Here is a 55055-nt window from a genome sequence, read left to right as displayed (position 1 = left end):
GTGGCGATCCAGACCGAAACCGTGCGCCTGGCCTGGCAAACCTTCGGCGTGACGGGACAGATTTCCCATTCCGCCGCGACTGATACACACCCACCCCGTCAATGGAGCCCGACATGAAAACCGCAACCTTCGCCGGCGGCTGCTTCTGGTGCATAGAAAGCGCCTACCACCGCCTGGCCGGCGTCCACAGCGCCGTTTCCGGCTATACCGGCGGCCCCGGAGCCAACCCCAGCTACAAGGAAGTCTGCGCCGGCCGCAGCGGCCATGTGGAAGCGGTGCAGATCCGCTACGATCCGGCCAAGATCGATTACGACACCCTGCTGCGCGCCTTCTTCGCGCTGCACGATCCCACCACCCTCAACCGCCAGGGCAACGATGTCGGCCCGCAATACGCGTCGGTGCTGTTCTATCACGACGAGGAACAACGCCAGGCGGCGGAGCGCATGCTGGCGGAGCTGGCCGGAGACTATTCGGCCCCCATCGTCACCCGGCTGGAAGCCGCGGTCACTTTTTACCCGGCGGAAGACTATCATCAGCAATATTTTGAGCAGCATGGTCACGAACCGTATTGCCAAATGGTGGTTGCGCCAAAACTGGCGAAATTCCAGCAATATTTTTCTGAATATTTGAAAAAATAAGACATACTCCGCCAGAGTCACGCGAACCAAGCGGCATGGTTCGCGTGACCAGGGCATCGCCGCTATAATCCGGCCCAGTAGCGGCGCTGCCCGAATTGGCCGCGCGCCGGACGAACCCAAGCCTCAGCTTCCCCATGGCAGACAAGCACAGCATCATCACTTCACTCCACGCCGCCCTAGCCCGTCACCTGGACCTGTTGCGCACCGCCACGCCGCGCGGCCGCCTGGCCTGCGCCGTGCTGTGGCTGCTCACCTTCGCCCTGTTGCTGGGTCAATCGGTGGCGCTGGACCTGAACCAGCAGCGCCAGGAGCACCAGCAGGTGCAGGGCCTGATTCTCTCCGGCCTGCAGACCCGGCTGCAGGAAAGCGAGATGCTGCAGCAAAGCGTGGTCGACATCGTCGGCCAGGAAAACAGCCAGCGCGAACAGCGCATCCGCTTATTGGTGGAATCGCTGGCGCGCGAACAGCCTCAGCTCTACTTCATCGGCTACCAGCCGCTGGTCAGCCACGCCTACCGCCGCGAATTCGAACGCATGCGCAGCCAGTTGCAAGGGCAGCCCTATCGCATCCGTGATTACCAGCACCAACAAGATAATGGCTGGAGCCAGCAACAAGGCTGGCGGCTGGCGCCCAAGCGGCCGCGCTACCTGCCGCTGAGCATGGCCGAGCCCGGCCTCGCCTCCGACGACTGGCGCGAAATGGGCCTGGACCTGCTGGCCGACAGCGTGCTGGCGCCCACCGCCGCGCGCGCGATGGGCCAGGGCGAGGCGGTGTCGCCGGTGCTGCGCCTCAACAGCGGTCAGCAGGGCCTGGCCTTCTTTTCCGCCATCTACAATACCGAGGCGCCGTCGCCGGTGCCGCTGGTGCGCAGCGAGCAGACCGCCGGCATGGTGCTGCAGGTGCTGGCGCTGGACAAACTGGTCAGCCTGACGCCCAGCATGTCCTTGCGCTACAGCGTGACGCTGCAGCGCAAGGACAACGCGCCCAGCGGCTACGACCGGTTGATTTACCGCCACCCGCAGCAGGATCAACCCGGCTGGCTGGCGCAATGGCTGCTGCCGGCGATGGAAATCCGCAAGAACCTGGACAGCCCCTACCTGCCTTATGAGCTGGTGGTGCGCCGCCAACTGGGCTTCGATCGCACCGCGCCGCTGGAGCTCTTGCTCAGCGCGGTCTTTTCCATGCTGCCGGCCTACCTGCTCTTGATCATCCTCGCGCTGCTGGCGCAAAACCGCCAGGTGCAGGAGCAGGCGCAGGAACGACTGCACCGCGAACGCGAATACGCGATGGTGGCGCTCAGCGGCATCAGCGACGCGGTGATCAGCCTGGACATCGACCTGAGCATCCGCTACCTCAACCCGGCGGCGGAAACCCTGCTCGGCCTCAAGGCCGGCGACGCGGTGCAACGTAAATTGCACCAGGTGTTGCGGCTCAACTACGAATTTGCGCGCCAGGTGGAAGAAGACCCGGTACACAAGGCGATACAGCGCCGTGAAACCGTGCTGCTGGCGCAGAACTGCTACCTGAGCCGCAACGACGGCGCCAAGCTATTGATAGAAGGCTCGGTCTCGCCGCTGCCCGGCCGCGACGGCCGGCTGATGGGCGCGGTGCTGACCTTCCGCGACACCGCGCCGATTCGCCGCCGCATGCTGGCGGCGCTGGAAGCCAGCGAAACCCGGCTGCGCCAGCATGAAATGGAACTGGCCCGCGTCGCCCGCATCAACACCATGGGCGAAATGGCCTCCGGCATCGCCCATGAAATCAACCAGCCGCTATCCGCGATCATGAGCTATTGCCAGGCCGGGCTCAGCCTGCTGGAGGACGAGGATCCGGACATGGCCATGCTGCGCCGCGCGCTGGACTCCTCCGTCACCCAGGCCAGCCGCGCCGGCCAGATCATCCAGCGCCTGCGCGAATTCGTGATCAAGAAAACCCAGCAATTCACCCCCATCAATCTGAACCAGGTGGTGGGCAATGCGCTCAACCTGCTGGAATACGAACTGAAAACCCACGATATTCATATTGAGCAGAATATTTGCCACGACCTGCCCTTGGTCTACGCTGACAACATACAACTGGAGCAAGTGGTGCTGAACCTGATGCGCAACGCGCTGGACGCCATGGAAACCGTCGCCCCCTGGGGCAGGCTCAGCATCGCCACCAGTTTGAACGGCCGCTGGATCCGCCTGAGCATAGGCGACAACGGCGCCGGCATCGCGCCGGAGCTGCTGGACCGCATCTTCTCGCCTTTCTTCAGCACCAAGGCCAGCGGCATGGGGCTGGGCCTGGCCATCTGCCAGACCGCCATAGAAGCGTTCGGCGGCAAGCTGAACGCGCGCAATAAACCAACCGGCGGTGCGGAATTCATCATTGAACTGCCGCAACTGGACGCACCGCCGCCAACGGGGTAACCGGCAGGAGTCAACAACACAATGCAAAACACCACGCCAACCGTCTACATCGTCGACGACGATCCCGCCGTACTGGATTCGCTGGCCATGCTGATCGCCGCGCAAGGCATGCGCACCGTCACCTATCCCAATGCAATGGAATTCCTCGCCCACTACGGCGGCAACGACATCGCCTGCCTGGTGCTGGACATCCGCATGCCGCAGATCACCGGCCTGGCGCTGCAAGAGCAGCTGCTGGACAAAAACGTGACCCTGCCCATCGTCTTCATCACCGGCCACGGCGACATCGAACAATGCCGCCGCGCGTTCCAGACCGGGGCCATCGACTTCCTGACCAAGCCGATAGACCAGGCGCGGCTGATAGAAAGCCTGCGCAAGGGCATACGGCTGAGCATTCTGCAACACCGCAAGGAAGAGGAAACCCAGGAAGTGATGGGCCTGCTCGCCCGCATCAGCGGCCGCGAGCGCGAAGTGCTGGAACTGGTGGCGGACGGCATGTCCAGCAAGGAAATCGCCCGGGTGCTTGACCTGTCCCCGCGCACCATAGAAGTACATAGGGCCAACCTGTTCAACAAACTCGGTGTAGACTCTCTGGCGGACCTGGTGCGCTTCTACCTGAAAGCGCTGGAAGCCACCGGCAAGAAACCGAACGACGACAGTTTTTTGAACGATACGCCCACCCCTTACTGAAACAACGCCATGGAACGACTGTTCAAGCATGTCTGCCTGGTGGCGCGGCACAGCAAGCCCGCCATCGTCGAATCCCTGCGCCAGTTGGCCGACCACCTGTCCGCCTCCGGCGCCACCGTGCTGATCGACAAGGACAGCGCCACCCAGCAGGAAGCCGGCCCGCACGCGCTGATAGACCGCAACGACATGGGCAAGCTAGCCGACATCGTCATCGTGCTGGGCGGCGACGGCACCATGCTGTCCATCGCCCGGCTGCTGGCACCCTACCGCGTGCCCTTGATCGGCATCAACCAGGGCCGGCTGGGCTTCATGACCGATATCCCGTTGCACGAGATGCTGGACTCGGTGGACGCCATCCTGCGCGGCGACTTCGTGCCGGAGGACCGCATCCTGCTGCAGGCCGCGGTGATACGCGAAGACGCCGAAGTCGCCAACGCGCTGGCTTTCAACGACGTGGTGTTCAGCCGCGGCGCGATGGGCTCGATGATAGAGTTCGAAGTCTTCGTCGATAACCAGTTCGTCTACAGCCAACGCTCCGACGGCCTGATCGTCTCCACCCCCACCGGCTCCACCGCCTACTCGCTGGCCTCCGGCGGCCCCATCCTGCACCCCACGCTGCAGGCCATCGCGCTGGTGCCGATCTGCCCACAGTCGCTGAGCAACCGCCCGATCGCGGTCAACGACTCCTGTGAAGTGGAGTTCATGCTCACCCGCGGCCTGGACGCGCGCGTGCACTTCGACGGCCAATCCCATTGCGACCTGATGGAAATGGACCGGGTGCTGATCCGCCGCTACCGCAACCCGCTGCGCATCCTGCACCCGCTGGGCTACAACTACTACGACATGCTGCGCCACAAGCTCCACTGGGGCGAGCGCCTGCTCTGACACATACGCGGACACCCATGCTCTTATCGCTGACCGTTAAAGATTTCGTCATCGTCGACAGCATCGCGCTGGACTTCAGCCCCGGCTTCACCGTGCTCACCGGCGAAACCGGCGCCGGCAAATCCATACTGCTGGACGCCCTGAGCCTGCTGCTGGGCGACCGCGCCGAAGGCGCGCAAGTGCGCGAAGGCGCCGAGCGCGCGGAGATCACCGCCGAATTCGACCCCCAGGGCCGCCCGGAAATCGACGCCTGGCTGGAAGAAAACGGCCTCAGCGGCGACGACCCGGTGCTGTTGCTGCGCCGGCTGCTGGACAAATCCGGCCGCTCGCGCAGCTTCGTCAACGGCCAGGCCGCCACCCTCAGCCAACTCAAGCAACTGGGCGAGTTCCTGGTCGACATCCACGGCCAGCACGCCCATCAGTCGCTGATGAAGGCCGATGCCCAGCGCCAGTTGCTGGACGACTACGCCGGCTCCGCCGCGCTGGCGCGCGACGTGCACAAGGCCTGGCAGGACTGGCAGACCGCCCGCCGCGCCCGCGCCGACGCCGAGCGCATGTCGCGCGAATCCGAAGTCGAGCGCGAACGGCTGAACTGGCAGATCAACGAGCTGAGCGAGCTCAAGCTGCAGCCGGATGAATGGAGCGCGCTGAACCAAAGCCACTCGCGGCTGGCCAATGCGGCCGAGCTGGCGCAAAGCGCCCAGCTGGCGGTGGACACCCTGTCCGAAATGGACAATAGCTGCCTGACCATGCTGTCCCAGGTGCAAACCCGGCTCAGCAAGCTGGCCAACCTGGACCCCAAGCTGGCGGATACCTTGTCCCTGCTCGACTCGGTGGACGCGGAACTGCGCGAAGTGGTCTACAGCCTGCGCGACTACGCCAGCGATATCGACGAAAACCCCGGCCAGCTGGCCGAAGTGGAAGGCCGGCTGGAAGCGCTGATGAGCACCGCGCGCAAATACCGGGTCCAGCCGCAAGACCTGCAGGAAAAACTGGACGACTGGCAGCAGCAGCTGCAAGCGCTGGAAGCCTCCGCCGATATCGAGGCGCTGTCCCTGGCGGAAACCAGCGCGCAGGCGCGCTATCGCGCGCTGGCCGAGGCGCTGTCCGGCAAACGCCGTCAGGCCGCCAGCGAGCTATCCTCCCGCATCGGCGCGGAAATGCAGCATCTGGCAATGGGCGGCGCGCGCTTCGCCATCGAACTGGCCGCCCTGCCCGAACCCAGCGCCCATGGCCTGGAATCAGTGGAATACCTGGTGGCGGCCAACGCCGGCACCAGCCTGCGCCCGTTGGCCAAAGTGGCCTCCGGCGGCGAACTGTCCCGCATCAGCCTGGCGATGCAGGTGGTGATCAGCCAGGTGGCCAGCGTGCCCACCTTGATCTTCGACGAAGTGGACGTCGGCATCGGCGGCCGCGTCGCCGAAGTCATCGGCCACATGCTGCGCCAGTTGGGCCAGCGCTACCAAGTGCTGTGCATCACCCACCTGCCGCAAGTGGCCTCCTGCGGCAGTCATCACTGGCAGGTCAGCAAGAGCGAACACAAGGGCCGGGTCAAGAGCCGCATCGAACCGCTGGACAGCGAGCAGCGGGTGCTGGAAATCGCCCGCATGCTGGGCGGCGTGGAGCTGACCCAGACCACGCGCGAACACGCGGCGGAAATGCTGGCGTCAAATGCGCCGGCCCTATAGCCAAAGCGACTAAGACCCGCTAGAATTGCGCCCTCTTACCGATTCGGGAAGTGCAGCAGGCCGGATTCATGCCGTGATCTTGCGCGCCGCCCGCATCGACAATGACCAGACACTGGAGGTTTGGGTGAGTGGTTTAAACCAGCAGTCTTGAAAACTGCCGACGGGCAACCGTCCGTGGGTTCGAATCCCACAGCCTCCGCCAGAATGCATGCCGTCCTAATCAGCGCCAATCCGCCCTAAAGGCTGGATCCACGCGGGTTAGGGCGGCATTTATTTTGCTTGGGACCAATGGGTTAGGCCAAGGTAAACAGTATCCGCACGCCCCAAGCATGCCTCAAATTTTCTTAGAACCTGTTTACGATCTCGCGAGCTAAGGCGAAAACGAGCGAAAAAGTGGAATGTACACGTGGTACATGAGCATTTTGGGCTGGTTTTCAACGCCGTATCGCCGACGCGCAGCAGATCGTAAACAGCTTCTTAGTGCGCCACCCGCCTTGCTGGGCACCCTCCTGGTTTCTTGCACCATGCGCCCGAGCCATTGGCTTGACCTAGCCAACCCGGACCATGCGTGACCCAGCCCGCTCCCCACGTCCTTTTCATTCCCTATCGACACCTCGGCAAGCCGGTGACTGACACTCAAACTTGAGTACCGCCATGCCATGCACTACACGTGTTTACCCTCTCGCGAGCTAAGGCGAGACAAGGCGAAAACGGCTGAAAAAGCGGAATGTGCAAGTGGTGCATCAGCATTTCGAAACCGCGCTCACCATGTAACGCTCCACAACGCGCAGCGGATCGTAAGCAGGTTCCAACCCCGCCACCGGCCTATATAATGAATGCATCGCACCCTCGCGCCGCCGCCATGCCCTTGATCCCTCGAGCCTTGCCCGACAGTTTCCGGCTCCGGCTGACCCTATTGTTCGGCGGTCTGTTTCTCGCTTCCGCGCTGCTGGCGGCGCTGAGTCTGGACAAGGTGCTGTCCGATCGCATCGTGCGGAGCCAAGGGGAGGCGATGTACGGACTGGCCAGCAATATCGCCAAGGCCATCGCCAACAATGTACAGGAGCGCCACCGCGAAGTGATCCTGCTGGCGCAGACGCCGGCTTATGTGCGCGCGCCGCTGGACAGCGACGACCTGCGCCGCAGCCTGGAGCGCACCAAGCAGGCCTATCACTACTATGCCTGGATCGGCATTGCCGACGCGGACGGCAAGATTGTTTCCGCCACCAGCGGCATGTTGCAGGGCCAGAGCGCCGCCAAGCGCCCCTGGTTCATCCATGGCCAGCACGCCTCCTTCGTCGGCGACGTTCACCAGGCGGTGCTGCTGGCCAAGCTGATACCCGCAGCCGCCAACGGCGAGCCCTTGCGCTTCGTCGATTTCGCCTCGCCCATCTACGACCCCGCCGGCAAGCTGCGCGGCGTGCTCGCCACCCATGCCCTGTGGGACTGGGTGGAAGCAACGATACGCGAGCGCCTGCCCGCCGAAAACCATCAGCAGGTGTTCATCATCGACAAGAGCGGCAATATGTTGTCGCCGTTCGAGGCGATAGGCAAAGTTCGCGCGCCGCCGCCGCAGACATCCAGGCAGGATTTCCGCCTGGGGCTCTGGCCCGATGGCGGCGACTACCTCTACAGCGAGGCGCGGATGAACGAGGCGGGGCTGGATTGGCGCATCGTCGTCCGCCAGCCCAAGCGGCAGGCATTGGCGGCCTTGAACCAGTTGCGCGCCACCTTGATCCTGTCTGGGCTGATTCTCACCCTGCTGCTGATGTTGGCGGTGTACAAGCTGGCCGCCCTGTTCAGCCGGCCGCTGGAACAATTGGCCGGCATCGCCGAGCGCATCGGCCAGGGCGACGAGCGCGCCGACTGGGACATAGCCGGCGAGACCCAGGAACTACGCCAGCTATCGCGGGCGATGCGGAACATGACCACCACCCTGCTCGCCCGCAAGCAGGAACTGACCGATATCAATGCCAACCTGGAGCAGATCGTGGCGGAGCGCACCGATGCCTTGCGCGAAACCAACCGCCAACTGGTGCGCAAGGCGACCGAACTGGCGCGGCAAGCACGCAGCGACGCTCTCACCGGGCTCAACAACCGCATGGCGGCCAATGAGCAGCTGCTGGAGGAGCACCTGCGTTACCGCCGCATCGGCGCGACGTACTCGGTTCTGTTGCTGGACGCAGACCACTTCAAGCGCGTCAACGACGGCTTCGGCCACGACGCCGGCGACCGCGTGCTACGCCACATCGCCGACACCCTGCGCGCCTCGGCCCGCGTCACCGATTTCACCGCCCGTTACGGCGGCGAGGAGTTTCTACTGCTGCTACCCGACACCGATGCCAAGGGCGGCGCGGTGCTGGCCGAAAAAATCCGCGCCGCGATCGAGCAATCGCAGGCGCCAGACGTGGGCACCATCACCATGAGCATAGGGCTGGCCACCGCCCGTCCCGATGACGAGCAAGCGGAAACCGTGGTCAAGCGCGCGGATCAGGCGCTGTATCGCGCCAAGGCCGCCGGCCGCAACCGGGTGGGATTGGAAGAGACGTGAGCGCGGGCGGACATGCCGCGACACCGGCTACACTCAAGGCACTGCCCGCCGCGAAAGCCGCCATGTCCACGCCACGCCATATCGGCATCAGCATCGCCTGCTCCCTGGAGCGCGCCTATGCCTTGCTGGCGCCGCCGGAACATTTTCCACTATGGGCGTCCGGCCTGGCCGGCGCGCTGCGCCGCGCCGGCGACGGCTGGCTGGCGGACACGCCGCATGGCGCGATGCCGGTGCGCTTCTCTCCGCTCAACGACTACGGCGTGCTGGATCACTGGCTGTCACCACCCGGCCAGGCGGAGGTTTATATTCCGCTGCGCCTGCTGGCGCGCGATGATGGCTGCGAACTGGTGCTGACCCTGTTCCGCCCACCCGGCGTCGACGACGCCCGCTTCGAAGCCGACGCCGCCTGGGTGGCGCGCGATCTGGCCGCGGCCAAGGCCTGGCTGGAAAGCCAGCCAGCAAGCTGAAGCCGCGCGCTCAATGCGCGGCTTGCAGCCGTTCCGCGGCGAAACCGGCCAGCACATGCCGGCCCATGCTGCCCACCAGCTCTTCGTCGGCCAGAAACACCGTTCCCAGGCCTTCACGCCGCAGCAGCTCGGCCTCCTCGCCGCTACGCGCGCGCAGCGCGATGCGCAACTCCGGATTCAAGGTGCGCGCCAGTTCCACCATCTGCCGCAGATTGAGCGCGTCGGCGGTGGAAACCGCCAATACCGAGGCGTTGACGATATGGGCCTGGATCAGCACCGCCGCCTCGGCGGCATCGCCGGTCACCGCCGCGCGGCCCTGATTGCGCAGCGCTTCCACCAGCTCGCGGTTCTGGTCCACCACCACATAGGGCACATGGCCGCGTTCCAGCTCCGCGGCCAGACCGCGTCCAATCCTGCCGTAACCCACCAACACCACCTGGCCTTCCAGGTATTTGCGCTCGGTGCTCATCGGCAGTTCCGCATAAGGGTCGGCCCGGCGTTCCAGGCTGCGCGCCCATTCCGAGCGCGCCAACAGCCAGCCGCGCAGCGGCTCCAGCCCGGCGAACAACAGCGGATTGAGCGCAATCGAGATCAGCGCGCTGGCCAGCACCAGGCTCATGCCCTGCGCCGACAGCAGGCCCAGCGTCACGCCCAGGCCGGCCAGGATGAAGGAAAACTCGCCGATCTGCGCCAGGCTGGCGGCAATGGTCAGCGCCGTGGTCAGCGGGTAACGGTACAAGGTGACCAAGGCCAGCGCCGCCAGGGTTTTGCCCAGCACGATGATGGCCACCGCGCTCAGCACCATCAGCGGCTGCTCCAGCAGGATGGTCGGATCGAACAGCATGCCCACCGACACGAAGAACAGCACCGAGAACGCGTCGCGCAACGGCAAAGAATCGCGGGCGGCGCGATGGCTGAATTCGGATTCCCGCATCATCATGCCGGCGAAAAATGCGCCCAGCGCAAAGGAGACATTGAACAGATGGGCGGCGCCGAAGGCGATGCCGATGGCCGCCGCAGTCACCGCCAGCGTGAACAGCTCGCGCGAACCGGTTTTGGCCACCCGCCACAGCAGCCACGGCAAGGCGCGCCGGCCGACAATCAGCATCAGCGCGATGAAGGCAGTCACTTGCAACAGGGTCAGCGCAATGGTCAGCCACAGCGGCCCGCCGCCGGTGCTTACGGCCGACCCGCCCAGCAGCGCCGCCAGCGGCGGCATCAACACCAGCACCAGCACGCAGGCCAGGTCCTCCACCACTAGCCAGCCCACGGCGATGCGGCCGTTGATGGTGTCGAGAATGCCGCGCACCTCCAGCGCCTTGAGCAGCACCACGGTGCTGGCGCAGGACAGCGACAAGCCGAAGATCAGGCCGCTGGACCAGCCCCAACCCCAGCACCAGGCGACGAACAGCGCCAGGCTGGTGGCCGCGCTCATCTGCACGATGGCCCCCGGCACGGCGATGCGCTTGACCGATAGCAGGTCTTTCATCGAAAAGTGCAGGCCGACGCCGAACATCAGCAGCATCACGCCGATTTCCGATAGCTGCGCGGCTATCTGCATATCCGCGACGAAGCCCGGCGTCGCCGGACCGATGACGATGCCGGCCAGCAGATAGCCGACCAGCGCCGGAATGCGAACCCGCTCGCACAGCAGCCCCAGGATCAGGGACAGGCCAAGGCCCGCCGCAATGGTTGAAATCAATGAAACATTGTGGACCATGGCGGCCGCCCCCCGAGCTGTGTTTGTTATATGGAACGCATGGCCCGCATGCGCCGGTTTCAAACTAGAGGGGGGCGGAAAAGTGAAAGTTCCGGTGAAATTTCCCCAGATTGACTGTCTGGCCGGCCACGGCCGGCGCGCTATTTCTTGGCGCCCTTGATCGCGTACATCAGCGTGTCGCCTTCCGCCAGCAGCGCTTCTATCGAAAAATGCCGCTCCGGGTCCAGCTCCACGATGCCGTCGGAAAACGCCAGCCGGTAGGGCTGACCGGCGGCGTCGTTGTAAGCATCCAGATTGCGCGCGAACTTGTCGACCGCCGCCTGCGCCGGCTCGCGGCCGGCATCGGACAACAGCACCACGAACTCATCCCCGCCCAGGCGCGCCAGCAGATCGGCGGAGCGAAAGGAGGCGCGCATCTGCTCGGCGAAGACCGCCAGCGCCAGATCCCCGGCGGCGTGGCCATGGCAATCGTTGATGGCCTTGAACTTGTCCAGATCCAGGAAGGCCAGGCTCACCGGCAAGGCTTGGCGCGCACAGAAATTAAGGCTGTACTGCGCCAGCAGCCGGAAGCCGCGCCGGTTGGAAAGGCCGGTCAGCTCATCGGTGGTGGCGGCCTGAAACGCGATCAGCTCCGCCTCCACCATCAAGGCCAGATCATGCAGCGCCTGCGCGTCGTCCTGGTCGAATTCCCGCGGCAGACTGTCCACCACGCACAAGGTGCCCACCTTGGCGCCATTGGCGGCATGCAGCGGGCAGCCGGCATAGAAGCGGATATAGGGCTCGCCCACCACCAGCGGGTTGTCGGCGAAGCGCGCATCCGCCAGCGTGTCCGGAATAATGAAGATCTCGTCGCCCAGGATGGCATGGCCGCAAAAGGAAATGTCGCGCGAAGTCTCGTTCGTCTCCAAGCCCATGCAGGACTTGAACCACTGGCGGTTCTCATCCACCAGGCTAACCAGGGCGATCGGCACCCGGAACAGCCGCTTGGCCATTCTGGTCAGGCGGTCGAAACGCTCTTCCGCCGCTGTATCCAGCACTCCGAGCGCGCGCAGCGTCGCCAGGCGTTTCGCTTCGTCCGCCGGCGTTTCCGGTGTCTTCATCTCAGCCTCCCGCCTTGTCACGCCGCGTCAGCGCGGCCCCAGCCATGATAATAGCATTCCAGGGCCGCGCCAAATCGCGGCGCCGGCTAGCGCGGCCGCCAGCCGCTGGCGTCCAGCGCGGCCAATAACTGCCGCGACGTCAGGCCATGCGCCGCGTGACCGTGGTTGCCGCGCATATCTCCGGCCGCCAGCAAGGCGTTGACGATGGCCTCCTCCACCGCTTCCGCCGCCGCCTCGAACAAGGGCGACAGATGATCGGCGTTGACCATGCGCACTTCGCTGCACAAGGGCCCTTTATCAGCGTAGTCGCTTACCGGCAGATCGCGGTTGCCGGTGGCGAAGGCGACGAAGATATCGCCACTGGAGTCCTCGGTGCCGCCGCCGGTGCGGGCGATGCCGATGCCTGCGCGCTGCGCCAGCCGCCGGCATTGCTCCGGCAGCAAGGGCGCATCGGTGGCCAGCACCACCACGATGGAGCCCATGCCCGGCTGCGGCAGCCGCCGCTGCTCGAATGGCGATGGGATGCGCTCGCAGCTCAAATGCCGCCCCACCGGATAGCCTTCGACCAATAAAGAGCCGCGCTTGCCATGGTTGGCTTGCAGCAGCGCCCCCACCGTCCAGCCGCCGGCCGCCGCCGGCAAGCGCCGCGACGCGGTGCCGATGCCGCCCTTGAACTCATGGCAGATCATGCCGCTGCCGCCGCCGACGCTGCCTTCGGCCGGCAGCCCGCCGCTGGCCACCCTCTGCGCGGCTCGCGCGTGCTCCGCCGTCACGTGGAAGCCATTGATGTCGTTGAGCAGGCCGTCAAAGGTTTCCAGCACCACCGGCATGGTCCAGTACAACTGCGGCTCGCCGGCCACCGCCTCGCGCTCGCCGACGATCAGCGCGTCGCGCACCACGCCCACACTGTGGGTATTGGTCAGCGCGATGGCCGTGGTCAGCATGCCAGCCTCGCGCAGCCATTCCAGGCCGGACGCATCGCCGTTGCCGTTCAGCACATGCACGCCGGCGAAACATGGCGCGTGGCGCGCCAGGCCCGGCCGCGGCTCCACCACCGTCACCCCGGTGCGCGCGCGCCGGCCGTCGGCGAAATCCGCCCAGGCCTCGGCATGCCCGACGCGCACGCCCGGCACGTCGGTAATGGCGTTCAAGGCGCCCGGCTCGCCTTGGCCTATGCGAATGCCCAATGATCTTGCCCTGGATTGCATAGTCATCTCTCCTTCTGCTCATCGATAATCAATACCTTGCGCCGCGGCCGCTGCGCGGCCAGCAGCACACCGGCCAGCACGATGCCGGCCATGATCCAGCCATCGCGCGCCGGCGCGTCCCGCAACGCCGCCCATAATAGATACACGCTGCCGGCCGCGGCCAATAACGGCGGCCACGGCCACCAGGGCATGCGGTAAGGATGGGGATGGCGGCCGCGACGGCTGCGCAGCGCCGCCAGCGCCAGCAATAGATAACTGAGCATCAGAATGATGACGGTGAACGAGGCCAGGCCGGCCAGGCTGGAATGAAAGGTCAGCAAGGCCGACGGCAAGGCCAGCGCCAGCGTGGCCACCCAGGGGGTGCCGAAGCGCGGATGGATGCGCTGCAGCGCCCGGCTCGCCGGCGCCGGCCACAGCCCGTCCCGGCCGCTGGAGTACAGAAAACGGCCGCTTTGCACCACGATGGCGATGATGGCGTTGAACACCGACAGGAAAATGCCGCCGCTGATCACCCGCGCCACTGCCGAGCTGCTCAAATGGCTGAGCACGTAGTGGATCGGGTCCGCCTGCCGGCTCAGCTCAGCCAGCGACGGCGCGCCCAGGATCAGCGCGGTGACCGGAATCAACTCCACCAGCACCACGATGAGCAGCGTCGCCAGCACCGCCTGCGCCACCGGGCGGCCGCTCTCGCGCATATCCTCGGCGAAATACACCGCGCCGCCGAAACCGTTGTAGGCGAATACCGCGATGCCCGCCATCGCCGCGATCGCCGCGACGGGAACCGTGGCGAGTCCGCCATCGGCCGCGGCCATCACCGGCTGCCACAACACCGCCGCCGGCTGCCGCGCCTCGCTGAAGCCCAGCCAGGCGATCAAGGTCAGCGCGGCCACTTCCAACAGCAGGAAAGAACCGGTCAGCCAGGCGTTCAGCTTGATGTCCAGCACCGCGATGCCGAAGCACAGCACGATCATCACCAGCGCCACCTCCGCGCCGTCCAGCCGCGCGCCCAGCGCGGAATTCAGATAGGGCGCGGCGCCGGTGGCCAACACCGCCGGCACGAACAGCAACAGACACAAGATCAGCAGATACATCAGCAGGCTGAGCCGACGGCCGAATACCCGCTCTATCATTACGTACTCGCCGCCGGCATTGGGATGGGCCGCGCCCAGCTCGGCATAGCACAGCGCGAAGGCGGCGGCCAACAGCGCCGCCAGCGCGAAGGCGAGAAAGGTGCCGCTGCCGGCGCCTTGCAGCGCGAACGGCGCGATCACGAAAATGGAACTGGCCGGCGTCACGCCCGACACCGTGATCAACACCACGTCGGTCACGCTCAATGAACGGCGCAGCCCGGGGCTGGCCTTGGATGTGCTCATGCTCTGCTCTCCTCTTGTTGTGCGGCGCCTTGTAGTCAGACGCGTGGGAGACAGTGTATTTTGGCGCGGAAAGGGGCCCAATCACCGTGACGGGTTACCCCAAACCGGGAGGGCGGGATGGAAGGTCTGTTGAGGGAGTTGCCGCTGCACCAACATCTGGCGCAGTTGATGGCGCATATCGGCCTGCCGGGCTTTTGGCGCCAGCTGGCGCTGCTGCTGCGCGCCAGCGTGCCGCTGGACAATGCGCTGGCGGCCTGTTTTCGCGTCGGCGCGCCGCCCTTGATCCTGGAGGAGTGCGATTTCCAGCACCGCGCGGCGGCATCGCCGATGCCGCTGTACTGCCAGGGCCTCTACCTGCTGGACCCGTTCTATCTGTATAGCCGCCAGCCTTTTGCCGACGGTCTCTATCACCTGCCCGACATCGCGCCCGATCATTTCCGCCAAAGCGAATACTTTCAGCGTTATATGAGCGGCGAAGTGGGCGTGGACGAGGTCCAGTTGCTGCTGCGCGTGGCGCCGGATCAGGTTCTGTCATTGTCGCTGGGAAAAACCAGCGAATTCGCGCCCGCGGACATCGGCAAGCTGCGGGTGATGCAGCCCTGGCTGCTGGCGGCGATGCGACGCCATTGGCAGTTGCAGGCCGAGCCCTTGCCGCCGCCGGCGCGGCTGGCGGACCAATTGAGCCAGACCCTGGAACGCTTCGGCCACGGCAGGCTGAGCGAGCGCGAAGCCGAGGTGGCGCGGCTGACCTTGTGCGGTCTGTCCAGCAAGGCCATTGCCCAGCAATTGGCGATCTCGCCGGAAACCGTCAAGGTTCACCGCCGCAATCTGTATCTGAAGCTCGGCGTGGCCAGCCACGCCGAGCTGTTCAATTGCTATATCGAGCAACTGCGCGGCAGCGAAGCTTAGAACGTGTTTACGATCTCGCGAGCTAAGGTGAGACAAGGCGAAAACCGCGGAGAAAGCGGAGTGTACACACGGTACATGAGCATTTCGAAGGGGTACTCACCGTGTAACGCCCCACAACGCGCAGCAGATCGTAAACAGGTTCTTAGAACCTGTTCAAAGTCTCGCGAGCAAGAGCGAGACAAGGCGAAAACGAGCGAAAAAGCGGAATGTACAGGTGGTACATGAGCATTTTGAGCTCGGTTTCAACGCCGTATCGCCGACGCGCAGCAGACTTTGAACAGGCTCTTAGGCTCGATTCAATTTCCCAGCCACTTGGCCGATAAGCCGACGAATTCGCCGTTCTGCAGGCTCTGGCTCAGCCATTGATCCACCCAGGCTTTCCAGCGCCAGTCGTTGGGCAGCAGATAGGCTTTTTGCGAAAAGTCGAACGGCTTCTCCGGGTGCACCGCGCACAGCTCCGGATGCAGTTTCTGCTGATAACGGGTTTCCACCGCGTCGGTCACCATCAGATCGGCCTTGCCGTCTATGATCTGCCGGAAAATGGTGACGTTGTCCGGATGCACGGTCAGAGTGGCCGCCGGCAGGCGGGCGCGCGCGAACTTTTCATTGGTGCCGCCCGGATTGACGATCAGCTTGACCCGGGGCTGGTTGATCTGGGCGATGGTCTGAAAACGCTGGACGTTTTCACAGCGGGTGATCGGCGTCTTGCCGTCGTTCAGATAGGGCTGCGAATACAGCGCCCGCTTTTGCCGCTCCAGATTGATCGACACCCCGCTCATCGCGATGTCGAACTTGCCGGCCTCATGGTCGCGCATCAGCGTCGGCCAACTGGTGGCCACCAGCTCCAGCTTGACGCCCAGCGCCCGCGCCAGGCTCTCGGCCATCTCGATGTCCAGGCCGCGATAGGCGCCGCTGGCCGCGTCCCGTTCGCTGAACGGACGGTAATCTCCGGTGGTGCCCACCCGCACGCTGCCGCGTTGCAGGATATCGTCCAGGCGGTCCGCCAGCGCCGGCTGGCCGGCGATCAGGCCGGCCAAGAACAGGCCGCCCAATCTCTGTGTTGTCTTCATCATGCTTGCTTTCTTCTTCTGTTGTTTGCGCAGCGGACGCTGCCAGCGCCCTGCTCGCAAGACTCGCTCGGCGCGGTATCAATAGGCCAGCGGGAAGGCGAAGACGTCTCGCTGATAAGTCTCCACCACCACGCTGAACGGCGCGTTGTCGCTGCCGCGATACAGCACCGCGCGGTGCTGCAGCACTTGCTGCGCGATGTCCAGCCCGCCGGCGCCGGCCTTGGGCGCCGGTTTCATTTCCCAGCCGGCCTCCAGTGGCGACCACAGCAGTTTGACCTCCTCGGTCTGACGGCGGAAATTCAGCGCCGCCACCGCGCGGCCAAACGGCACATCGCTGCCGTCCAGCTGACGGTTCATCTCCGCCGTCAGCTTGGAGGGCAGATACCAATTGTCGGCTTCGGACAGCACATGCTCGCCACAGGCCAGCTGCACGCGGCGGTAGGCGACGCGCTCGTCCGGCTGCGCGCGCAGCTGCGCCCTCACCTCGGCGCTGGCGTCCTTGTGATCGGCGGGATTGCGCAAGGCGCGGATCTGCGCCGGCGCCGCCATCCGGTGCTCGGCGCACCATTGCTGCAAGGTGCGGGTGGCGCTGCTATTGCTGAGCAAGGTGGCGTTCAGCGTTTGCAACAGCGCCAAGGCCTTGACGCGGGTATCGGCGCTATCCTGCCAGCCGGGGTGATTCCAGCCCTCCGCCAAGACCGGGCCGGCCGCCAGCCATAGGCAGCCGGCGGCCACGAGCATATTCTTGTGCATTTGTTTTCCCAGGGTGAATGGAAAGCGGATGGTAAAGTAAATGCTTTAGTTTCGGTAGCGGTCAATCGCCAAATACCCGGACTTCATTTATGTCCGCCCGCCTCCCGATGCTGGCTGGCGGAGCGCAGCAAAGCCTGGAAAGCCGGCGCCTCGCGCTGACGCTCCAGTTCCGCCCAGATCCTGGCCGGCAGCCCCGGCTCGCGGTAGGCCAGCTGGCGCGACAGCATCAGGAAATAAGGCTTCTCCTCCAATGGCAGCCGGCAGCGTTCAATCACCTCCGCCAGTTCCGGGTGCTCGCGCAGCAGCTGTTCGGCGCGCGGGGTTTGCAGCGCCGCGCCGCTGAGCCGCCGCAAGCGCAGCATTTGCAGAATGGCCAAGGGATCGCGGTTGCTGTCGTCTATCTCCACCTGCTGCTTGCGCAGAAAGGCGCCGATGGAAAAATCGGTCTGCATGCCTATCGGCGCCATGCCGCTGGAGAGATGGCTGCCATCCCAGTCCACCGTGGTGCCCTTCAAGCGGTACAAGGAATAACTGGAACTGTGCAGCCGTCGGCCGCCGTCCGGCGCGCCGTCGGCCAATAGCGGATACAAGCCCCATTGTGAGCGCTCCGGCAGGAAGCTGGCGGCGAAGGCGCCGTCCATCTTGCCCTGGCTCAGCATATTGATGCAGCGCCGCCATGGCATCGGCTGCAGCAACACGGCCCGCCGCAACGGCGCTTGCAGTTGCTTGATCAGTTGAATGTCCAAACCGCCGCCGTGGCCGTCCAGCCAAGGATAGGAAATCTGATCCTCGTAACAGAACAACAGCGGTCCCGCCGCCGCGCTCATAGACCATGCCAGCGCCAGCGCCGCCGCCCGGCCCAATCCCCGCCTCATCGTTTCTCTACCCGCCCGTGCGCCATGCTTCCGTTATCGCTCATGCCGTCCCCGCCTGCCAAGCGCCGGCTATTTCTTCTTCGGCGCCGGCTGCACGCCGCGCTCCAGCAAGTCGAACACCCTGGGCCGCGGCGGCTCGCCGTCGTAATACGGCGCGCCCTCCAGCCGTCCCACCTGTTTCAGATGGCGCACCAGCACCTTACCGCTGTCCGGATAGACGCAGACTTCGTGCGGGTCGTTGACCCCTATGCCCAGATAAACCAGGTCTTCATCGAAAGGGTTGGCGATCTGGTGCGCGACGCCATGACCGGCCGGACAGGAAACGCAGTCGCCAGGGCCGATTTCCTGAACGCTATCGCCCAGGCGCAGCACGCCGCGTCCGGACAGCACATAGAAGATTTCATCCTCGCGGGCATGAGCATGGAAGGGGCAGCCCACCCGTCCCGGCGGCAGCCGGGTCAGATTGGCGCCCAGCCGGCCCGGCAAGGCGTCCAAGGCCGGCGTCAGCGGCTGGTAGCTGCCGCCCCAGACCTCGCCCTCCCGGTAGTCGACGGCGGCGACCTGCTCGATATTGACCACATTCGGCGGCTTGCTCATGTCTGCGCTCCTGTCCCGGTCTCTTGCCGGACGATGTCGGCATCATCCCGCAGCCGTGAAACCAGAGTCAATCCAGCGCGCGCAAAACCTCGCGCATCGCCCGCACCGTGGCGGCGCTGGTTTCGCGCCAGCCGTACTCATCGCCGCCGGCGCCCATGGATACGCCGGAACGGCGATGGCGCATCGCGCTGGCCACCGCTGCGCTGGCCGAGGCGTGGAATTCCGCGCAGCCGGTGGCGCGCGCCAGCGCGGCCAGATTGTCCGGCCGCAGGCCGCCGCCCGGCATCAGGATCAGCCGCTCGCCCGCCTGACGGCGCAAGCCTGCGATCAGGACCGCGCCGTCCAGCGCCGTCGGCGCCTGGCCCGAGGTCAGCAAGCGGCGGCAGCCGCTGGCGATCACCTGCTCCAGCGCCTGCTCGGGATCACGCGCCAGATCGAAGGCGCGATGGAAGGTCGTCGTCATCGGCCCCGCCAGCCGGACCAGCTCGCGCGTGCGCTCGACATCGACCGCGCCATCGGCGTCCAGCAAGCCCAGCACCACGCCGTCCACGCCCAAGTCGCGGCAGGCCAGCACATCGCGGCGCATCACCTCGAACTCGTCGGCGGAATACAGGAAATCGCCGCCGCGCGGCCGCACGATCACATGCAGGCCGATGGATAGCCGCTGCCGCGCCAAGGCAATCATGCCCGGCGACGGCGTGACGCCACCGGTTTCCAGGCTGGCGCACAATTCCACCCTGGCCGCGCCGCCCTGCTCCGCCGCCAGGCAGGAGGCCAGCGAGGCGGCGCACACTTCCAACTGTCTATCTTGCGACAAAATATCGTTCTCCCTCGGTTGAATACAGTCCGGATTTTGACCGCTTGCGCCGGCCGCGTTAAGCTGCAAACTCAAGTGACGCGAACGTAAGTCGATATGCTCTATTTTGAAGATCTGCAGCCGGGCCAGCTATTCCACAGCCCCAGCCACACCCTCGGCGAAGAAGAACTGACCGGCTTCGCCCGCCAGTACGACCCGCAATATTTTCATACCGATCCGCAACGCGCGGCGGACAGCCTGTTCGGCGGCCTGGCCGCCAGCGGCTGGCAGACCAGCAGCCTGAGCATGCGGCTGGTGACCCAGACCGAATTGGGGAAAATGGTCAATGGCTTGATCGGCATGCAGATAGACAAGATGCGCTGGCCGCAGCCCACCCGCGCCGGCGACACGCTGCGCGTCAGCGTGGAAATCCTGGACAAGCGCCGCTCCGGCAGTCAGCCCGGCTTTGGCGTGGTGAAAGTGCGCTGGACGACCCGCAATCAGCGCGACGAAGTGGCGATGCAGCTGGAGTGCTCGATCTGGGCGCAATGCCGCGCGCTGCCGCGGCAAGACCAAGACGCGCCCGCGCCGGCGGCGCAAACCGCCTAGCCGCGCGGGCCCGCCTGGCCGGATCAGCGGCGAACCTGGATCATCTCGGCGCTGCGCAGCGCCTGCAATTCCTTGCCGCCGGCGTAGCTGATGGACGACTGCAAGTCTTCCTTCAGCTCGCACAGCAGCTTGCCGATGCTGCCCTTGTACTCCACCAGGATTTTCTTGCCCTCGACATTGACGTAGGCGCCCTTGTTGAACTGCGAGGCACTGCCGAAGTATTCCTTGTAGTGCTTGCCGTTGATCTCGACGATGTCGCCGGCGGATTCGTCATAGCCGGCGAACAGGGAACCGGCCATGATCATGCTGGCGCCGCAGGCCATGGCCTTGGCCATGTCGCCGTGCTCGACGATGCCGCCGTCGGCGATCACCGGCACGCTGACCGCGGCCACGCAGTCCTGCACCGTGGAAATCATCGGGCGATGAAAGCCAGTCTTGTTCTTGGTGATGCAGACGCGGCCGCCGGCGATGCCGGCCTTGATCGCGTCGCAACCCCAGCTTTGCAGATCGCGCGCGGCCTCGGCGGTGGCGATGTTGCCGCCGATCAGGAAGGTATCGGGGAAGTGCTGCTTGATGTGCTTGATCATGCGCTCGGCCTTCACGCACCAGGCGTTGGCGATGTCCAGCGTCATGTATTCCGGGGTAAGACCGGCCTGCTTGAGCGCGGCCAGTTGTTCCAGCGTGTCCTCGTTGACCCCGACGCTGATGGAGGCGAACAGGCCCTTGGCCTGCATGTCGCGAGTGAACTCGACCGCGTCCACATTGAAGCGGTGCATGGTGTAAAACCAGCCTTGCCGGGCGAAGAACTCGCAGGTGTCGGCGCTGACCACCGACTTCATGTTCGACGGGTAGATCGGCATGTCGAAACGGCGCGGACCAAATTGCACCGAGGTGTCGCACTCCTTGCGGCTGTCCACCACGGTTTTCTTCGGCACCAGGTAAACGTCGCCGTAATTGAGTTCTGTCTTGATCATGCGTGTGCTCCCAAAGCGGAATGAAGAGTCAAAAAACGAGGGGCCCCAAACATAAACGGGAGCTCGATGGCTCCCGTTTACAGTGTCCCCTGCGACGCCTCGCTTGGCTCGCACGCACTTACCGGCACACCTTACGCCGCAGGTTTCTTCACGTCAAGCGATTTTATTTCAGATCAAGACAAACGGCTATTTGTCGCACCAACTGCCGTCGGCGTCGCCGCCCAGCCAATTCAGCACCGGCTGCCAGGCGTCGCGGTCGCGCTGGGTGCGCGATGGCGGCAGATCGAACAGCGACAGGCCGCTGGAAGCCGCCTGCACGTAAAGCTGGGTGTCGCGCAGCCAGGTCAGCACCGGCACATCATGATTGGCCAGGAATTTTTCCAATTCGCGCGCCGAGCGGGTGCGCGGGTCCACCCTCATGCCCACCACCGCCATGAAGGCCTTGTTCTTGCGGATCGCCTTTTCTTCCAGCAATTGCTCGAAGAAGGCCTCGCTCGCCCACATATCGAACGGCGAAGGTTGAATCGGCACCAGGATGCGGCTGACGCGGGACACCAGGGCCGCCAGCTTCTTGCCGTGCAGGCCGGCGGCGCTGTCCAGCACCACCACCTCGGTGCCCTTGGGCGGCCGCGCCGCCTCGCCGGCCTTGACTTCCCAGCCGGCGATGGAAGGCAGCGCCGCATCGCGTTGCGCCAGCCAGCCCAGCGACGACTGCTGCCGGTCCACATCGCCCAGCATCACCCGTTTGCCGCGCGCGGCGTAATAGCCGGCCAGATTGGTCGCCAGCGTCGATTTGCCGCTGCCGCCCTTGGGATTGGCCACCAATACCGATTGCACATCCGCCTCCTCTGCCGTTTGCGATGGCCCACTATACCAGAGGGGAAGTGCTTGCCGCAGCCGGGCCATCTGGCGTAAGGTCGAAGCCCGGAAAAGGAGTCCTCATGCCGCAAAACTATGACGCCATCTTGTTCGACATGGATGGCCTGATGATAGACACCGAGAGAATTTCGATGGAGTCCTGGCGCCGCGCCGCCGACGAGCTGGACATGACGCTCAGCGATCAATTGCTGCTGGACATGGTGGGCCTGTCCATGCGCCGCTGCACCGAATTCCTCAGTGAAAGGCTGGGCAGCCAGGACCACGCCGTCGCGCTGCAAAACGTGGGCCGTCGGCATTACTGGCAGATGCTGGAGCATGAGGAGATTCCGCTCAAGCCCGGCATCGAGGCGCTGCTGGACTGGGTGCGCGAACAGAAGCTGCCGCGCGCGGTGGCCACCTCCACCCAGCGCCAGCTGGCGGACATCAAGCTGGGCCGCACCGGGCTCGCGTCTTATTTCGATACCGTGGTGGCCGGCGACGAAGTCGCCCATACCAAGCCGGCTCCGGACGTCTATCTCGCCGCCGCGCGCAAGCTGGGAATCGATCCGCTGCGCTGCGTGGTACTGGAGGATTCGATCTACGGCCTGCACGCCGGCGTCGCCGCCGGCATGCGGGTGATCCTGGTGCCGGACCTGGTGACGCCGCCAGCGGACCAGACCCATCACGCGCTGGCGGTATGCCAGGACCTGCACCAAGCGCTGGAAGTGCTGCAACAGCTGGCCTGAGCGACGACCTGCTACGCATGATGAGGCGCGACACGGCGAGTTCAGCCGCGCCGCCTTGTCACGCCTTAATCCGCGCGATCGTTAATCGGCTCTCAACCGTGGCCGCGGATGCGCGCGACCAGTTCATCGCGCACATCTTCGGCCTGGTCGTTGCCCACCTGGCAGGTGCCGGCCGCCTCGTGGCCGCCGCCGCCGTACTGCAGCATCAGCGCGCCGACATTGGTGCGCGAGCTGCGGTTGATGATGGACTTGCCCACCGCGAACACCGTGTTCTGCCGATTGACGCCCCATAGCTGGTGGATGGAGATATTGCAGTCCGGGAACAGCGCGTAAATCATGAAGCGGTTGGTGGGATGGATCACGTCCTCATGCAGCAGGTTCAACACCACCAGATTGCCATAGACGCGGGAACAGCGCCGGATCTGCTCCTTGGCCAGCGCCTCGTGCTGGCGGTACAAGTCCACCCGCTCCTGCACATCGGGCAAGGCCAGGATCTCGTCTATGCCGTGGTCGCGGCAATAACGGATCAGGTCCAACATCAGTTGGTAATTGCTGACGCGGAACTCCTTGAAGCGCCCCAGGCCGGTGCGCGCGTCCATCAGATAATTGAGCAATACCCAGCCGGACGGGTGCAGCACTTCCTGTAGCGAATACTGGGCGGAATCCGCCTTGTCCACCGCCTCCATCATCTCGTCGCTGATATTGGGAAACGCCTGCTTGCCGCCGAAGTGGTTGAACACCACCCGCGCCGCCGACGGCGCCTTGGGATCGATCACATAATTGTCCGCGCTGGAATTGCGCAGGGTTTCGGAAAGATGGTGGTCGATGACCAGATGCGCCGCCGCCACGTAAGGCAGGTTGGTGGTGATGTCGTTCTCGGTGATTTCCACCTTGCCGTCCTGCATGTCCTTGGGGTGAGCGAACTTGATCTCCTTGATCATATTCAGTTCGTTGAGCAGCACCGCGCACACCAGTCCGTCGAAATCGCTGCGCGTCACCAGGCGATATTGCTGTTGCGACATGAGTTCCCTCTCTCCCTTTAGAAGGGCCGGCGCGGCCCCGCCCGCGCCGTACGGCGCCTCAGTCGACCGGCGACACCTCCAGCGCGCCGGCCATCCCGTCCGTCAACGCCGCCAGCAAGGCCTCGGCCTCGGCGAGCGGCAGGCTCAGCGTCAAGCTCACCCGCTCGCCGTAAACGGGCGTCGATACCGGCACGCCCAGTTCTTGGCACAAGTGGCGCAGCCGCGCCTCGCCGGCGAAATCCACCGTCGCCGCGTAATCGCCGCGCGCCACCATCGCCGTCAGGCTGGCCATGTCCATCGCGGCATTGACAGCTTGAGTGTAGGCTCTGACCAAGCCGCCCGCACCCAATTTAATTCCGCCGAAATACCGGACCACCACCGCCAGCACATCGCAAACGTCCTTATGCCGCAACACGTTGTACATCGGCCGCGCCGCGGTGCCGGACGGCTCGCCGTCGTCGTCCAGCATGGAATCCGCGCCGCACAGCAGCACCGCGCAGTAATGGCGCGCGTCCGGCCATTGCGCGCGGATCTCCGCCAGCCGCGCCAGCGCCTCTTCCCGGCTGCTCACCGGCTGCACGATGCCGATGAAACGGCTCTTCTTGATTTCGATTTCGGCCTGCGCCCTTGCTTGCAACTGGAACATTCCGCCCCTCGGCTTGTCTGAGGTGATGGATTGTAACCCATCGCCGGCAAAGCACCGGGGCAGGCACTACAATGGAAATGGGAACGCGCCTTATTCACCTTGATGAGGAGTCCAAGCCATGATCGCTCTGCTCGTCGTATTGGTTTCGCTGCTTGCCGTGGTCTGGGTAATGCTGGACAAATTCTGGCTGGATGATGAGGAAGAGGCTCGCCTGTCCCATTATCTGCCGGACAAGGATCATGTTTAAACGCCCGCCCGCTTGAGAGGACGCGCCCGCGCGCTTGTCATTCCGCGGCGATGGCATGAAAATGTGCGCATCAATTTGACAAGGTCATCGACTTGCCGCTAACCGCCATCTGGATCGCCAGCGCGCTGATCGCGCTGATCGCCGAGTTCTTCTCCGGCACCTTCTACCTGCTGGTCGTCGCCGTCGCCATGCTCTGCGGCGGCGCCGCCGCCTGGCTCGGCGCCGCCGAAGCCAGCCAATACGTGATCGCCAGCCTTGCCGGCGTGGCCGGCGTGGCGCTGGTGTACGGCTACAAGCGCCGCCATCCGTCCGCCCCCAGCCAACCGCGCGCCGACGACCCGGACCTGGGCCAGCCGGTGCAAATCCTCCATGCCGCCGCCTCCGGCCATGCCCGCGTGCAATACCGCGGCGCCGCCTGGGACGCGGCGACGGTGGACGGCGCCGCGCTGGAAGCCGGCGCCACCGCCTACATCGTCGGCCGCGACGGCAATCTGCTCAAAATCAGTTCAACCCAACCGGAATAACAAGACCCATGGAACTCCTGCCCCTGATCCTGCTCGCCGCCGTCATCGTCTTCGTGTTCAAATCGCTGGCGGTGGTGCCGCAGCAGAACGCCTACATCGTCGAGCGCCTCGGCCGCTATCACGGCACCCTGGCGCCCGGCCTCAACATCATCATTCCCTTCATCGACCGCATCGCCTACAAGCACAGCCTGAAGGAAGTGCCGCTGGACGTGCCCAGCCAGGTCTGCATCACCCGCGACAATACCCAGTTGAAAGTGGACGGCATCCTCTACTTCCAGGTCACCGACGCTCAGCGCGCCTCCTATGGCACCAGCAACTTCATCATCGCCATCACCCAGCTGTCGCAGACCACGCTGCGCTCGGTGATCGGCAAGATGGAGCTGGACAAGACCTTTGAAGAGCGCGACGAGATCAACCAGACCGTGGTGGCGGCGCTGGACGAGGCCGCGATCAACTGGGGCGTCAAAGTGCTGCGCTACGAGATCAAGGACCTGGTGCCGCCGCAGGACATCCTGCACGCGATGCAGGCGCAGATCACCGCGGAGCGGGAAAAGCGCGCGCGCATCGCTCAATCCGAAGGCTTGAAGATGGAGCAGATCAACCTGGCCAACGGCGCGCGCGAAGCGGCGATCCAGAAATCCCAGGGCGAGATGCAGGCCACCATCAACAACTCCGAAGGCGACAAGCAGGCCGCCATCAACAAGGCGCTGGGCGAGGCCGAGGCGCTGCGCCTGGTGGCCGACGCCACCGCCGACGCGATCAAGCGCGTGGCCAGCTCCATCCACACCGAGGGCGGCCTGGAGGCGGTCAACCTGAAAGTGGCCGAGCAATACGTGGCCGCCTTCGGCAAATTGGCCAAGGAAAACAACACCATCATACTGCCGGCCAATGTCGCCGATGTCGGCTCGCTGGTGGCCAGCGCGATGAGCGTGGTCAAGCAGACCCAGCGCTAATCCCTTCTTAATCCTTGCCCGGCTTGAATATCGGCCGGGCCGCCCTCATAATCGTCCGCATGAAATTCTTCACCGACCTGTTCCCCGTCGTCCTGTTCTTCGCCACCTACTGGCTGAGCCGCGACATGTTCATCGCCACCGGCGTCGCCATCGCCGCCACCACCTTGCTGGTGGGCTGGACCTGGCTGCGCCACCGCAAGGTGGACACCATGCAATGGGTCAGCCTGGGCCTGATCGTGGTGCTGGGCGGCGCCACCCTGCTGCTGCACGACAAGCACTTCATCATGTGGAAACCCACGGTGCTGTACTGGGTGATGGGCGCCGGCCTGCTGATCAGCGACTTCCTCGGCAAGAACGGCCTGAAACTGATGATGGGTCAGCAGCTGCAGCTGCCGGCGCCGGTATGGCGCAAGCTGACCTGGGCCTGGACCGGCTTCTTCGCCTTCATGGGCGCGCTCAATCTGTTCGTCGCCTACCGTTTCAGCGAAGACGTCTGGGTCAATTTCAAACTGTTTGGCGGCCTGGGCCTGATGCTGGCCTTCGTCATCGCACAAAGCCTGTTCCTCGCCAAATACATTGAGGAAAAGAAATAATGCTTTACGCCATCATCGGCCAGGACACCGCCGACTCGCTGCCGCGCCGGCTGGCAGCGCGCCCCGCGCACCTGGCGCGGCTGCAGGCGCTGCAGGATGCCGGCCGCCTGGTGCTGGCCGGCCCCTGTCCGACCATAGACAGCGCCAATCCCGGCCCCGCCGGCTTCAGCGGCAGCCTGATCGTCGCCGAGTTCGAATCGCTGGACGCCGCCCAGGCCTGGGCCGACTCCGACCCCTATATCGCGGCCGGAGTCTACGCCAGCGTCAGCGTCAAACCCTTTCTCAAGGCGTTTCCGCAATGAGCACCACGCTTGAACTCTTGAACGCCGCCTTGCAGGCGCTGGAGCCGGAACACCTGGACATCCAGGACGACAGCGCGCTGCACGCCGGCCACGCCGGCGCGCGCGACGGCGGCGGACATTACACGCTAACCATTGTCAGCGCCCGCTTTCAAGGATTGGGCCGCGTGCATCGCCACCGGCTGATCTACGAGGCCCTGGGCAGCTTGATGCAAACCAAGGTGCACGCGCTGGCCATCAAAGCGTTCACGCCTGAAGAAATCTGACTTGATTCCAAAGAAGGACAACCCCATGAAGCTTTCCCGCATCGCCGCCGTCGTGCTGGCCGCCAGCATCGCCCTGCCCGCCGCCGCGGAATCCATCGCCGTGGTCAACGGCGCCGCCATCGACAAGAAAGAACTGGACACCGCCGTCGCCAACGTGGTGCAAAGCAGCGGCGGCAAGGCCCAGGACAATCCGGAACTGCGCGAGCAACTGAAGAACTCGCTGATCACCCGCGAAGTGATTCTGCAGGAAGCGCGCAAGCGCCAGCTGGACAAGCAGCCGCTGTTCACCCAGCGCCTGGACGACATTCGCAATGAAATGCTGCGCGAAGCGCTGTTCGCCGACATCGCCAAACAGGCGCCGGTGACCGACGCCCAGATCAAGGACGTCTACGACAAGCTGGCCGCCCAGCAATCCGGCAGCAAGGAAATCCACGCGCGCCAGATCACGCTGAAGAGCGAGGCCGACGCGCAGAAAGTGATTGCCGACCTGAAAAAAGGCGCCAAGTTCGACGACCTGGTGCGCACCCGTTCCATCGACCCCAACGCCAAGCAGAGCAACGGCGAAATGGGCTGGGGCAACCTCAACCGCATGGATCCGCCGCTGGCCGCCGCGCTGAAGGACATCCGCAAGGGTCAGACCAGCGGCAAGCCCTACCAGTCCCCGCTGGGCTGGCATGTGTTCAAGGTGGAAGACATTCGTGACGCCAAGCTTCCGTCGCTGGATGAGGCCAAGCCGCAAATCGGCCGCCAACTGCAAGAAGAAGCCATCGCCAAGGCAGTGGAAGACCTGCGCGCCAAGGCCAAGATCCAATAAACCAAACCTTCAGGACACCTAAGAATATGCGTAAACTCCTGCTGACCAGCGCCCTCGTCGCCGCCTTCGCCGGCAGCGCCATCGTGGTTGCCGGCCCGGTCGTCAACGGCCAGGCCATCTCCGACGCCCGCATCGACGCCGTGGTCAAGATGATGGAAGCCCAAGGCCAGCCGGCCAACCCGCAAGCGCGCGACATGGTCAAGGATCAACTGGTCACCGCCGAAGTGCTGCGCCAGGAAGCCGTGAAGAAGGGCCTGGACAAGTCGCCGGAATTCACCGCCGAACTGGCCAATATGCAAGCGATGGCATTGGCCAACCGCCTGATCAAGGACTATGAAAAGTCCAACCCGGTCAGCGACGCCGACCTGAAGGCCGAATACGACAAGCTGGTGGCCAGCGTGCCGGAAACCAAGCAATACCACGCGCGCCACATCCTGGTGAAGACCGAGGCCGAAGCCAAGGCGGTGATCGAAGCGCTGAAGAAGGGCAAGGCCTTCGACAAGCTGGCCAAGGAAAAATCGCAGGATCCGGGCAGCAAGGACAAGGGCGGCGATCTGGACTGGCAGGAAGCCGGCACCTTCGTGGCGCCGTTCTCCCAGGCCATGACCAAGCTGTCCAAGGGCGAAGTGACCGCCAAGCCGGTGAAAACCGAGTTCGGCTGGCACGTGATCAAGCTGGACGACGCCCGCGTGCAGCGCAATGTGCCAGCGCTGGACGACATCCGTCCGCAGCTGACCCAGCGCATCATGGGCGGCCGCATCGAAAAGCTGATCGCCGACCTCAAGGCCAAGGCGCAAATCCAGCAATAAGCGCCGGATCCAAACCATGCAGCAAAGGCGGACGCGAGTCCGCCTTTTTTCATGGCCGCGTTAACACGGCTCACCCTTGCCTCTCACCCTCCCGCGTTTCATTTTGAAACAAAAAACGCCGCAAAAAATTCGTCGGCTAGCCTATAAGTAATTATTCACTTTCTGATCATTTCATAAATATATTAAATTGGAAGTACCACAATAATCCACGATGGGACAAACAGATGAAAAACCTGCGCATTGGACAAAGACTCGCCCTCGCCTTTGGCGCGCTGATCGCCCTGGTGCTGGTCATGAGCATCGTCATGCTCAGCGGCCTCTCCTCCATCAGCGACAGCATGGAAGACATCACCGACAACCGGCTGGAGTCCCTGCTGCTGGTGGCCCAGCTGGATCACCATCTGCAACAGCAACGCATAGGCGCGCGCGACCTGATCATTGAAACCGACCCGGCCAAGATGGCCGAGATCAAGGCGCAGACCGACCAAACCATCAAGGCGTTCAACAACGCCGAGAAAGCGCTGGAAGACCACTTCACCAAATTCCCGCCGATACCCGCCACCGCCGCCTTGCTCAAGGACGTGGGCCAGGCGCAGGAAGCGCTGGACGCGCCCACCAAAAAGCTGATGGCGCTGGCCATGGCCAATCAGAACAAGGAAGCCGAAGCCTTCATGGTTGGGCAGCACCGGCCGCTGATCCACCAACTGGAACAAAAGGTGGAAGACCTCACCAAGGCGCTGGCCGATCGCGCCCAGGACAGCCGCAAGGACGCGGAAACCAGCGCCACCGCGGTGCGCGCCACCGCGCTGACCATTACCGCCATCTGCCTGGCCGCGGCCGCGCTGATAGGCTGGCTGCTGACCCGCTCCATCACCCGCCCGCTGAACAGCGCGGTGGCGGCGGCGCGCGAAGTGGCCGCCGGCAATCTGCGCATCGAGCTGAAGCCGGACGGCAAGGACGAACCGGCCCAGGTGATCGCCGCGCTGGCCGATATGCGCGAGCAGCTGGTGAAAGCCATCGGCAATGTGCAGCAAGGCGCGGAAGAAGCCAATAGCGTGGCCGGCCATCTGTCCGAATCCGCCGAGCAGGTGCTGACCGCCTCCCACCAGCAAAGCCAGGCCGCCGCCAGCTCCGCCGCCGCGGTGGAACAGCTCACCGTCAGCATCAGCCACGTGGCCGAGGCCGCCCAGGAAGTACGCGAGCACGCGCAGACCAGCCTGGTCACCGCCAAGAACGGCACCGCCCAGCTCAGCCTGCTGATCAAGGAGGTCGACAATGTCGAGAAAGCGGTCAACGGCATCGCCGACGCGGTGAAGAACTTCGTCGCCAACACCCGCAAGATCACCAGCATGACCAGCCAAGTGCGCGACATCGCCGACCAGACCAATCTGCTGGCGCTGAACGCCGCCATCGAGGCGGCGCGCGCCGGCGAACTGGGCCGCGGCTTCGCGGTGGTGGCCGACGAAGTGCGCGTGCTGGCGGAACGCTCGGCCGAATCCGCCAAGGAAATCGACCAGGTCACCCATGTGCTGGGCACCCAGTCGGTGGAGCTGGAAGACGCCATCACCAGCAGCCTCGCCTCGCTGAGCAGCAGCCAGGCCTTCGTCTCCACCGTGGAAAACGCGCTGCAGGAAGGCGAGCAGGCGGTGGCCAAGTCCACCGACAGCACCGGCACCATCGTCAGCGCGGTGCAGGAACAGAAGCTGGCCAGCACCGAGATCGCGCAGAACATGGAAAAAGTGGCGCAGATGGCCGAGGAAAACACCGCCATCGTCAGCAATGTGGCGGACAGCTCGCGCTCGATGTCGGACATCGCCCAGAACCTGCATCAGGCGGTGCGTTTCTTCCGCATCTGAGCCGCCAGCCGCTAGTCAAACATCAAAGCCGCCCTGCCGGGCGGCTTTTCATTTGCGCGCACTCAGATCTTTTCGTCGAAGCTGAACACCGGCGTTCCCTTCTTCAACACCTCGCCGCGGAAAAAGGCCGGGTGCTGGCGGTACATGTACAGCATCAGCAACAAGCCGACCACGGCCACCGTCACCCCCAGGATGAACACCAGACCCAGGCCGCCGATATGCGAGCCGCTGCCGAAGGCCGGGTCCATGCTGTCCAGCGTGGTGCGGATCAGCGCGACGAACAACAGCGCCCCGCCCAGCCCCGGGCACAGACCGCGCAGCAGGAAATGACGCACCGATCTCAGCGCCTGCTTGCGGAAAAACCAGACGCAGGCGAAGGCGGTCAGGCCGTAATAGAAGCACACCATCATGCCCAGCGCGGTAATGGTGTCGGACAGCACATTCTCGCTCAGCACCCGCATCACCGCGTAAAACACCGAGGCCACCAACGCCGACACCACGGTGGCGTAGGCCGGCGCCTTGAAACGCGACTCCACCACCGCGTACTTGCGCGGCAAGGCCCGGTAATGGCCCATCGCCAGCATGGTGCGCGCCGGCGACATGAAAGTGGACTGCAAGGACGCGGCGGAACTGGACATCACCGCCAGCGACAGCAGAATCGCCGCCGGCCCCATCACCGGGCCGGCCAGCGCGGTGAACACATTGGCGGCGATGGCCGGGTTGGCGAGGCCGGTGGCATCCGTGCCCACGCCGGCGAAGGACACCACCGCCGCGCTGATCAACACATAAGAGCCCACCAGCAGCACCATCACCAGCGTGGCGGCCTTGCCGGACAGATTGGCGCGCTTGTCGCCGGTGGTCTCCTCGCTGATGGTCACCACCGTGTCCCAGCCCCAATAAGCGAAGATGGACACCGCCACCCCGGCGGCGAATTGGGAAAAACTCTCCACCGCGAAGGGGTTGAACCAGCTCCACTCCACCGGGATGGAATACGGATGGCCGCCGTCGGCGGCGGCGCTGAACGCCGCCCAGGCGAACCAGGCCAGCACCAGCACCTGGAACGACACCAATACATACTGCACCCGCTTGGTGGATTGCAGGCCACGGCAGGAAATCCAGGTGGCCACGGCCATGAAGCCGAGGCAGGAGACGATGTTCACCGCCGTGTTGTCAGGCAGGGCCGCGATGTCCGGCCGCCCCAGCGCCTGGCCCAAGGCCAGATACATGAAATCCATCGCCACCGCGGCGGTATTGGACAGCACCAGCACCGTGGACACCACCAGCCCCCAGCCGGCGATCCAGCCTATCCACGGCCCAAACGCGCGCGTGGCCCAGGTGAAGGACGTCCCGGCGTCCGGCATCTCGCGGTTCAGCTCGCGGTAGCCTATCGCCACCAGCAACATCGGAATGAAGCTGACGAAAAACACCGCCGGCATCTGCTTGCCCACCTGGGTGGCCGCCGGCCCCAGCGAGGCGGTCAGCGTGTACGCCGGCGCGCACACCGAAATGCCGATCACCACCAGGCCGAGAATGCCGATGGAACCGGCGGGCAAACCCTTGGCGCTGAGTCCTCCCCCGTCCGGGGCCGGCAGCGCGTTGTCAACATTACGCATGGTGCATCTCCTTTGTCCGGGGCCGCGTCGCAACGTCGGCCCTCGCCTTGTTATGTGTCCGCGCCGGCATGCGAATGCCGCCGCGAATGCGCGCATCCCGCCGTGTCGCCGGCCGATCCCGCTTATGGCAGGACCGCGCGCGTCAGGCGTGGTTGCATGGAGTATGCAGATAATTAACACAAAAACATCAAATGGCAAAAATAATAGACGGCACCACTACAGGACGATATGCTGGCTCGGCAAGCTGCGTCCCGCGCCTTGCGTAGAGCCGGGCCCACCCGGCCGCCGCGCCGCCGCACAGAACCTGTTCACGATCTGCGGCGATACCGATTTGAAAACAGGCTCCTAAGAGAGCCATGCAAAGAGAGAGAAGGAAGAGAACATGAACACCTGGAAGCACGCTCTGCTCGCGCTCGGCCTGACCAGCGCCGGCCTCGCTCAGGCCAATACCGTCAATGTCTACAACTGGTCCGACTACATTGCCCCCACCACCGTGCCGGCCTTCAGCAAGCAAACCGGCATCAAGGTCAATTACAGCGTCTACGACAGCATGGAAACCCTGAACGCCAAGCTGATGACCGGCCGCTCCGGCTTCGACCTGGTGGTGCCGTCCAATAATGTGCTGGGCCTGGGCATCAAGGCCGGGCTGTTTCAGCCGCTGGACAAAAGCAAGATCCCCAATTACAAGAACATCGACCCGGCGCTGCTGAAAATGATGGAAGTGTCCGACCCCGGCAATAAATACGCGGTGCCGTATTTCTGGGGCGTGATCACCCTGGGCATCAATGAGGAAAAGGTCAAGAAAGCGCTGGGCGGCAAGCTGCCGGCCAATGAATGGGACCTGCTGTTCAAGCCGGAATACGTGTCCAAGCTCAAGTCCTGCGGCGTCAGCGTCCTGGATTCCCCATCCGAATTCTTCCCGATGGCGCTGCACTACTTCGGCAAGGACCCGGGCAGCACCAAGGAAGCCGACTACCGCGCCATCATGCCGCAGCTCAACGCCATCCGCGCCAGCGTCACCCGCTTCTCCTCCTCCGGCTACATCAACGACATGGCCAGCGGCGAAGTCTGCCTGGCCATGGGCTATGGCGGCGACCTCAATATCGCCAAGCGCCGCGCCGCCGACTCCAAGAACGGCGTCAAGGTGGTTCCGCTGATGCCCAAACAGGGCGTGGCCATCTGGGTGGACAGCATGACCATCCCCAAGGACGCCAAGAACACCGCCAACGCGCTGGCCTTCATCAACTACAGCCTGGATCCCAAGATCGCCGCGGACAACGCCAATACCGTGACCTTCGCGCCGGGCAGCCTGCCGGCGCGGCAATTCGTCGGCAAGCAGTATCTGAATGAACGCTCCATCTTCCCCAATGCCGAAGACCTGAAAAACAGCTTCATCCAGAGAAGCGTGGGCCAGGATACGCTGCGCATCTACGGCCGGCTGTGGCAGAACTTCAAGCTGGGCCGCAGCTGAATTGCACAGCCATAAACAAGAATGCTTTTGTTACAAGGGGCTCACCAGCCCCTTTTTTTATTGCTACGCAAGCCCACCTCACCCATCTTGCATATATAATGAATAAGGAATAAAATGACAACATACTAAATGGTAATTCAACTATGAAAAATTTATTTCAATTGTATGGCTTTGAGTTTGTGTCAGCTTTTTCTTCAAAATCTGTTGACACTTTCACAATTAAACAAGGAGTTTTCGATAATGCATATTTAGTTGCAAAAGAGCTAAATAATGATTTAGATATTTGTGTTGAAAATCTCAGAAAACTTGGATATGCCACAAAATGCATTCAACCTAAAAACAGCAACGAAATTCATGCAGAGTTATTCAATGGATTTTTCAAAAAAGACCAATCAAAACACAAGTCGCAGTTCGAGTACAAAAGGTATGTTGATAAGGTTTTAGACGCCTACCCTAAAAGGGCCGGCAGCTACAAATACATATCCGCTCCCTATGCGGTAAATGGAGAGCAAGCGCTGTATGGGTCAATTATTGAAAGTGTACAACAAGCACTTAATACTCAGGGACCCAAATTAATTCTCATAGAAGCGGCAGCCGGATTTGGCAAAACTTCGACTGCATTTGAAATAAGTCAAGTTTTGGCAGCCAGACAAGACACCCCCATTGTGATGTTATCTGAGCTTTCTAGAGATAGAAAAGCAAAAATATTCAGACATGTACTATTAGAAGAGATCGACCGATCATTTCCATCTCTTTCCTCGAGCTTAGTTGAAGCCGAAATAAAAAATGGAAATATCATTGTTATATTAGATGGGTTTGATGAGTTATTAAGAAACAAAGAAGAAGATGTTGAATTTGAAAAATCTGAAGCAATGCTCGAAACAATTGCAAAGCTATTAGAAAACCAGGCAAAAGTAATTCTTACCACACGAAAGACAGCCATCCTTGAGGGGGAAGAGTTTCACAACTGGGCAGATCGTCATGAGAATGATTTTGAAATTGTAAGATACAGCCTATTAGAGCCCAAAATCAATGACTGGCTCCCAAGCCCTAGGATTGAATCCCTGAAGGAGGCCGGTCTAAATCTTTCAAATATAAACAACCCGGTTCTACTTTCCTACTTAAACTACCTAACAGATGAATCATTTAAAGAAGACTTAGCAGACCCCAACACAATTCATGACAGATATTTTGTTTCAATGCTAGAAAGAGAACAGCAACGTCAAAAGCTACATATAACAATAGATGAGCAGTCCGCCCTATTTACTCGCCTGGCTGACGATATGGTTTCTCGAAACTACACAAAAGATCACAGAAATGAAATTCTCCAGTATTTTATAAAAAACGAACCACATTTACTGCAAAGCACAAGAGAACGGTATTCAGCAGAGGAGCGGCCTGACATTGAGGAACTAGCCACGAAACTTAGCAATCATGCATTCCTTGATCGCTCATCTTCGGATGATCGCATCGGATTTATAAATGATTTTGTAATGGGTAGTTTTGTTGCAAAATCCATCATAAGTCACTTTGACAATGAATGGGCTGGTGATGAAATTTTTATAGAATCCGCCATTGAAGCATACGCATCAAAACCCAGAGAAACAAAAGAAGCATTATGGGAAAAACTAGAATGGATTTTAGGGGCTCTGTCTGACAACAACCGGATATCTTTTGAAACAAAACTCCTTGGAAAGATTGGGAAAAATTATTCAAAAACAACGATTAATGACAAAACATTTCTTGAAATAGACTTCACTGCAAATAACACAATATCAGACACAACAATATGCAATTGCATTTTCACAAACTGCGCCTTCGACCCAAGCAACATAATATCTTGCTGCTTTATTGACTGTACTTTTTATGGATGCACAGCTCGAGACCAAAAAAACACACTGCAAACCTCGTCTTTTATAAATTGCATAGAAGAAGACAGTGACACTATTAAATTTTTAAAAGAGAACACTAGACAGAGCGAAGTGCAACCCTCACAAAATTCTGCCCACAAATATATTCTTGAAAAATTTTGGCCGATAGGAAAAGAATCAATAACTTTTGCACACCGCCCGTTAGCCCTATTTTATTCAAAAAACGACAATACAATATCACCTGAAGCCGTTTCTGACGCAATAGAGGATTTAAAGAAACAGAGCATCATAATACCAGCCAAGAAAAAGAGTTGGATTGGCATAAACACAACCAAAATTAGCGAAATAGCTCACATACTCGGCAGATATTAATATGTTCTTCTATCAAAATGAAGCAAGGCAAATATCCCTTCAAATAAGTAAAATATTAGACACAGCCGGAATATATTATAGAATATTCTCAAGAGGAAAAAGCGACGATTCCCTTCACAAGAAAATCAACAAAGTGCCTGGAAAATATGATCAAAACAAAAAGATACAAGACTTAATAGGGGTACGTGTTTGCCTATACTTTTCCGACGACATAGATATAACAAAATCACTCTTATGCGAGAAATTCAATTATGACAGCAAATCATCCACAATAGACCTTCCACATGACACTGAGTTCGGACCAACACGCTACAACTTAATTTACAAATTACCTCAAGACATAGAAGAAACAATCAGGCCGTCCCCCACTTTCTCCAACTTGATTGACAAAACATTTGAGGTCCAAATAAGAACAATCCTTTCCGAAGGCTGGCACGAGGTCGAACACGACCTTCGCTATAAATTCCCAAGTGACTGGCAAACCACTAGTCGTGAAAATCGTGCTTTAAATAGCGTGCTGGCGACTCTTGAAACTGCAGAATGGAGCACATTAAAGCTAATAGACGATCTGGCACACCTCCATTATAAAAACAAAAACTGGGAGGCTATGATTCGCTCAAAATTCCGGCTGCGTTTTACTGATCAGCCACTCGATAATAATTTAATCCGCTGGCTAAACTCGGATGAAAAATCAGCCAAAGCCATATTCCGCACAGACCGAGAGGAACTCATTTATCTATTCGCAAAACTCAAGAGCATTCCCATTACAATGAGCAATCTAATATATGCCCTAAATTATCAAAAAACACTAGACGAAGAAATCAAGGAAAGCACCCCCCGCTTTCTAAAAAATATATTAACTAGTTTATAAATTTAAGTATGGCCAGAATACGGCCATACTTAACCGCTAAAAACTAGCTCAACAACTGGCGCAACACATAGGGCAGGATGCCGCCGTGTTGGTAGTAATCCACCTCCACCGGCGTGTCGATGCGCAGCAACAAGGGCAGCTCGCGCTCGCCGCCGGCGGCGTCGCGGATCAGCAGGCGCACCCGCTGCTGCGGCGCGATGCCGTCCTCCAGCCCACGCAGCTCGAAGGTCTCGTCGCCCTTGAGGCCGGCGGCGCTGTCGCCGTCCAGGAACTGCAGCGGCAACACCCCCATGCCCACCAGATTGGAACGGTGGATGCGCTCGAAGCTCTTGGCCACCACCGCCCTCACCCCCAGCAGCCGCGTGCCCTTGGCCGCCCAGTCGCGGCTGGAGCCGGTGCCGTACTCCTCGCCGGCGAAGATCAGCGTCGGCGTGCCGGCGCGCACATAGGCCATCGCCGCATCGTAAATCGACATCTGCTCGCCGTCCGGCTGCAGCAGGGTCAGGCCGCCCTCCACCGGCTTGCCGTCGGCGTCCGGCGCCAACATCAGGTTGCGGATGCGCACATTGGCGAAAGTGCCGCGCATCATCACCTCGTGATGGCCGCGCCGCGAGCCGTAGCTGTTGAAATCGCCGGGCGTGATGCCCTGCGCCTGCAGATACAGGCCGGCCGGCGAACTCGGCTTGATCGAGCCGGCCGGGCTGATGTGGTCGGTGGTCACCGAGTCGCCGAAGATCGCCAAGGCGCGCGCGCCGCGGATCGGCGGCTGCGGCGTCGGCTGCATCGCGAAATCCTGGAAGAACGGCGGCTCGGCGATATAGCTGGACGGCTCCCAGCCGTAAACCTCGCCCACGCTGGCGGCGATATCGTTCCACAGCGGGTTGCCGCTGGCGAAATCCTGATACAAGCGACGGTAAGTGGCCGCGTCCGTCGCTTGCAGCAAGGCGGCGCCCACCTCCTGCTGGCTGGGCCAGACATCGCGCAGATACACCGGCTTGCCGTCCACGCCGACGCCCAGCGGCTCATGTTCCAGATCGATATCCACCCGGCCGGCGATGGCGAAGGCCACCACCAGCGGCGGGCTCATCAGGAAGTTGGCCTTGATCGCCGGATGAATGCGCGCCTCGAAGTTGCGGTTGCCGGACAACACCGACGCGCAGATCAGATCCTGGCCGCTGACCTCGCTTTCCAGCTGCGGCTCCAGCGGGCCGGCATTGCCGATGCAAGTGGTGCAGCCATAGGCGGCGACGCGGAAACCCAGCTGCTCCAGCGGTCCCAGCAAATGCGCCTTGCCCAGGTAATCGGTCACCACCCGCGAACCCGGCGCCAGCGAAGTCTTGATATGGCCGGCCACGCTCAGGCCGCGCGCCACCGCCTTCTGCGCCAGCAGGCCGGCGGCCAGCATCACGCCGGGATTGGAGGTATTGGTGCAGGAGGTGATCGCCGCGATCAGCACCGAGCCGTGACGCAGCTTGCCGCTGAAACCGCCGGCGCCCTCCTTGCCGTAGCCGCCGACCTTGGCCGGCTGATGCAAGAGCTCGTTGAAGCGGTTTTTCAAATCCGGCAGCGCGATGCGGTCCTGCGGCCGGCGCGGGCCGGCCACGCTGGGCGCGACCGTGGCCAGGTCCAGCTCCAGCACGCTGCTGTAATCGATCTCGCCCGCCTGCGGCATGCCGAACATCTGCTGCGCCTGGAAATAGCGGCGGAACGCATCCACCTCCGCCTCGCTGCGGCCGGTGGCGGTCAGATAGGCGGCGGTCTGCTCGTCCGGCGGGAAGAAGCCCATGGTGGCGCCGTATTCCGGCGCCATGTTCGCCAGCGTCGCGCGGTCCTGCAAGGTCAGCGAGGCCGCGCCTTCGCCGTGGAACTCCACGAACTTGCCCACCACCTGCGCCTTGCGCAGCATCTCGGTCACGGTCAGCACCAGATCGGTGGCGGTCACGCCCTCGCCCAGCCTGCCCTTCAAATGCACGCCCACCACGTCCGGGGTCAGGAAATACACCGGCTGGCCCAGCATGCCGGCTTCCGCCTCGATGCCGCCCACGCCCCAGCCCACCACGCCCAGACCGTTGATCATGGTGGTGTGCGAATCCGTGCCCACCAGGCTGTCCGGGTAATACACTCCATCCTTGCTCAGCACCCCGTGCGCCAGGTATTCCAGGTTCACCTGGTGCACGATGCCTATGCCCGGCGGCACCACCTTGAAGGTGTCGAAGGCCTGCATCCCCCATTTGATGAAACGGTAGCGCTCCGCGTTGCGGCGGAATTCCAGTTTCATGTTAAGGTCCAAGGCGTTGTTCTCACGGAAATGGTCGATCTGCACCGAGTGATCCACCACCAGGTCCACCGGCACCAGCGGTTCGATGCGCTTGGGCGGCTTGCCGGCGCGCTCGGCCACCGAACGCATCGCCGCCAGATCGCACAGCAGCGGCACCCCGGTGAAATCCTGCAGCACGATGCGCGCCACCACGAAGGGGATTTCCTCGCTGCGCGCCGCGCGCGGCTGCCAGCCGGCCAGCTGGCGCACATGCGCGTCGGTCACGCGCTGGCCGTCCAGATGGCGCAGCAAGGACTCCAGCACGATGCGCAGCGACACCGGCAGCCGGCCGACATCGCCAACCCCCAGCTCCGCCAGCGCCGGCAGCGAATGGAATTGACAGGACTGGCCCGACGCCAGGGTAAAGGAACGCAAAGTGGATTCGGAACGAAGCGACATGAAGGACTCCTGTTGAAAGCCAAGATGCAAGCAAGGACGAAAACATAAGGGAACGCCGCTAAAGTGCTCAGCCCTGAGGCGCTCCGCCAAGAGGTCAGACCGGAAAACAGGTCAATGGTTCAGCCCCAAACTTGCATTTAGCATACAATCGAAACCTCATTCCCGTGCGAAAGGCATGCCATGACACACAGAATAGAACACGATTCCTTCGGCGACATCGAAGTCCCCGCCAACGCGCTGTGGGGCGCGCAGACCCAGCGCTCGCTCGGCCACTTCGCCATCTCCAGCGAAACCCTGCCGCTGGAACTGATCCTGGCGCTGGCCCAGGTCAAGCGCGCCGCCGCGCTGGCCAACCGCGAACTGGGCACGCTGCCGGCGGAGAAAGCCGACGCCATCGTCCTCGCCGCCGACGAAGTGCTGGCCGGCAAGCATCCGGACGCCTTCCCGCTATCGGTATGGCAAACCGGCTCCGGCACCCAGAGCAATATGAATATGAACGAAGTGCTGGCCAATCGCGCGTCCGAACTGCTGGGCGGCGAGCGCGGTCCGAGCCGGCGCGTCCACCCCAATGACGATGTGAACCGCGGCCAATCCTCCAACGACATCTTCCCCACCGCCATGCATGTCGCCGCCGCGCGCGCGGTGCACGACAAGCTGCTGCCGGCGCTGGGCCGGCTGCGCGCCGCGCTGCTGGACAAAGTGGCCGCCTTCGCCGACATCGTCAAGATCGGCCGCACCCATTTGCAGGACGCGACGCCGCTGACCCTGGGCCAGGAACTGTCCGGCTGGGTGGACCAACTGGAACAAGCCGAACACGCCATCCGCGCCGCGCTGCCAGGCCTCTATCAATTGGCGGTCGGCGGCACCGCCGTCGGCACCGGCCTCAATACCCATCCGGAGTTCGGCGCCCGCGTGGCCGCGGAACTCAATCACGCCTGCGGCCTGCCCTTCGCCAGCGCCGGCAACAAGTTCGCCGCGCTGGCCGGCCACGATGCGCTGGTTCACTCCCACGGCGCGCTCAAGCAACTGGCCACGGTGCTGATCAAGATCGCCAACGACATCCGCTGGCTGGCCTCCGGCCCGCGCAGCGGCCTGGGCGAACTGCTGATCCCGGAAAACGAGCCGGGCAGCTCCATCATGCCGGGCAAGGTCAACCCCACCCAGTGCGAGGCGATGACCATGCTGTGCTGCCAAGTGCTGGGCAACGACGTGGCGCTGTCCATCGGCGCCGCCTCCGGCAATTTCGAGCTGAACGTGTTCAAGCCGCTGATCGCGCACAACTTCCAGCAAAGCGCGCGCCTGCTCGCCGACGGCATGGACAGCCTCAACCATCATTGCGTGCACGGCATGCAGGCCAACCGCGCGCGCATCGAGCAATTGCTGGAGCAATCGCTGATGCTGGTCACCGCGCTCAACCCTCACATCGGCTACGACAAGGCCGCCGCCATCGCCAAGCTGGCCCACGCCAACGGCGGCACCCTCAAGCAGGCGGCGCTGGAGCTGGGCTATGTGACGGCGGAGCAGTTTGATCAGTGGGTGGATCCGAAGGCGATGATCTAAGAACCTGTTTACGATCTGCTGCGCGCCGTGGAGCGTTACAGGTCAGTACGAGCTCAAAATGCTCATGCACCACCTGTACATGCCGCTTTTTCGCTCGTTTTCGCCTTGTCTCGCGAGATCGTAAACACGTACTAAAAGCCGGTTCACGCTCTTCCTCGCGGATGCTCGCGGCGAAGAGCATGAACAGGCGGCAGTCGCTCAGTCGAACAAACCCAGGGTTCGCGGCAGCGGCTGCGGCGCCGGCTTGGACGCGCCCTGGCGCGGCGCCAGCGGCGCGTCCTCGGCGCGCATCTCCTCCGCCGGATACAGCCGCAGCAAGCGCTGCGCCTCCTCCGGCCGCCGCGCCGTCAGCCAGGCCTGGTAATCCTGCGGCCGCACAATCACCAGCGAACGCTTCTCGTCCGCCGGCTTATGGGTGCGGCGCATCAGCGCGTGCGCCTCGGCGTTGACCGTCAATTGGGTGAAGGCGTGGCTGATCGAGCCGTCCGGCTCCGACCACGCGCGCCACAAGCCGGCCACCGCGAACGGCGCGTCGTCGGCCAGGCCGATGCGCCAGCGCAGCGCGCGGCCGCTTTCATACGAGGGTTCGAAGAAGGCGCGCATCGGCACCAGGCAGCGCTGGCCGGCGCGCCATGGGTAGCGGAAGTTTTTCAGCTCGGCCACGGTTTCCGAACGCGCATTGGTGGTGGACAGCCGCAGGCCTTCCGGCTGATGGCGCTTGGGCACCAGGCCGTAATTGCCCAGCCGCAGTTCCAAACCCTGGCGGCCGGCGACGATGAAGGGCGCGGCGTAGTCCTGCCACGCCTCTTCTTGCCAGACCAGCCCGCCGGCCTCGACGCCGAACAACGGCAGTTGATCCGGATGGGGACACAGATAATTGACGCACATCGGCTCAGTCTACCGGATCTTGCGCCGGCCGGCCCGCCGCGGCGGTTTGACAAGCCCGCCCCAAGCGGCCACCATAAGGCCGCTATGCGCCGCTTCGCCCCTTACGCCAGCCAAGATTGGATTGACGCCTTTTTCTGAGGCGGGTTGGCGCGCGGCCAGACGAAGCCCGGCAACCCGCCCAACCGGCGGGTTTTTTCATAGCTGCCCCTATCCCAAGGAGACTGTCATGCCAAGCAATGAACAATTCAAAGATACGGCCACTAAGGCGACACTGCACTTGGTTTGCGGCAAGATCGCGGCGGGCAAGTCCACGCTGACCCGCCGCCTGGCCGACCAGCCGCGCACCGTGCTGATCAGCGAAGACGATTGGCTGGCCAAGCTCTACCCCGGCGAAATCCGCACCCTGACCGATTACGTGCGCCGCTCGCAATCGCTGAAGGACGCGCTGGCGCCGCATCTCGCCGCCCTGCTCGGCCAAGGCCTGTCGGTGGTGCTGGACATGCCGGCCAACACCCTGGACAACCGCCGCTGGATGCGCGAGCTGATCGACGCCAGCGGCGCCGCCCACCAGCTGCACCACCTGGATGTGGACGACGATGCCTGCAAATCGCGGCTGCGCCAGCGCAATGCCAAGGGCAGCCACCCGTTCAGCGTCAGCGAGGCCGAGTTCGACCACATCACCCGCTACTTCGTGCCGCCCGGCGCGCAAGAAGGCTTCAACATCATCACCCACCGCAGCGCCGACGCCTGAAACCGGCATCGCCCCGCGCAGCGCCAGCCCCGGCTGGCGCTTTTTCATCCCCGCTGCACAAAAACAACGCCCTAAACCAGCCGCCATCAATTTGCCAACGTCATTTACGCGCACGGTAAACGCCCATGCTTGCTGGCTTTGCGTCTTTTCGTTCCCAAATCATAACCATATGGTTATGTTAAAAGCTAACCGATTGCCAGCTTACCACTCGGATATATTTAGGCTTGAATAGCCCACATGAACACGACCGAAATCCGCCGCTACAAGCTGGGCCTGTTGATCGCACGCGATTTCGACGGCAACGTCGCCCGATTCGCCGAGTTTATCGACCGCCGCCCTCCTCAAATCTACCGGCTGTTCTCCGACGCGCCAAGCGGCCGCGGCATGGGAGAAAGCCTGGCGCGCCACATCGAAAACTGCCTGGGCCTGCAGCGCTATTGGCTGGATGAAGAAGGCGACATGGACACGCTGCCGCCGCTGCGGGAGCGGGTTGCCGAGTACGAAGTGTCGCTATCGGAACAAGCCTTGCTGCAACTGCTGATCGACGACCTGCACCGCGCGATGCGCGGCAAGTCGCTCAGCCGCAAGAGCCTGATCTGCCTGCGCAGCATGGTGGACGCGTTGAGCCAGGACCTCAGCCGGGTCATAGACAACCAGCCGCTGGCGCTGCCCAATCCCGAGCAGGACGAACAGGACGACTGAGCCGTCGCGGCATTGCCCAATACGCAACACTCGTCCAAAACATAACCTAGCGGTTATTGTTATTTAATATCTTGATTGATAGGCTAGGCCAGTCGCTTCGTCCATGATCATGGAGACTGGCATGACCTTCGAACCGTTACGCCCCAGACTCACCGATCACGGCAGCTGCATCGCCGTGGAAAGCCTGCGCCTGCTCAAGCCGCTGCCCAGCGTCAAGGCCATGCTGCACACCCCCAGGGGCGTGCTGCCGCGCAAGGTGTGCGCGGTGTGCATCCATCACCAGCGGCTCTGGGCGGACCGCCACACCGGCTCGCTCTACTGCGCCGAAACCGGTTACAGCCTGCGCTATACCAGCTTGCGCCTTTATATCGCGCCCCAGCCGCATGAAGCCTGACCCGCCGCCGCCCGACACCGCCACGGCTTGCCGGCTGGCGATGGACACGCTGCAATCGCTGGAGCCGCTGCTCCACGCGATCACGCGACTCAATCAATTGTCCGATCCGCGCGCGCGCCAGCACATCGCCGGGCTGTGCCAGCTGGCGACCACCATGCTGCAAGACAGCCACAACGAGCTGGACCTGATCCGCGAACAAGCCGAGACGCCGCCTCCGCGCTGAGCTGGCCGCCACGCCCGTCCCCGCCTGCCGCGCGGCGCTATATCCCCAAGCCTTGCGCCAATGCTAATCTTCAGCACAAGGCCGGCGTCCGCCGGCGCCCCATCGCCACCACCACAAGGACTCCCCGATGGACACCCTGCTGTTTCTGCTGCTCGCCGCCGCCATGCTGGCGCTGATCCTGCGCAAGCGCCAATGGGCTTACGCCTGCTGGGGCCTCGCCTTCGCGCTGACCCTGTACTGGTTCAAATTCCACGCCACCAGCATGCTGCCCATCTCCCTGTAAGGACGCGCTCATCATGTCGAAACTCACCGGCCAGCTGAACTTGCTGGGCCTGCTGCTGATCAATCTATTATTGCTGGTCGCCTTCTACTTTCAGTTCGCCCAACATGAGCTGCCCTGCCCGCTATGCCTGCTGCAGCGCGTGGCCTTGAGCGCGATCGCGGTGGCGTTGGCCGCCAATGTGCTGCTGGGCGACAAGCCCGGCCATTACGGCATGATGCTGCTGGCCGCCGCCGCCGGCTTTCTGGTGGCCGGCCGCCAAGTGCTGCTGCACATCGCCCCCGGCGATGCCGGCTTCGGCCCGCCCATCCTCGGCCTGCACTTCTACACCTGGGCCGCGCTCGCCTTCTTCGGCGTCTTCATCGGCTGCGCGCTGCTGCTGATGCTGTGCCAGCAAACGCGCAGTTTCGACCAGCAAGCGCCGGCGCGGCTGGCCCCGCTGGCCAAGGCCGGCATCGCGCTCACCCTATTGCTGCTGCTGGGCAATGCCTTGTCGGTGTTCCTGGAATGCGGGCTGGCCGCCTGCGGCGAAAGCCCGGTCCGCTATCTGCTGCTCAATTGACGCGCCCCCGCGCCGCCGCTAAATCGACCAATCCTCATCCAGCGCGGCGGCGCGCGCCGCCGGCGCCTCCGGCCGCAGCACCAGCCACAAGGCCAGCGCGATCAACGCGCCGCCAAGCGCCTGCAGGCCGCTGACCGTCTCGCCCAGCGCCAGCCAGCTCCAGAACATGCCAAAGGGCGGAATCAGAAACGTCACCGTCAGGGCCTTCAATGGGCCGACATCGGCGATCAGGCGGAAATACAGCACATAAGCCAGCGCGGTGCACAGCAAGCCCAGCGCCAGCAAGGCGGCCCACACCCGCGGCCCCGCCTCCGGCCAGGACAGCGGCTGCGCGGCCGCCTGCCACAGCATGAAGGGCAGCAGCAGCAAGACCGCGCCCAGCTGGCTGCCCAAGGCCACCACCCGGCTATCCAGCCCGCCGCGGTCCGCGATCCAGCGCTTGGTCAAAAAACCGGCCAGCCCGTAGCAAGCGGTCGCCGCCAGGCAGGCCGCCACGCCCCACAAGGCCGCCGGGTCCGTCGCCGGACCGGTGCGGGTCAGCACCGCCACCCCGCCCAGGCCGATCAGCACCCCGGCCAGCTTGTTGGCGCCAATGCGTTCGCCAAACAGCGCCGCGCCGATCAACACCCCCATCAACGGCGTGCTGGCGTTCAAAATCGCGCTATAGCCGGCCGGCAACACCCGCGCCGCCAGCGCGAACAATAGAAACGGCAGCCCGGAATTGATCACGCCCAACAGCAGCGTGGCGCGCAGCTTGCCGTGAAAGGACAGCCGCAAACGCAGCAGCGCGATCAAGCCCAGCAGGCCGGCCGCCCCCAGCGCCACCCGGCCCAGGGCCGTCGGCGCCGCGCCCAACACCGGCGCGACGATGCGCATGAATAAAAAGCTGCCGCCCCACAAGGCCGCCAACAGCAGCAAACGTCCCAGACTCGCCATCCCCATGATGCTTCCCTCCACCTTGTATTGAATCCGCCTAAACCGGATACTGAAATCATCCATGCCGTCAGCCGCGCTAACAAACGATTTCTCCTGTTCAAGCATTTAGCAAAGCTAAACTCATATGCCCAAGCCACCGCTGGAATCCCTGCGCTTCTTTGAAGCCGCCGCGCGCCGGCTCAGCGTCAAGCTCGCCGCCGAGGAACTCCACGTCACCCCCGGCGCGGTGTCCCAGCAGCTGCGCAAGCTGGAAGACTGCCTAGGCCAGCCGCTGTTCGAACGCCACGCCCGCGGCCTGGCCCTGAACACAGCCGGCCGCGACTACCTGGCCGCCTGCCAGCGCGCGCTGGCCGAGATAGACCGCGCCACCGCCCGCCTCATCGCCGCCCGCCGCGTGATCCTGCTCAGCTGCACCCCGTCGTTTGGCGCGCAATGGCTGATTCCGCGCTTGCAGGACTTCCTGCGCGCGCATCCGCGCATCGACGTCCACGTCAGCACCGGCAACCGCGTGGTCGATCTCGCCACGGAAAACATCCACTTCGCCGTGCGTCACGGCCTGGGCGACTACCCCGGCCTCAGCGCCAGCAAACTGCTGGACGACGAACTGGTGCCGGTATGCGCGCCGACGCTGCCAGCGCGGCTGGACGCGCTCAGCGGCGAGCGGTTGTTGCACGACGAGCACCGCGGCGACTGGCGGCTATGGAGCCGCGCCGCCGGCCTGGACACGCTGGATTGCGAACAAGGCGTGGTCTGCGTCGATTCCAACGCCGCCATCGAAGCGGCGCTGGCCGGCCGCGGCTACGCGCTGGCGCGGCGCTCGCTGCTGCAAATCGAACTGGCCGCCGGCCGCCTGCGCCCACTGCCGGCGCCGCCGCTGCCGAGCGCGCTCGCTTATTACCTGATACACCGCCCGGACACGGTGCGCGACCCGGAAATGGGCATCTTTAAACAATGGCTGCTGGAACAAGCGGCGGCGACCCAAAACAAAAGCCCGCCGAGCGGCGGGCTGGAGACGTGACAGCGTCTTGGCGGGATGTTTACAAACGCAGGTTCTCGATGCGAACCACATGCGGCGGCTTGCCGCCCAGCGGTTGGAAGATGTACACCGCCACCAAGTGCGGCTGCGCGCCGGGGTAGACCACTTCCGCGCTGGCCAGGAAGATGAAGTTTTCCCCCGCCACCACCTGGGTGGATACCGCCAAGGGCACGTATTTCACGCCCAGCAGGCCTTCGGTGGCCTGATGAAACACCTTGCGATCCTGCTCGTTCAAGGGCCGGAACCCGGACCAACCGCCCAGCAATTGTTCAGACATGATCATGCTCCCGTAATGAGTTAGCCAACACTGGAGACCACACGGAGCAGGCGACGCCCGCCCCGCCCACAGCCGGTATAGCAAGCGCATCGAAGCCGGGGCAAGGTTTTAGTTATTACTACGTAATTGACTTTTAGAATTTAATTGCCATTTGTCATTAACATAGCGCCAAGCGGACTGAGCCCCCGCCAGTCCAAGCGCCAAGGCCGCCAACACACGCAAAAAAACCCACGGTTTTCCGTGGGTTTTTCATTAGCAGTACGCGAGACCAAGCTCTCAGAGTCTGTTCAAAGTCTCGCGAGCAAGGGCGAGACAAGGCGAAAACGAGCGAAAAAGCGGAATGTACAAACGGTACATGAGCATTTTGAGCTCGGTTTCAACGCCGTATCGCCGAAGCGCAGCAGACTTTGAACAGGTTCTCAGAAATTCAAAGCCCAATCCGGCTGCAAATCCTTGATCAACTGCGGCGGCAGGCGTTCGCCCTCCACCAGCAAGGAGCATTCCAGCGAGAAATGCTTGGGATCGGACTTGGAAGCGATCAGCAACAAGCGCGGCACATCCGCGTACTGCTGCGAAGGCTTGATGGTTTTCCAAGCGCCCTTGTCCCACTGCCGGTACAGCGCGCAGACGCCGCCCTTATCCTTGGAACAGCTGAACTTCAAATCCGGCCGTTGTGCCACAAACTGCTTGAGCGTCATATCCCGCTGCCCCAGCAGCCGGAAACCCCAAGTATAAGTTTCCAATACGCCATTGACGTCCGACGGACCATTGGTGTTGTAGAAGTGCTCTTCCACGTAATTGCGCAAGGCCCACTGCGGCGTCAGCGCCACCGGCTGTTCAATGGCGGAATGGCGCAGCAGCGAAGTCAAACCCTCGGACGCGCCGCTGACATCCTCCTCCATCTCGCGCGCCTGATCGCGGATAGGCTGCATCCGCAGCGCGGCGCGGCCGTTCTCCACCGTCACCGGCAGACCGGGAATGGCCTTGCCGGGTTCGGCGATGTACCGGAAAAAACCACCGTCGCAATTGAACATCTGGCGCAACGCCTCATCGTCGGCATGGGCATGCAGGCTGAGCAACATCAAGAAGGGCAAGAGTTTTTTCATTGGCTTTGAACTGAGCTTTTTTAGGAAGCCGACGATGCTAACATAGAAATTACATTTTCATTTTTGACTGTATCTACAAGAACATACGCATTTATCATTATCTGGCGTGCAACGCGCGCCGCCCGCCGTCTCGGCGCCTGCCGTCATTCCTGTATCGCCTCTATCCAACAAAACACCGCCCAGAGTCACAAGGACTTGCAATTTGACAACCAGTTGTCAATAATGGCAACTAGTTGTCAAAGAGAGAAACCCTATGTCCACCAAGCAAAACCATCGCCCTCAAGACATCACCGAGCTGATGCTGCTGATCTTCCGCCTAAACGGCACCCTGCTGGAAAGAGGCGACCAACTGGTCGCCCACCTGGGCATCAATAGCGCGCGCTGGCAAGTGCTTGGCGCGGTGGGCCTGGCCGGCGCGCCGCAAACCGCGCCGCAGATCGCCGCCCGCATGGGCATCAGCCGCCAAGGCGCGCAAAAGCAACTGCACAAGCTGGTGGAAGAAGGCTATTTCGAGGTGCAAGCCAATCCCCAGCACGCCCGCTCTCCGCTGTACCGGCTGAGCGCCCTGGGCGAACGCACCGTCGCCGGCACCCAACACAGCCAGACGCAATGGACCGAGCAACTGGCGCGGCAATTGCCCGACGCGGATTTCGCCGCCGCCTGCCACACCCTGCGCCAACTGCTGAGCACGCTGGACACGCTCAGCCCACCGATTGGAGAAGAGCCATGAACCGTACTCTCAAGCTGATCCACTTCATCGCGCTGGCCCTGTTCCTGGGCAGCATCCTGGCCTGGGTCGTGCTGTCCGAAACCAGCCCGACCACGCCGGCCCTGCTGGCGCAGACACGGCAGCAAATCCAGACCGGCACCTGGGCACTGACCGTGCCCGGCCTGTGGCTGATGCTGTGCAGCGGCCTGCTGCTGGGCTACCGGCGCTACGGCCCGCGCAACCGCTTCTTCCAGCTCAAGCTGGGCCTGACGCTGCTGATTCTGCTCAACGCCTCCTTGGTGGTGGTGCCGGCGGTGGACCAGGCCAATCAGCTGGCGCAAGCCGCGCTGCTGAATGGCTCGGGCGGCGCGCTGGGCGCGGACTTCCACGCCGCCACCCTGCGCGAGGCGATAGGCGGCGGGCTGAATATCCTGCTGATCCTGGCCACCGCCGCCGTTGGCGTCTGGCGCAGCGGCAGTCGCGGCCGCTTCAAGGCGGACGCCCCTGGCGTCAACGCAGGCGCTGCTGCAGAAATTCGATGAAGCGCTGGGTCTTGGCCGGCAGCAAGCGGGTTTCGGTCAGCGCATACACCGGCACCGGCGTGCCGCGCCAGCCCGGCAGGATTCGGCGCAGCGCGCCGTTGGCCACCTCATCGGCGACGATCTCCTCCGGCATCAGCACAATGCCCATGTCCAGCGTCGCCAAGCGCTTGGCCAAGCCGATGCTGTTCAAGGCGAAGCGGCTGTCCACCGCCACCTCGAGCTGCCGCCCCTCGCCGTGAAAGCGCCAGACGCCGGGCTTCAACACGCCCAGGCATTGATGTCGCGCCAGCGCCTCCGGGGCTGACGGCTCGCCCGCGCGCGCCAGATACGCCGGCGACGCGTATAGATGCGGCGTCAGCGCGCCCAGCGGCCGCGCGATCAGCTGCGAGTTTTCCGGCACGCCCATGCGCACCGCGACATCGAAGGGCTCGCTGACCAGATCGACGCGCCGCGGCGTCAGGTCCAGGTCGAAATCAATGCCGGGATGAAGCCGCGCAAACTCGGCGATCATCGGCGCCAGATAGATCACGGCGAAATCCACCGGCAGCGAGGCGCGCAGCACGCCGCTGGGCTGCGCCAGCATCTCGCCCAGTTGCTCATGCGCCAGCCTGGCCTCGTCGACGATGCGGCGGCAGCGCTCGTAATACAGCAGCCCAGCCTCGGTCAGCTCGATGCGGCGAGTGGTGCGATGCAGCAGCCGCAGCCCGATCGACTTTTCCAGCGCGGCAATGCGCCGCGACAGCGTGGAGTTCGGCACCCCGGTCGCCTCCGCCGCGCGGCGAAAGCCCTTGGCCTTGACCACCTCGACGAACAAGACCATATCGTTCAGCAGTTCCACCCCATTGCTCCAAAAATGGATCAGTCTTCTCCAGAATACCCCATTTATCCCACTGGAAAAGCGCGAGATGATGGCGACACCCCCGACACCCAGGAGATAAGGCCATGAACACCGTATTCGATCCCATCCGCCTCGCCGGCCTCGGCTTGCAAAACCGCCTGGCCATGGCCCCGATGACCCGCTCGCGCGCGCTGCCGGACGGAAGCCTGAGCCCGCTGACCACCCGCTACTACGCTCAGCGCGCCGGCCTTGGCCTGATCATCAGCGAAGGCACCCAGCCGTCCGACGCGGGCCAAGGCTACCTCGCCACGCCCGGCATCTACACCGACGCCCACGTCGCCGGCTGGCGGCAAGTCACCGACGCCGTCCATGCGCGGGGCGGCCGCATCTTCATCCAGCTGATGCACGCCGGCCGCATGAGCCACCCGGACAACACCCCGCGCCATGAACCGGGCGTCGCGCCCTCCGCCATCGCGCCGGGCGCCGGCATGTTCACCGCCACGGGAATGCAGCCGATTCCCAGCCCGCGCGCGCTGAGCACCGCGCAAGTGCGCCAGACGGTGCAGGACTTCCGCCACGCCGCCCGCCGCGCCATCGAGGCCGGCGCCGACGGCGTGGAAATCCACGGCGCCAACGCCTATCTGATCCAGCAATTCCTCGCGCCCAGCGCCAATACCCGCGACGACGAATACGGCGGCTCCATTGAAAACCGCGCCCGCTTCGCCATCGAAGTGGCCACCGCGATCGCCGAGGAAATCGGCCCGGACAAGACCGCCATCCGCCTGTCGCCCGGCCTCAGCCTCTGGGGCATAGACGAAGGCGAGCAAGGCCCGACGCTGTACCGCTATCTGGTGAATGAACTGAACAAGCTGGGGCTGGCCTATCTGCACCTGATGCATCTGGGCGACGAGGCCTTGTTGGCCGAGCTGCGCCGGCTCTGGCAAGGCGCGCTGATCCTCAACCGCCCGGGCCGCCCGCGCGACCAGATCGGCGCCGATATCGCCACCGGCCTGGCGGAACTGGAATCCTACGGCGCCATGGTGCTGGCCAACCCGGACTTTGTGGAACGGCTCAAGCTGAACGCGCCGCTGAACACGGCCGACAAGACCAGCTTCTACGGCGGGAACGAACAGGGTTATACCGACTACCCCACCCTGCGCGACGCGCAGCCGGCCTGATCGCGGCAGCGGCCGGCGTTGCGGCGCCGGTCCGCTGATTAGCGCGGCAGACTTTGAACAGCTTCTTACTTCGAATACCGGGCGATGTACTGCTCTCCCCGCTTCCTGGCCGCCGCCAGCCGCGCGCCGCTCAGCTTGCTCTCGGCCAGATCCAGATTGCCCGGCGCGGTGTGGCTGCCGTTCACCTTGGCCACCGCGAACCAGGCGTAAGCCTCGACGGGATCGGCGCCCACGCCCAAGCCCTGCAAATACATCCAGCCCAGATTGGTCTGCGCGCGGGCCAGGCCCTGCACCGCAGCCAAACGATATAGTTCCACCGCCTTCGCCGCGTCCGCCGGCACGCCCAGGCCGTTGGCGTACATCCAGCCCAGGTTGGTTTGCGCCAGGTCATAACCGCGGTCCGCGCCTTTCCGATACCACGCCACCGCCTGAGCATCGTCCTGCTCCACGCCTCGCCCGCCTTCATACATCCAGCCTAGGCTGACCTCGGCGTCCACCAGGCCCTGCTGCGCCGCCTTGCGGAACCAGCGGGCGGCCTCGGCGTCGTTCTGCTCCACGCCCAAACCGTTCAGATACATGAAGCCGAGATCATGCTGCCGCTCGGCCTCGCCTCGCTCCGCCGCCTTGAGCAGCGTGGCAAAGGCCTTGCGGTACAGCTCGGCCGCCGCCTCGTGAGCCGCCTCCCCGCCGTCGGCGGCATAGAGATCGGCCAGATCGACTTGCGCGCCGGCTTCGCCCTGCTCGGCGGCCTTGCGCAACCACAACAAGGCCTGCTCCCGGTCCTGCGCCACCTTGACGCCGTCCTTGTACATTGCGCCCAACGCTGCCTGAGCGCCGGCGTCATTGTTCTGCGCCTGCTGCCGTATCTGCGCCAGCGGCTTGTCCAGCCACGCCTTGGGCAGCGTGGCCGCGTTCACCCCACCGGCCAATGCCAGCAGACCCAAGCACAACACAGCTAGTTTTCTCATCATCCGCTCCCGCCTTCACTCATGCGCCACGCGACCAGCCTGGCCGGCGCGCGGCACCTTGACCACGAAATGCTTGCCGCTCTTGAGCCCGCCCATGAACACCTCGCCGGACTTGCTCATCAAGAAGGGGGAAGCTTCCAACTCCTCGCCTTGGGGCATCTCCACCCCGTGTTGTTGCAGATAATCGGCAAACTTGATCGCCGTGTCGGAATCGTTCCAGATCACCGGAACAGAATCATCCGTGCTTTGCAGCCGGCGCGTGAACATACTTGTCTTCAGCTCATGCGCGCTGCCTATCATCATCCGGCCATCGGCGCTGACGCCGGACACGCTCCCCTCCGGCTCCGCGCCCAAGCCATTCAGCACTTTCACGCCCACGCTCGGGGTCCAGACAATGGGGATGTTGGACCAGTGGCCATACAAGGGCCGCCTATAGTTGTCCGCCGTGCCGACGAGAACCGCGCCGTCCTGGCTGGCGTCAAAAAAAGCCGGCAAGCCAGCGCCGATGCCATACAGCGCTTGCAGGCTCTGCGGCTGCCAGCCATCGGCCTGGCTCCAGATGAAGAAAGTGGACTGGCCGGCATCCCACAACTTGCGCCCCTGCAACAAGGTCAGGAAGTAATGATCGCCAAATTTTTTCGGCGCATAGCGCTCCCCCAAGGGGAAAGCCGGCGCCTTCGGCACCACCTGCTGGCGGCCATTGGTGCACCAGGTGTCGCCCTTGGGCAGCGCCAGCGCGCAAGTGTAATCCGCCGCGACATAGGGCACGCGATAGGCCACGCCCTCCTTGTCCACCGAGAAGCTGACCCAGGCCCGGTTGCTAAGGTAGGCGTTCACCACCGGACCAACGCCGTCGCCGACAAACAGGTATTCCGTGTCGTAGTCCTTGTCGCCGTAAAGCTTGACGCCTTGCTGGCTGATCACCACGAAACGGCCCTTGATCTCCTTGGAAAACAAGGCGTCGCTCTTGAGTGTGCCGGCCACCCAGGAACCATCCTCCGCCACATGATCCAAACTCAAGTCGCCCTTGACCGGGAATTGATCCTCGACAATCCAAAACTGCTTGGCGGCGGGAAAGCCCTCCGCGCGCGCGCCGATGACGGCGCCGCACAGCAGCAAACCCAAGCCCATCTTCTGAATCATGCCGCGCATGCCTGTTCTTTCTTTTCCAATAAAAAGCCCCGCCAGCGTCGGCCGGCAGGGCATTCTATGAAATTAGGCTAATAGCGCCAAGCGCGCCTTGAGCCCGACTAAAACACCGCTCCGCTCAGGCCAGCTAAAGCTGGCGCTTGTTCTCCAGCCAGCTCAGCAGATCCCGGCTGCGCTGTAACTGGTGCATCGCCTCCACGTGGCGGAACAGGTTCAGCTGCCGCCCGGCCACCACCAACAGCACTTCCAGATAGTTGAAAAAGCCACGGCGCAGGCCGTTGCGGTAGCTGCGATCGCCGTGATCCATATCCCTGGCAATGCGCAACAGCAAGCCATGGCCGGCATCTGGCGAATTGGTCTTCAGCCACTGCGCCAGATGCGCGGCATATTGGCGGCCCAGCCTGCTGGCCTCGGCGTAGTCCTTAGGCTCGGCCGGCTGCCAGTAATGCGGGTAGTCGCGTCCCGGCAGATAGCGGACAAAAGGCAGGCGGATTTCCTTGGTTTCCAGCGAAGTAAAGCGGTATAGCGAACGCGGTAGCGCTGGTTGTTGCTGAGAAACGCTGCCCTGCTGGACGGCTTGAACCTTGGAATGGGATGGAGTGGATTCGATGTTGGGCATCGGACGGACTGGCTTCGCCATTGCAACCTCCTTGAATGAAGGGCCTGGCCGACAAAGCGGCAAGGCGGGCACATGACAAGGCTAGTCTCACCGCTCCCTCCGGACCGGCGCGCCCATGGGCGCCCCCGCCATGGCCCGCCCAGATTTTAGGCAAAGCAATAGCAACCGGACACGAAAAAGCCGCGAAAACGCGGAGTGTCCGCCGGGGGAGTTTGCAGGAGACTAATCCTGGCGCTGTTTGTGCGGCAGCGCGGGGCCATTGTTGGCTAGATGGCGGGGGGAGTCAAGCCAGAGCGGCTCCAGTTCATAGCAAACGAGATCGACTCGCTTGTTAGCTGCGGAGCTGGCCGCGTATCCGACGCGCCCCTGCTCCCTTCAAGCCTGCCGACGGGTGGCAGGCCCGAGGTTTTAAGCGGCTGCCTGTTCGAGCAGCGCGACGTTAGCGCGCTGCGAGTTCAGCCGCGCCTCGGGCCTGA

At 63.1% G+C, this 55055-nt stretch carries 57 protein-coding genes and 1 tRNA gene (1 of these 58 running past the window's edge); 35 read left to right on the top strand and 23 right to left on the bottom strand.

Going from position 1 to position 55055, the window contains the following annotated elements; genetic code table 11:
* The 9 genes from ACE3QM_RS10345 to ACE3QM_RS10305 form a co-directional block, all read left to right on the top strand.
* A protein-coding gene (locus ACE3QM_RS10345) for a histone deacetylase (RefSeq protein WP_374421617.1) crosses the window boundary here: on the top strand, positions 1–117 show its 3' portion. The gene continues 840 nt to the left of window position 1, outside the view; 117 of the gene's 957 nt are visible here — the last part of the coding sequence; its start codon lies off the left edge, out of view; the stop codon is at positions 115–117.
* Entirely contained in the window at positions 114–638 is a 525-nt protein-coding gene (gene msrA, locus ACE3QM_RS10340) for a peptide-methionine (S)-S-oxide reductase MsrA (protein WP_374421616.1), read from the top strand. Before ACE3QM_RS10345 ends, msrA begins: the two co-directional genes overlap by 4 nt.
* A gap of 134 nt (positions 639–772) precedes the next feature.
* Positions 773–3049, top strand: a complete 2277-nt coding sequence (locus ACE3QM_RS10335) for an ATP-binding protein (RefSeq protein ID WP_231461417.1) — start codon at positions 773–775, stop codon at positions 3047–3049.
* A gap of 21 nt (positions 3050–3070) precedes the next feature.
* Positions 3071–3739, top strand: a complete 669-nt coding sequence (locus tag ACE3QM_RS10330; protein ID WP_048411066.1) for a response regulator transcription factor — start codon at positions 3071–3073, stop codon at positions 3737–3739.
* Between the two features lie 9 nt (positions 3740–3748).
* Positions 3749–4624 (top strand): NAD kinase, encoded by an 876-nt coding sequence (locus tag ACE3QM_RS10325; RefSeq protein WP_231461418.1) that lies wholly within the window; start codon positions 3749–3751, stop codon positions 4622–4624.
* A gap of 17 nt (positions 4625–4641) precedes the next feature.
* Positions 4642–6312, top strand: a complete 1671-nt coding sequence (gene recN, locus ACE3QM_RS10320) for a DNA repair protein RecN (protein ID WP_231461419.1) — start codon at positions 4642–4644, stop codon at positions 6310–6312.
* Between the two features lie 114 nt (positions 6313–6426).
* Positions 6427–6514, top strand: a tRNA-Ser gene (locus ACE3QM_RS10315).
* A 630-nt stretch (positions 6515–7144) separates the two neighbouring features.
* Positions 7145–8863, top strand: a complete 1719-nt coding sequence (locus ACE3QM_RS10310; RefSeq protein WP_374421615.1) for a diguanylate cyclase — start codon at positions 7145–7147, stop codon at positions 8861–8863.
* A 62-nt stretch (positions 8864–8925) separates the two neighbouring features.
* Positions 8926–9330, top strand: a complete 405-nt coding sequence (locus ACE3QM_RS10305; RefSeq protein ID WP_374421614.1) for a hypothetical protein — start codon at positions 8926–8928, stop codon at positions 9328–9330.
* A gap of 10 nt (positions 9331–9340) precedes the next feature.
* Here the strand turns inward: ACE3QM_RS10305 and ACE3QM_RS10300 are convergent, their stop codons facing one another.
* From ACE3QM_RS10300 to ACE3QM_RS10285, 4 genes are all read right to left on the bottom strand, one after another.
* Positions 9341–11050: a cation:proton antiporter gene (locus ACE3QM_RS10300; protein ID WP_374421613.1), complete on the bottom strand. Its 1710-nt coding sequence runs from the start codon at positions 11048–11050 to the stop codon at positions 9341–9343.
* 140 nt (positions 11051–11190) lie between these two features.
* Complete coding sequence (locus ACE3QM_RS10295) at positions 11191–12150, bottom strand: sensor domain-containing diguanylate cyclase (protein WP_374421612.1); 960 nt, start codon at positions 12148–12150, stop codon at positions 11191–11193.
* A gap of 86 nt (positions 12151–12236) precedes the next feature.
* Positions 12237–13358 (bottom strand): P1 family peptidase, encoded by a 1122-nt coding sequence (locus ACE3QM_RS10290; protein ID WP_374421611.1) that lies wholly within the window; start codon positions 13356–13358, stop codon positions 12237–12239.
* Between the two features lie 2 nt (positions 13359–13360).
* Positions 13361–14731, bottom strand: coding sequence for an APC family permease (locus ACE3QM_RS10285; protein ID WP_374421610.1), 1371 nt, complete (start codon positions 14729–14731; stop codon positions 13361–13363).
* A 117-nt stretch (positions 14732–14848) separates the two neighbouring features.
* Here ACE3QM_RS10285 and ACE3QM_RS10280 point away from each other — a divergent pair, with 117 nt between their 5' ends.
* A complete protein-coding gene (locus tag ACE3QM_RS10280) occupies positions 14849–15640 on the top strand; it encodes a helix-turn-helix transcriptional regulator (RefSeq protein WP_231462717.1) in 792 nt (263 codons plus the stop codon).
* Between the two features lie 296 nt (positions 15641–15936).
* On the opposite strand, the gene ACE3QM_RS10275 is transcribed toward ACE3QM_RS10280, so the two are convergent.
* The 5 genes from ACE3QM_RS10275 to ACE3QM_RS10255 all read right to left on the bottom strand — a co-directional run bounded on the left by ACE3QM_RS10275 (position 15937) and on the right by ACE3QM_RS10255 (position 19752).
* Positions 15937–16713, bottom strand: a complete 777-nt coding sequence (locus ACE3QM_RS10275; protein WP_269326023.1) for a transporter substrate-binding domain-containing protein — start codon at positions 16711–16713, stop codon at positions 15937–15939.
* Positions 16714–16788: 75 nt separating this feature from the next.
* On the bottom strand, positions 16789–17463 hold the full coding sequence (locus tag ACE3QM_RS10270) for a hypothetical protein (protein WP_231462715.1): 675 nt from the start codon (positions 17461–17463) through the stop codon (positions 16789–16791).
* A gap of 83 nt (positions 17464–17546) precedes the next feature.
* Positions 17547–18338 (bottom strand): hypothetical protein, encoded by a 792-nt coding sequence (locus tag ACE3QM_RS10265; protein ID WP_156183933.1) that lies wholly within the window; start codon positions 18336–18338, stop codon positions 17547–17549.
* Positions 18339–18407: 69 nt separating this feature from the next.
* A complete protein-coding gene (locus ACE3QM_RS10260) occupies positions 18408–18935 on the bottom strand; it encodes a cupin domain-containing protein (RefSeq protein WP_053074489.1) in 528 nt (175 codons plus the stop codon).
* Positions 18936–19002: 67 nt separating this feature from the next.
* Complete coding sequence (locus tag ACE3QM_RS10255) at positions 19003–19752, bottom strand: copper homeostasis protein CutC (RefSeq protein ID WP_048411077.1); 750 nt, start codon at positions 19750–19752, stop codon at positions 19003–19005.
* A 96-nt stretch (positions 19753–19848) separates the two neighbouring features.
* On the opposite strand from ACE3QM_RS10255, the gene ACE3QM_RS10250 reads away from it, so the two are divergent.
* Positions 19849–20340 (top strand): MaoC family dehydratase, encoded by a 492-nt coding sequence (locus tag ACE3QM_RS10250; RefSeq protein ID WP_374421608.1) that lies wholly within the window; start codon positions 19849–19851, stop codon positions 20338–20340.
* Positions 20341–20363: 23 nt separating this feature from the next.
* On the opposite strand, the gene ACE3QM_RS10245 is transcribed toward ACE3QM_RS10250, so the two are convergent.
* On the bottom strand, positions 20364–21314 hold the full coding sequence (locus tag ACE3QM_RS10245) for a GMP reductase (RefSeq protein WP_048411079.1): 951 nt from the start codon (positions 21312–21314) through the stop codon (positions 20364–20366).
* Positions 21315–21500: 186 nt separating this feature from the next.
* Positions 21501–22151 carry a ParA family protein gene (locus ACE3QM_RS10240; RefSeq protein ID WP_048411080.1) on the bottom strand — a complete coding sequence of 217 codons (651 nt, stop codon included), beginning with the start codon at positions 22149–22151 and terminating at the stop codon, positions 21501–21503.
* Positions 22152–22255: 104 nt separating this feature from the next.
* Here ACE3QM_RS10240 and ACE3QM_RS10235 point away from each other — a divergent pair, with 104 nt between their 5' ends.
* Positions 22256–22918: an HAD family hydrolase gene (locus tag ACE3QM_RS10235; RefSeq protein ID WP_374421607.1), complete on the top strand. Its 663-nt coding sequence runs from the start codon at positions 22256–22258 to the stop codon at positions 22916–22918.
* A 92-nt stretch (positions 22919–23010) separates the two neighbouring features.
* Here the strand turns inward: ACE3QM_RS10235 and ACE3QM_RS10230 are convergent, their stop codons facing one another.
* Positions 23011–23940, bottom strand: a complete 930-nt coding sequence (locus ACE3QM_RS10230) for an exopolyphosphatase (protein WP_048411082.1) — start codon at positions 23938–23940, stop codon at positions 23011–23013.
* Positions 23941–23998: 58 nt separating this feature from the next.
* Positions 23999–24586: a YigZ family protein gene (locus tag ACE3QM_RS10225; protein WP_374421606.1), complete on the bottom strand. Its 588-nt coding sequence runs from the start codon at positions 24584–24586 to the stop codon at positions 23999–24001.
* Between the two features lie 118 nt (positions 24587–24704).
* Here ACE3QM_RS10225 and ACE3QM_RS10220 point away from each other — a divergent pair, with 118 nt between their 5' ends.
* The 9 genes from ACE3QM_RS10220 to ACE3QM_RS10180 all read left to right on the top strand — a co-directional run bounded on the left by ACE3QM_RS10220 (position 24705) and on the right by ACE3QM_RS10180 (position 30947).
* On the top strand, positions 24705–24833 hold the full coding sequence (locus tag ACE3QM_RS10220; protein ID WP_255360820.1) for a hypothetical protein: 129 nt from the start codon (positions 24705–24707) through the stop codon (positions 24831–24833).
* A 92-nt stretch (positions 24834–24925) separates the two neighbouring features.
* Positions 24926–25357, top strand: coding sequence for an NfeD family protein (locus ACE3QM_RS10215; protein WP_374421605.1), 432 nt, complete (start codon positions 24926–24928; stop codon positions 25355–25357).
* An 8-nt stretch (positions 25358–25365) separates the two neighbouring features.
* Entirely contained in the window at positions 25366–26310 is a 945-nt protein-coding gene (locus ACE3QM_RS10210; protein WP_048411085.1) for an SPFH domain-containing protein, read from the top strand.
* 59 nt (positions 26311–26369) lie between these two features.
* Positions 26370–26903 carry a septation protein A gene (locus tag ACE3QM_RS10205; RefSeq protein ID WP_231462706.1) on the top strand — a complete coding sequence of 178 codons (534 nt, stop codon included), beginning with the start codon at positions 26370–26372 and terminating at the stop codon, positions 26901–26903.
* Positions 26903–27205, top strand: a complete 303-nt coding sequence (locus ACE3QM_RS10200) for a YciI family protein (RefSeq protein ID WP_374421604.1) — start codon at positions 26903–26905, stop codon at positions 27203–27205. Before ACE3QM_RS10205 ends, ACE3QM_RS10200 begins: the two co-directional genes overlap by 1 nt.
* Positions 27202–27468, top strand: coding sequence for a BolA family protein (locus tag ACE3QM_RS10195; protein ID WP_374421603.1), 267 nt, complete (start codon positions 27202–27204; stop codon positions 27466–27468). Before ACE3QM_RS10200 ends, ACE3QM_RS10195 begins: the two co-directional genes overlap by 4 nt.
* Positions 27469–27493: 25 nt before the next feature.
* Entirely contained in the window at positions 27494–28282 is a 789-nt protein-coding gene (locus ACE3QM_RS10190) for a peptidylprolyl isomerase (RefSeq protein ID WP_374421602.1), read from the top strand.
* 26 nt (positions 28283–28308) lie between these two features.
* Positions 28309–29091, top strand: a complete 783-nt coding sequence (locus tag ACE3QM_RS10185; RefSeq protein ID WP_374421601.1) for a peptidylprolyl isomerase — start codon at positions 28309–28311, stop codon at positions 29089–29091.
* A 224-nt stretch (positions 29092–29315) separates the two neighbouring features.
* A complete protein-coding gene (locus ACE3QM_RS10180; RefSeq protein WP_231462700.1) occupies positions 29316–30947 on the top strand; it encodes a methyl-accepting chemotaxis protein in 1632 nt (543 codons plus the stop codon).
* 62 nt (positions 30948–31009) lie between these two features.
* Here ACE3QM_RS10180 and ACE3QM_RS10175 read toward each other — a convergent pair whose 3' ends face one another.
* Complete coding sequence (locus tag ACE3QM_RS10175) at positions 31010–32560, bottom strand: APC family permease (RefSeq protein WP_374421600.1); 1551 nt, start codon at positions 32558–32560, stop codon at positions 31010–31012.
* A 382-nt stretch (positions 32561–32942) separates the two neighbouring features.
* On the opposite strand from ACE3QM_RS10175, the gene ACE3QM_RS10170 reads away from it, so the two are divergent.
* The 3 genes from ACE3QM_RS10170 to ACE3QM_RS10160 all read left to right on the top strand — a co-directional run bounded on the left by ACE3QM_RS10170 (position 32943) and on the right by ACE3QM_RS10160 (position 37145).
* Positions 32943–34031, top strand: a complete 1089-nt coding sequence (locus ACE3QM_RS10170) for a polyamine ABC transporter substrate-binding protein (RefSeq protein ID WP_231462698.1) — start codon at positions 32943–32945, stop codon at positions 34029–34031.
* A 143-nt stretch (positions 34032–34174) separates the two neighbouring features.
* Positions 34175–36274: a hypothetical protein gene (locus tag ACE3QM_RS10165; RefSeq protein WP_374421599.1), complete on the top strand. Its 2100-nt coding sequence runs from the start codon at positions 34175–34177 to the stop codon at positions 36272–36274.
* A 1-nt stretch (position 36275) separates the two neighbouring features.
* Entirely contained in the window at positions 36276–37145 is an 870-nt protein-coding gene (locus tag ACE3QM_RS10160) for a hypothetical protein (RefSeq protein WP_374421598.1), read from the top strand.
* Between the two features lie 43 nt (positions 37146–37188).
* Here ACE3QM_RS10160 and acnA read toward each other — a convergent pair whose 3' ends face one another.
* Positions 37189–39861, bottom strand: a complete 2673-nt coding sequence (acnA, locus tag ACE3QM_RS10155) for an aconitate hydratase AcnA (RefSeq protein WP_374421597.1) — start codon at positions 39859–39861, stop codon at positions 37189–37191.
* Positions 39862–40041: 180 nt separating this feature from the next.
* On the opposite strand from acnA, the gene fumC reads away from it, so the two are divergent.
* Positions 40042–41421: a class II fumarate hydratase gene (gene fumC / locus ACE3QM_RS10150; protein WP_374421596.1), complete on the top strand. Its 1380-nt coding sequence runs from the start codon at positions 40042–40044 to the stop codon at positions 41419–41421.
* Positions 41422–41619: 198 nt separating this feature from the next.
* Here fumC and ACE3QM_RS10145 read toward each other — a convergent pair whose 3' ends face one another.
* Positions 41620–42309, bottom strand: coding sequence for an SOS response-associated peptidase (locus tag ACE3QM_RS10145; RefSeq protein WP_374421595.1), 690 nt, complete (start codon positions 42307–42309; stop codon positions 41620–41622).
* Between the two features lie 226 nt (positions 42310–42535).
* Between ACE3QM_RS10145 and ACE3QM_RS10140 the strand changes: the two genes are divergently transcribed.
* From ACE3QM_RS10140 to ACE3QM_RS10115, 6 genes are all read left to right on the top strand, one after another.
* The gene (locus tag ACE3QM_RS10140) at positions 42536–43060 is read left to right on the top strand and encodes an ATP-binding protein (RefSeq protein ID WP_048411095.1); all 525 of its coding nucleotides are present in this window, start codon (positions 42536–42538) and stop codon (positions 43058–43060) included.
* Between the two features lie 237 nt (positions 43061–43297).
* The gene (locus tag ACE3QM_RS10135; RefSeq protein WP_048411096.1) at positions 43298–43762 is read left to right on the top strand and encodes a hypothetical protein; all 465 of its coding nucleotides are present in this window, start codon (positions 43298–43300) and stop codon (positions 43760–43762) included.
* Between the two features lie 121 nt (positions 43763–43883).
* On the top strand, positions 43884–44156 hold the full coding sequence (locus ACE3QM_RS10130) for a hypothetical protein (protein ID WP_048411097.1): 273 nt from the start codon (positions 43884–43886) through the stop codon (positions 44154–44156).
* Positions 44146–44379, top strand: coding sequence for a hypothetical protein (locus ACE3QM_RS10125; protein ID WP_048411098.1), 234 nt, complete (start codon positions 44146–44148; stop codon positions 44377–44379). The genes ACE3QM_RS10130 and ACE3QM_RS10125 overlap by 11 nt, the downstream gene beginning before the upstream one ends.
* A 127-nt stretch (positions 44380–44506) precedes the next feature.
* Positions 44507–44662, top strand: coding sequence for a DUF5993 family protein (locus ACE3QM_RS10120; protein ID WP_156183934.1), 156 nt, complete (start codon positions 44507–44509; stop codon positions 44660–44662).
* A 13-nt stretch (positions 44663–44675) separates the two neighbouring features.
* The gene (locus ACE3QM_RS10115; RefSeq protein ID WP_048411099.1) at positions 44676–45221 is read left to right on the top strand and encodes a disulfide bond formation protein B; all 546 of its coding nucleotides are present in this window, start codon (positions 44676–44678) and stop codon (positions 45219–45221) included.
* 18 nt (positions 45222–45239) lie between these two features.
* On the opposite strand, the gene ACE3QM_RS10110 is transcribed toward ACE3QM_RS10115, so the two are convergent.
* The gene (locus tag ACE3QM_RS10110; RefSeq protein ID WP_374421593.1) at positions 45240–46163 is read right to left on the bottom strand and encodes a DMT family transporter; all 924 of its coding nucleotides are present in this window, start codon (positions 46161–46163) and stop codon (positions 45240–45242) included.
* Positions 46164–46281: 118 nt separating this feature from the next.
* On the opposite strand from ACE3QM_RS10110, the gene ACE3QM_RS10105 reads away from it, so the two are divergent.
* Positions 46282–47175: a LysR substrate-binding domain-containing protein gene (locus tag ACE3QM_RS10105; protein WP_374421592.1), complete on the top strand. Its 894-nt coding sequence runs from the start codon at positions 46282–46284 to the stop codon at positions 47173–47175.
* A 19-nt stretch (positions 47176–47194) separates the two neighbouring features.
* Here ACE3QM_RS10105 and ACE3QM_RS10100 read toward each other — a convergent pair whose 3' ends face one another.
* Both ACE3QM_RS10100 and ACE3QM_RS10095 read right to left on the bottom strand, forming a co-directional pair.
* On the bottom strand, positions 47195–47470 hold the full coding sequence (locus ACE3QM_RS10100) for a hypothetical protein (protein ID WP_048411127.1): 276 nt from the start codon (positions 47468–47470) through the stop codon (positions 47195–47197).
* A 419-nt stretch (positions 47471–47889) separates the two neighbouring features.
* Entirely contained in the window at positions 47890–48576 is a 687-nt protein-coding gene (locus tag ACE3QM_RS10095; protein ID WP_374421591.1) for a hypothetical protein, read from the bottom strand.
* A gap of 253 nt (positions 48577–48829) precedes the next feature.
* Between ACE3QM_RS10095 and ACE3QM_RS10090 the strand changes: the two genes are divergently transcribed.
* Positions 48830–49306: a MarR family winged helix-turn-helix transcriptional regulator gene (locus tag ACE3QM_RS10090; protein ID WP_374421590.1), complete on the top strand. Its 477-nt coding sequence runs from the start codon at positions 48830–48832 to the stop codon at positions 49304–49306.
* Positions 49303–49827 (top strand): hypothetical protein, encoded by a 525-nt coding sequence (locus ACE3QM_RS10085; protein WP_048411104.1) that lies wholly within the window; start codon positions 49303–49305, stop codon positions 49825–49827. Before ACE3QM_RS10090 ends, ACE3QM_RS10085 begins: the two co-directional genes overlap by 4 nt.
* Here the strand turns inward: ACE3QM_RS10085 and ACE3QM_RS10080 are convergent.
* Positions 49796–50665: a LysR family transcriptional regulator gene (locus ACE3QM_RS10080; RefSeq protein ID WP_231462684.1), complete on the bottom strand. Its 870-nt coding sequence runs from the start codon at positions 50663–50665 to the stop codon at positions 49796–49798. The two genes, ACE3QM_RS10085 and ACE3QM_RS10080, sit on opposite strands and share 32 nt — an antisense overlap.
* Before the next feature lie 104 nt (positions 50666–50769).
* Between ACE3QM_RS10080 and ACE3QM_RS10075 the strand changes: the two genes are divergently transcribed.
* The gene (locus tag ACE3QM_RS10075) at positions 50770–51843 is read left to right on the top strand and encodes an alkene reductase (RefSeq protein ID WP_374421589.1); all 1074 of its coding nucleotides are present in this window, start codon (positions 50770–50772) and stop codon (positions 51841–51843) included.
* A gap of 65 nt (positions 51844–51908) precedes the next feature.
* On the opposite strand, the gene ACE3QM_RS10070 is transcribed toward ACE3QM_RS10075, so the two are convergent.
* The 3 genes from ACE3QM_RS10070 to ACE3QM_RS10060 form a co-directional block, all read right to left on the bottom strand.
* Positions 51909–52811: a tetratricopeptide repeat protein gene (locus tag ACE3QM_RS10070; RefSeq protein WP_374421588.1), complete on the bottom strand. Its 903-nt coding sequence runs from the start codon at positions 52809–52811 to the stop codon at positions 51909–51911.
* Positions 52812–52826: 15 nt separating this feature from the next.
* The gene (locus tag ACE3QM_RS10065) at positions 52827–53963 is read right to left on the bottom strand and encodes a hypothetical protein (protein WP_374421587.1); all 1137 of its coding nucleotides are present in this window, start codon (positions 53961–53963) and stop codon (positions 52827–52829) included.
* A 124-nt stretch (positions 53964–54087) separates the two neighbouring features.
* A complete protein-coding gene (locus ACE3QM_RS10060) occupies positions 54088–54600 on the bottom strand; it encodes a hypothetical protein (protein ID WP_374421585.1) in 513 nt (170 codons plus the stop codon).
* Positions 54601–55055: the final 455 nt, after the last annotated feature.

Origin of the sequence: Chromobacterium sp. (genome assembly GCF_041912965.1) — a bacterium.
GTDB classification, from domain to species: Bacteria; Pseudomonadota; Gammaproteobacteria; order Burkholderiales; family Chromobacteriaceae; genus Chromobacterium; species Chromobacterium aquaticum.
Note: the sequence above shows the minus strand (reverse complement) of the source record. Positions and strands in the feature narration are given on the sequence as shown.

Coding starts and splice junctions, on each gene's coding strand:
- ACE3QM_RS10160 (WP_374421598.1), top strand. CDS start 36,276: ATGTTCTTCTATCAAAATGAAGCAAGGCAAATATCCCTTCAAATAAGT.
- ACE3QM_RS10175 (WP_374421600.1), bottom strand. CDS start 32,560: ATGCGTAATGTTGACAACGCGCTGCCGGCCCCGGACGGGGGAGGACTC.
- ACE3QM_RS10235 (WP_374421607.1), top strand. CDS start 22,256: ATGCCGCAAAACTATGACGCCATCTTGTTCGACATGGATGGCCTGATG.
- ACE3QM_RS10210 (WP_048411085.1), top strand. CDS start 25,366: ATGGAACTCCTGCCCCTGATCCTGCTCGCCGCCGTCATCGTCTTCGTG.
- ACE3QM_RS10335 (WP_231461417.1), top strand. CDS start 773: ATGGCAGACAAGCACAGCATCATCACTTCACTCCACGCCGCCCTAGCC.
- ACE3QM_RS10145 (WP_374421595.1), bottom strand. CDS start 42,309: ATGTGCGTCAATTATCTGTGTCCCCATCCGGATCAACTGCCGTTGTTC.
- ACE3QM_RS10060 (WP_374421585.1), bottom strand. CDS start 54,600: ATGGCGAAGCCAGTCCGTCCGATGCCCAACATCGAATCCACTCCATCC.
- ACE3QM_RS10165 (WP_374421599.1), top strand. CDS start 34,175: ATGAAAAATTTATTTCAATTGTATGGCTTTGAGTTTGTGTCAGCTTTT.
- ACE3QM_RS10185 (WP_374421601.1), top strand. CDS start 28,309: ATGCGTAAACTCCTGCTGACCAGCGCCCTCGTCGCCGCCTTCGCCGGC.
- fumC (WP_374421596.1), top strand. CDS start 40,042: ATGACACACAGAATAGAACACGATTCCTTCGGCGACATCGAAGTCCCC.
- ACE3QM_RS10245 (WP_048411079.1), bottom strand. CDS start 21,314: ATGATCAAGACAGAACTCAATTACGGCGACGTTTACCTGGTGCCGAAG.
- ACE3QM_RS10085 (WP_048411104.1), top strand. CDS start 49,303: ATGAACCGTACTCTCAAGCTGATCCACTTCATCGCGCTGGCCCTGTTC.
- ACE3QM_RS10070 (WP_374421588.1), bottom strand. CDS start 52,811: ATGAGAAAACTAGCTGTGTTGTGCTTGGGTCTGCTGGCATTGGCCGGT.
- ACE3QM_RS10275 (WP_269326023.1), bottom strand. CDS start 16,713: ATGATGAAGACAACACAGAGATTGGGCGGCCTGTTCTTGGCCGGCCTG.
- ACE3QM_RS10140 (WP_048411095.1), top strand. CDS start 42,536: ATGCCAAGCAATGAACAATTCAAAGATACGGCCACTAAGGCGACACTG.
- ACE3QM_RS10330 (WP_048411066.1), top strand. CDS start 3,071: ATGCAAAACACCACGCCAACCGTCTACATCGTCGACGACGATCCCGCC.
- ACE3QM_RS10075 (WP_374421589.1), top strand. CDS start 50,770: ATGAACACCGTATTCGATCCCATCCGCCTCGCCGGCCTCGGCTTGCAA.
- ACE3QM_RS10095 (WP_374421591.1), bottom strand. CDS start 48,576: ATGAAAAAACTCTTGCCCTTCTTGATGTTGCTCAGCCTGCATGCCCAT.
- ACE3QM_RS10110 (WP_374421593.1), bottom strand. CDS start 46,163: ATGGGGATGGCGAGTCTGGGACGTTTGCTGCTGTTGGCGGCCTTGTGG.
- ACE3QM_RS10270 (WP_231462715.1), bottom strand. CDS start 17,463: ATGCACAAGAATATGCTCGTGGCCGCCGGCTGCCTATGGCTGGCGGCC.
- recN (WP_231461419.1), top strand. CDS start 4,642: ATGCTCTTATCGCTGACCGTTAAAGATTTCGTCATCGTCGACAGCATC.
- ACE3QM_RS10105 (WP_374421592.1), top strand. CDS start 46,282: ATGCCCAAGCCACCGCTGGAATCCCTGCGCTTCTTTGAAGCCGCCGCG.
- ACE3QM_RS10115 (WP_048411099.1), top strand. CDS start 44,676: ATGTCGAAACTCACCGGCCAGCTGAACTTGCTGGGCCTGCTGCTGATC.
- ACE3QM_RS10300 (WP_374421613.1), bottom strand. CDS start 11,050: ATGGTCCACAATGTTTCATTGATTTCAACCATTGCGGCGGGCCTTGGC.
- ACE3QM_RS10135 (WP_048411096.1), top strand. CDS start 43,298: ATGAACACGACCGAAATCCGCCGCTACAAGCTGGGCCTGTTGATCGCA.
- ACE3QM_RS10260 (WP_053074489.1), bottom strand. CDS start 18,935: ATGAGCAAGCCGCCGAATGTGGTCAATATCGAGCAGGTCGCCGCCGTC.
- ACE3QM_RS10065 (WP_374421587.1), bottom strand. CDS start 53,963: ATGCGCGGCATGATTCAGAAGATGGGCTTGGGTTTGCTGCTGTGCGGC.
- msrA (WP_374421616.1), top strand. CDS start 114: ATGAAAACCGCAACCTTCGCCGGCGGCTGCTTCTGGTGCATAGAAAGC.
- ACE3QM_RS10225 (WP_374421606.1), bottom strand. CDS start 24,586: ATGTTCCAGTTGCAAGCAAGGGCGCAGGCCGAAATCGAAATCAAGAAG.
- ACE3QM_RS10230 (WP_048411082.1), bottom strand. CDS start 23,940: ATGTCGCAACAGCAATATCGCCTGGTGACGCGCAGCGATTTCGACGGA.
- ACE3QM_RS10180 (WP_231462700.1), top strand. CDS start 29,316: ATGAAAAACCTGCGCATTGGACAAAGACTCGCCCTCGCCTTTGGCGCG.
- ACE3QM_RS10190 (WP_374421602.1), top strand. CDS start 27,494: ATGAAGCTTTCCCGCATCGCCGCCGTCGTGCTGGCCGCCAGCATCGCC.
- ACE3QM_RS10295 (WP_374421612.1), bottom strand. CDS start 12,150: ATGAAGACACCGGAAACGCCGGCGGACGAAGCGAAACGCCTGGCGACG.
- ACE3QM_RS10090 (WP_374421590.1), top strand. CDS start 48,830: ATGTCCACCAAGCAAAACCATCGCCCTCAAGACATCACCGAGCTGATG.
- ACE3QM_RS10250 (WP_374421608.1), top strand. CDS start 19,849: ATGCTCTATTTTGAAGATCTGCAGCCGGGCCAGCTATTCCACAGCCCC.
- ACE3QM_RS10290 (WP_374421611.1), bottom strand. CDS start 13,358: ATGCAATCCAGGGCAAGATCATTGGGCATTCGCATAGGCCAAGGCGAG.
- ACE3QM_RS10130 (WP_048411097.1), top strand. CDS start 43,884: ATGACCTTCGAACCGTTACGCCCCAGACTCACCGATCACGGCAGCTGC.
- ACE3QM_RS10280 (WP_231462717.1), top strand. CDS start 14,849: ATGGAAGGTCTGTTGAGGGAGTTGCCGCTGCACCAACATCTGGCGCAG.
- ACE3QM_RS10120 (WP_156183934.1), top strand. CDS start 44,507: ATGGACACCCTGCTGTTTCTGCTGCTCGCCGCCGCCATGCTGGCGCTG.
- ACE3QM_RS10200 (WP_374421604.1), top strand. CDS start 26,903: ATGCTTTACGCCATCATCGGCCAGGACACCGCCGACTCGCTGCCGCGC.
- ACE3QM_RS10100 (WP_048411127.1), bottom strand. CDS start 47,470: ATGTCTGAACAATTGCTGGGCGGTTGGTCCGGGTTCCGGCCCTTGAAC.
- ACE3QM_RS10325 (WP_231461418.1), top strand. CDS start 3,749: ATGGAACGACTGTTCAAGCATGTCTGCCTGGTGGCGCGGCACAGCAAG.
- ACE3QM_RS10205 (WP_231462706.1), top strand. CDS start 26,370: ATGAAATTCTTCACCGACCTGTTCCCCGTCGTCCTGTTCTTCGCCACC.
- acnA (WP_374421597.1), bottom strand. CDS start 39,861: ATGTCGCTTCGTTCCGAATCCACTTTGCGTTCCTTTACCCTGGCGTCG.
- ACE3QM_RS10265 (WP_156183933.1), bottom strand. CDS start 18,338: ATGAGGCGGGGATTGGGCCGGGCGGCGGCGCTGGCGCTGGCATGGTCT.
- ACE3QM_RS10195 (WP_374421603.1), top strand. CDS start 27,202: ATGAGCACCACGCTTGAACTCTTGAACGCCGCCTTGCAGGCGCTGGAG.
- ACE3QM_RS10285 (WP_374421610.1), bottom strand. CDS start 14,731: ATGAGCACATCCAAGGCCAGCCCCGGGCTGCGCCGTTCATTGAGCGTG.
- ACE3QM_RS10310 (WP_374421615.1), top strand. CDS start 7,145: ATGAATGCATCGCACCCTCGCGCCGCCGCCATGCCCTTGATCCCTCGA.
- ACE3QM_RS10220 (WP_255360820.1), top strand. CDS start 24,705: ATGATCGCTCTGCTCGTCGTATTGGTTTCGCTGCTTGCCGTGGTCTGG.
- ACE3QM_RS10125 (WP_048411098.1), top strand. CDS start 44,146: ATGAAGCCTGACCCGCCGCCGCCCGACACCGCCACGGCTTGCCGGCTG.
- ACE3QM_RS10170 (WP_231462698.1), top strand. CDS start 32,943: ATGAACACCTGGAAGCACGCTCTGCTCGCGCTCGGCCTGACCAGCGCC.
- ACE3QM_RS10305 (WP_374421614.1), top strand. CDS start 8,926: ATGTCCACGCCACGCCATATCGGCATCAGCATCGCCTGCTCCCTGGAG.